Source organism: Bosea sp. (in: a-proteobacteria), from assembly GCA_023910605.1.
In the GTDB taxonomy this organism is placed as follows: domain Bacteria; phylum Pseudomonadota; class Alphaproteobacteria; order Rhizobiales; family Beijerinckiaceae; genus Allobosea.
In genome coordinates this window covers 508310-565980 of record JAAVVV010000001.1, presented here as the reverse complement: position 1 = coordinate 565980, position 57671 = coordinate 508310, and the positions used below count along the sequence as shown (strand labels likewise).

Here is a 57671-nt window from a genome sequence, read left to right as displayed (position 1 = left end):
CGGGCCCAGCGCAGCGTCTTGGCATCGACCGCGACGCTTGTGAGGAAAGTCGCGGCCATCAGGGCGCCCGCGACCGCAAGGGTGTTGAATGGTTTCATGGCTTTTCTCTCGAACCTCCCGGCCCCTCTCTGGATCTGGGGACCAAAGTCATAGACTAGGGCGCTCAAATACGCATGTCACGCGCCAGATGGTGCAAAGACGCGGCAAAGCTGATGTCAGGGCCGCCGCGCTCTGCATATTCTGGCGGCGGGTCACCGAAGCTTGGGGTTCAGCGCGTCGCGCAGCCAGTCGCCGAGCAGGTTGATGGCGATGACCAGCGCCGCGAGCGTGACGCCCGGGAAGATCACCACCCACCATTCGCCGGAAAAGAGGAACTCGTTGCCGATGCGGATCAGCGTGCCGAGCGAGGGCTCGGTCGGCGGCAGGCCGACGCCCAGGAAGGAGAGCGTCGCCTCGGTGATGATGGCCAGAGCGAGGTTGATCGTCACGATCACCAGCACAGGGCCGATCACGTTGGGCAGCACATGGCGGAAAAGGATGGTGGACTGCGACAGCCCGATCAACCGCGCGGCCTGCACATATTCCTTGTTGCGCTCGACCATGGTGGAGCCGCGCACGGTGCGGGCATACTGCACCCAGAAGGACAGGCCGATCGAGATCACCAGCACCCAGAAGACCAGCAGCTCGGATCTGGCCGCGCCCACCAGCGCGCGCATGGTGCCGTCGATCAGCAGAGCTATCAGGATGGCGGGGAAGGTGAGCTGCACGTCCGCCACCCGCATGATGACGGCATCGACCGCGCCGCCGATATAGCCCGCCAACAGCCCCAGAGTAATGCCGATCACGCCGGCCAGCGCGACGCCGAACAGCCCGACGATCAGCGAGGAGCGCATCCCGAACAGGATGGAGGACAGCACGCAGCGCCCCTGCTGGTCGGTGCCGAGCGGAAAGCGCAGCTCCCCTTCAGCGTGCCAGAAGGGCGGCTTGCCGCCATCCAGCAGGCTCAATGTCTCGAGGTTGAACGGGTCATTCGGCGCCACCCAGGGCGCGAAGACAGCGGAGCCGATCAGCAGCGCCACCACGATGAAGGCGGCCATCGTCACCCATGAGCGGGTGAAGGAGTGCCACAGATCGGAGTCGAGCAGCCTGCGCGCAAAGCCGCCTCCTGCATCGCGTGCGGGAAGCGTGGCCGAGCGGGCGTCTTCCGGGGTGATCTGCATGGGTCAGGCCGCCTTTCCGGCAATGCGGATGCGGGGATCGACCGCCACGTAGAGCAGGTCCACGATGAGGTTGATCAGGACGAACAAGGTGGCGACCAGGAGCAGGTAGGCCGCCATGATGGGGATGTCGACGCTCTGCACGGCCTGCAGGAACATCAGCCCCATGCCCGGCCACTGGAACACCGTCTCGGTGATGATCGCGAAGGCGATGATCGAACCCACCTGCAGCCCGGTGATGGTGATGACCGGGATCAGCGTGTTCTTGAGGGCATGCCGGTAATGCACGGTCCGCGCCCTGAGCCCGCGGGCCCGCGCGAACTTGACGTAGTCGGTGCGCAGCACCTCGAGCATCTCCGAGCGCACGAGCCTCATGATCAGCGTCATCTGGAACAGGCCGAGCGTGATCGCGGGCAGGATGATCGAACGCCAGCCTTCCCAGGTCAGGAAGGAGGTCGACCAGCTTCCGACCTGCACCACGCCCTGACGCCCGAAGGAGGGCAGCAGCCCCAGCGAAACGGAGAACACGAAGATCAGCAGGATGCCGATCAGGAAGGTGGGCAGCGAGATCCCTATCAGCGAGATCATCTGGAAGAGCCGCGCCAGCGCCGATTGGGGCCTCAGCCCGCTGTAGACCCCCATCGGTATCCCCACGAACAGCGCGAACAGGGCGGAGATGAAGGCCAGCTCCATCGTGGCGGGGAAACGCTCCGCGATCAGCTTCGAGACAGGCTGGCGGTTCTGGTAGCTGTTGCCGAAGTCGAACAGGGCCGCGTTGCCGACGAACCGGCCGAACTGCACGATCACCGGATCGTCGAGGCCGAGATTCTTGCGGATCTGCAGGCGCTCCTCCAGTGAGGTATCCTGACCCACCATCTGCTGCGTGGGATCGCCCACGAAGCGGAAGAGCGAGAAGGAAATCAGCGCCACCGTGAGAAGCACGAGAAGCGACTGGACGATGCGCCGGATGATGAAGGCGAGCATGCCGTTGGGTCCTCGACCGGAAAACTGTGCGGGCCCGCCTGCGCGGATGCCGCAAAAAAGGCGCGGGTGGCGGCCCGCCGGGCCGCCACCCGCTATCAGTGAGGCCGCAGCAGGCAGGCCCGAAGGAACCTGCCTGCCCACGGCCCGATGATCACTTCTTGCTGGCCCAGTAGAACAGCGGCTGGTTGTCGGCCCGCTGCGTCAGCTCCACGCTCTTGGCGACGCCCCAGGCCAGGGCCTGCTGGTGCAGCGGGATGTAGCCCACTTCCTCATGCAGGATCCTGAAGGCCTCAAGGATCAGCGCGTCGCGCCTGGCGGTGTCCACCTCGACGAGCACCAGATCGGTGATGGCGTCGACGCGGGCATTGGAGTAGCCGCCATTGTTGAACTGGCCGCGGCCGCCCGAGCCGTCAGGCTTGCGGGAGTGCATCAGGTCGATGAGCACGTTGTGCGCGTCGCCTGTGCCCGGGGTCCAGCCCAGCAGGTAGAAGGGCGTGTTGTAGATGGGCGAGTTGATCTTGGCGAAGAACTGCGCCCGAGGCACGGCCAGGAGATTGATCTTGATGCCGACGCGGGCCAGCATCGCCGTCACGGCCTGGCAGATCGGGCCGTCATTGACGTAGCGGTCGTTGGGGCAGTCGAGGTCCACCTCGAAGCGGACGCCATTGGCCCCGCCCTGCCGCGGATAGCCGGCATCGTCGAGCAGCTTGTTGGCGGCGGCGAGATCGAACGGGTGACGCTGGATCTGGCTGATCTGCGGGAAGAAGAGCGGCGAGATCAGCGAGGCGGCCGGGGTGGCGGCGCCACGCATGACCTGGCGGCGGATCGCCTCGATGTCGACGGCCTGGTAGAAGGCCTTGCGCACCCGCACGTCCTGGAACGGGTTCTTGCCCTTGACCGAGGAGGCCGTCAGCTCGGGCCGCATCTGGTCGAAGCTGAGATAGATGGTGCGGACCTCGGGCCCTTCGAGCACGCGGGCATTGGCCGAGGCGTTGATGCGCGGCACGTCCTGCAGCGGCACCGGATCGATCACGTCGACCTCGCCCGAGAGCAGGGCGGCGACGCGGGTCGGGGCCGAGGTGATGGGCGTGAAGATGACGCGGTCGAGATTGTGCTCGGCCTTGTCCCACCAGTTGGGGTGCTTCTCGAAGACGGTGCGCACGCCGAGCTGGTGCTCGGTGATCCGGAAGGCGCCGGTGCCATTGGCGTTGATGGTGGCGAAGCCGGGCGTGGTGGCCTGGGGGGCGGGCGGAATCGCGGCGTTGTTCGCCTCGGTCCACTCCTTGTCCATGATGTACCAGGTGTCCCAGGCATAATGCAGGATCGGGTTCGGGGTCTTGAGCTTCACGTCCACGGTGAAGTCATCGACCTTCACGAATTCCGGGCTGCCGGAGAGGCGGCTCGAGAGCTGCGAGTTGTTGGCCAGCACGCGCGTGGCCGAGAACAGCACGTCGTCGGCGTTGAAGTCATTGCCGTTGTGGAACTTGACGTTCTTGCGCAGGTGGAAGCGCCAGCGCAGGCCATTGTCGAGGACTTCCCAGCGCTCCGCGAGGCCAGGGATGATCTTGAGGTCCTTGCCGCGGCGGGTCAGGCCTTCATAGACATTGCCCTGCAGGCCGAGCGTGGTCGTCTCGTTGATGCCGTATGGGTCGAGCGTGTTGAGGTTGCCCTGGAAGGCCCAGCGCAGCGTCTGCTGCGCAAAGGCAGGGCTGGCGCCCATGGCAAGGCCAGCGGCGAGCGCGGCGAATGAAATGAACCGTCGCTTGGAAAGCATATCGGGTGTTCTCCCTGTTGGACTGATTGCCATCTTTCCGCGGAAAGGACGGCGCCGGATTTGAACAATCCGGCCTGGCGACAGTTAAGCGCCGTTTGAGCCTGAGGTCCAGCGCTCCGGCCGCCTGATCTTGAGACTTCTTTTGAGCGCAGGCAGGGCGCTGCCGTCACGGATGCGCGGTCACAGGCCAAAGGTATCCTTCCACGCCGCGACATCGCCCAGCGCCACGTTGGATCCGCACAGGATGAGGCCGGGCCGCGCGCCTGCATCGAGGATGCCGCGCCGGGCGACCGCCGCCGCCAGGACGCAGGCGGCCGCGGGCTCGACCAGCACGCGCTCCTCCTGGAGCAGCCAGAGCAGCTCGGCCACAGCGTCCCGGTCCGGGATGACGAGGATCTCGTCGATGAAGGCACGCGCCGCAGCCATGGTGCGCTCCGTGGCGAAGGGCGCGCCGAGCGTGCGGGCGATCGAGGTCGGGCGGATCGGCACCGGCGCGCCGGCCGCCAGGGCCTGCGTCATCGTCGTGGCGCCTTCGGTCTCGACGCCAATGATGCGCAGGGCGGGATTGAGCGCCTTCATGGCCGCGCCGACGCCCGCCGCGAAGCCGCCGCCGCCGATCGATATGAACAGATGGGTCAGCCCCGGGGCCTGACGGGCCAGTTCCAGCCCCAGCGTGCCATGGCCCGCGATGATGTGGGGGTCATCATAGGAATGCACATTGGTCATCCCGCCGGCGGCATAATCATCGGCGCGGGCGAAGGCGGCGATGGCGTCCTCGCACAGCTCGACCTCCCCCCCTGCCGCCCTGGTGAGCGCGATGTTGAAGGGCGCCACGGTCCTGGGCATCAGCACCAGAGCGCGGGCCCCCAGCGCACGCGCCACCATGGAGACGGCGATGGCATGGTTGCCGCCGGAGACGGTGACGACCCCCCGCCCCCGCTCGGCCTCCGTCAGGGTCAGCAGCCTGTTGAAGCAGCCGCGCACCTTGAACGAGCCTGCCAGCTGGAGGCTCTCGAACTTGAGCATGGCGGGTGCGCCGAGGCGCGCCGAGACGGCTTCGCTGGCGTAGGCAGGCGTCTCGCGCACGCGGCCCTCGATGCGCTGGCGGGCAGCCTCGATGTCGGCAAGGGTAACGTCGAATTGCATGGCAAGCATGACCTCAGGGCGTGGCCGCGCCATCCAGCTTTGCGGCGCGGCTTGTGTCAAGCACGCCCGGGCGCTACGCCTTGGGGCCTACAGGATCGAATCCATGCACATGACCCCGATCGAAATGCTGGCGCGGCTCGTGGCCTTCCCATCCGAGTCCCAGCGGAGCAATCTCGACATCATCCATTTCGTGCGGGATTATCTCGCCAGCCACGGCGTCCAGTCGCAGCTGGTGCCCAGCCCCGACGGGGAGAAGGCCAACCTTTTCGCCACGATCGGGCCCAGCGTGGATGGCGGCGTCGTGCTTTCCGGACATACCGATGTGGTGCCGGTGGCTGGGCAGGACTGGACCTCGGACCCATGGACGCTCACCGAGCGCGATGGCCGGCTCTATGGGCGCGGCTCGTGCGACATGAAGGGCTTCAACGCGCTGGGCCTCGCGCTCGTGCCCGAGATGCTGAAGGCCGGGCTCAGGCGGCCCGTTCATCTGGCCCTGTCCTATGACGAGGAGATCGGCTGCTACGGCGCGCCCTTCATGATCGACGAGATGGTGCGCCAGGGCATCAGGCCCTCGGCCGTGATCGTAGGCGAGCCGTCGATGATGCAGGTGGTCACCGGCCACAAGGGCGGCACGCGCGTGCGCACCACGGTGCGCGGCTATGCCGTGCATTCGAGCCGGATGGACCTCGGCGTCTCGGCGGTGATGACCGCCGCCCGGCTGATCACCTGGTTCGAGGACCAGATGGACAAGCGCCGGGCCGACGCCGACCCGGCGACGCCCTTCGTGCCGCCCTACGCCACCTTCCACACGGGCATGGTCAAGGGGGGCACGGCCGCCAACATCACCGCCGAACGCTGCGAGTTCGTGGGCGAGTGGCGGGTGATCCCGCCCGAGGACCCGATGGAGGATCATGCGCGCTACCTCGCCTACATCCGCGACGTGATCGAGCCGCCGATGAAGGCGCGCTGGGACAAGGCAGGCGTGGATGTGGAGCTGCTGAGCTCCATCCCGCCGCTCAGGCCCGAAGCGGATGGCGAGGCCGAGCGGATGGCGCGCCGCATCACAGGCGACAATGGCAGCCATGTCGTGGCCTATGGCACCGAGGGCGGCCAGTTCCAGCAGGTCGGCTGGTCGACCGTGGTGTGCGGCCCCGGCGACATCGCGCAGGCCCACCAGCCGGATGAATTCATCGCGGTCAGCCAGATGCACGCCGGCGAGGCCTTCGTGCGGCGGGTTATCGCCGAACTGGCGCGCTGAAGGCCATCCGGGAGCGCCCGGATGACGCGCTTGCGGGATTTCGCTGGCCAAGAGGGCGGGTTTCGCCTATAGGCCAGCGCGTCGGAGCCTCCGGGCGCCGCATCACGACCTTGCTGGACGACATCCCGGCCAGGCCGAATCCCCGAAACCCTTGCTGAAAGGACGATCGATGTCGATCACGGCAGAGCGCAAGAACGCGCTCGTTTCCGAATACGCCACCAAGGCCGGCGACACCGGCTCCCCGGAAGTCCAGGTCGCGATCCTCACGGAGCGCATCAACAACCTGACCGGGCATTTCAAGAGCCACGTCAAGGACAACCATTCGCGTCGCGGCCTGCTGAAGATGGTGTCCCAGCGCCGTTCCCTGCTCGACTACGTCAAGGGCAAGGACGAAGCGCGCTACCGCACCCTGATCGAGAAGCTCGGCATACGCCGCTGATCGACCTCCAGGCCCGGGCGCCTGACGCATCCCGGGCTTTCGCTTTTGGCCAGGCGCGCATGCGCCTTGCCATTTCCCCACCAGGGTTGCTGCCGAAGGGCGCGCACATGCCCTGGCACTTGACCGGAGGCCCGCCTCGGCGCGGGCCGGCGGCGTCCATGGACAGGATCGCAAAGCACTGGAAGCGCCAGTGGTTCGCCGTCTTGCCCATGGCGGCCGGCCCTGCCGATAAGGTTCGCGCCTCATATCGCGCCCGCGATGAAAGCTGAAAGCACGATGTTCGATATCCAGACTGAAGAACTGATCTGGGGCGGCCGCAAGCTGACCCTCGAGACCGGCAAGGTCGCCCGCCAGGCCGACGGCTCGGTGATGGTCACCTATGGCGAGACGGTCCTGCTCGCCACCGTGGTCTCCGCCAAGGAGCCCAAGCCGGGGATCGACTTCTTCCCCCTGACCGTGAACTACCAGGAAAAGGCCTTCGCCGCCGGGCGCATCCCGGGCGGCTACTTCAAGCGCGAAGGCCGGCCCAGCGAGCGTGAAACGCTCATTTCCCGTCTCATCGACCGGCCGATCCGCCCGCTCTTCGCCGATGGCTACCGCAACGACACCCAGGTGATCGTGACCGTGCTCCAGCACGACCTCGAGAACGACCCTGACGTGCCGGCCATGATCGGCGCCTCCGCCGCCCTCACCCTGTCTGGCGTGCCCTTCATGGGCCCGGTCGGCGCGGCCAAGGTCGGCTATGTCAATGGCCAGCTCAAGCTCAACCCGACCTCGGCCGAGATCAAGGAATCGGATCTCGACCTGACCGTCGCCGGCACCCAGGATGCGGTGCTGATGGTCGAGTCGGAAGCCAGGGAACTGAGCGAAGACATCATGCTCCAGGCCGTGATGTTCGGCCACAAGCACTTCCAGCCGGTGATCGACGCGATCATCCGCCTCGCCGAGAAGGCCGCGAAGGAGCCGCGCGACTACACCGCGCCGGATCATTCCGCCGTTGAGGCCGCCCTGATGAAGGTCGCCGAAGCCGATCTGCGCAAGGCCTACAAGATCACGACCAAGCAGGACCGCTACAAGGCCGTCGACGCCGTGAAGGACAAGGTCATGACGACCCTGTTCCCCGAAGGCGCCGAGCCGCACTTCGACAAGGACCAGGTCAAGGCCGTGTTCAAGGACGCGCAGGCCAAGGTGGTGCGCTTCAACATCCTCGATGACGGCATCCGCATCGACGGTCGCGACGTGCGCACCGTGCGCAAGATCGTCTCGGAAGTCGGCGTCCTGCCCCGCACCCACGGCTCCGCCCTGTTCACCCGCGGCGAAACCCAGGCGCTGGTCGTGGCCACGCTCGGCACGGGCGATGACGAGCAGTACATCGACGAGCTGGAGGGCACCCGCAAGGAAACCTTCCTGCTGCACTACAACTTCCCGCCCTATTCCGTGGGCGAGACGGGCCGCATGGGCTCGCCCGGCCGCCGCGAGATCGGCCATGGCAAGCTCGCCTGGCGCGCCATCCGGCCGATGCTGCCGCCGCACCACGAGTTCCCCTACACGCTGCGCCTCGTCTCCGAGATCACCGAGTCCAACGGATCGTCCTCGATGGCGACGGTCTGCGGTTCCTCGCTGGCGCTGATGGATGCGGGCGTGCCGCTGACGCGCCCCGTGGCAGGCATCGCCATGGGCCTCATCCTGGAAGGTGAGCGCTTTGCGGTGCTCTCCGACATCCTGGGCGACGAGGACCATCTCGGCGACATGGACTTCAAGGTCGCCGGCACCGAGAACGGCATCACCTCGCTGCAGATGGACATCAAGATCGCCGGCATCACCGAGGAGATCATGAAGGTCGCCCTCAGCCAGGCGAAGGATGGGCGCCTGCACATCCTGCAGGAAATGGCCAACGCGCTGACCTCCGCCCGCTCGGAGCTGGGCCAGTTCGCCCCGCGCATCGAGACGATGAAGATCCCGGTCGACAAGATCCGCGAAGTCATCGGCTCGGGCGGCAAGGTGATCCGCGAGATCGTCGAGAAGACCGGCGCCAAGATCAACATCGAGGATGACGGCACCATCAAGATCGCCTCTTCGGACGCCAAGTGCATCGAGGCCGCCCAGAAATGGATCAAGTCGATCGTCTCCGAGCCCGAGGTCGGCGTGATCTATGAGGGCACCGTGGTGAAGACCATGGAGTTCGGCGCCTTCGTGAACTTCTTCGGCGCCAAGGACGGGCTGATCCACATCTCCGAACTCGCCGCCAACCGCGTCGCCAAGGTCACGGACGTCGTGAAGGAAGGCGACAAGGTCAAGGTCAAGCTGCTCGGCTTCGACGAGCGCGGCAAGATCCGCCTCTCGATGAAGGTCGTCGACCAGGAGACGGGCGAGGACATCACCGAGAAGCTGAAGGCCCAGCGTGACGCCGAGCGCGCCGAGCGCGGCGAAGGTCCGGAAGAGGAGCGCGAGGAGCGCACCGAGCGTCCACGCCGCGAAGGCGGGGACCGCGGCGGCCGCGAACGCCGTCCGCGCCGTAATTGAGTTGCTTTGTTCTGTAATGCGCTGAAATTGACATATGGCCGGGCCCAAAGCCCGGCCATTCTCTTGACCCCTTCCGCTGCGGTTGACGCCTCATGACCAAGCTGCGCCCCGAAACGCTGGCGATGACGGCCACGCTCGCCATGCTGACGGCGCTGGGGCCGCTGGCGACCGACTTCTACCTGCCCTCCGTTCCCGATATCGCGCGCGCCTTCGATGCCGGCACCGTGGGCGCGCAGGCCACGCTGTCGGCCTTCCTGTTCGGGTTTGCCGCCGGGCAGATCGTCTACGGGCCGCTCTCCGACCGGATGGGGCGCAAGCCGGTGCTGCTGGCGGGCCTGGCCCTGTTCGTGCTGGCCACGCTGGCCTGCGCGCTGGCCATCTCGATCGAGATGCTCATCGGCGCGCGCTTCGTGCAGGCGCTGGGCGCATCCGGTCCCATCGTGCTTGGCCGTGCCATGGTGCGCGATCTCTACGAGGGCCCGCGCGCGGGCCAGGAGCTGGCGCGCATGGGCATGATCATGGGCGTGGTGCCCGCCATCGCCCCGGTGCTGGGCGGGGTGCTGCACGGCGCCTTCGGCTGGCGCTCGACCTTCATCGCATCCTTCTTCTTCGCAAGCTGCCTTGCGCTGTGGATCACGCTGGCGCTGCCCGAGACGCTGCGGCGCAAGCTCGACGAGCCGCTCTCCATCCTCGCCATCCTCAAGGGCTTCGGCGTGCTGCTGACGAGCCGGCCCTACAGGGTCTATGTCGGGCTGGTGAGCCTTGCCTATGGCGGGCTCTTCGCCTTCATCTCGGGCTCGTCCTTCGTGCTGATGAATGTCTACGGGCTTTCGCCGGTGCAATTCGGGCTGTCCTTCGGCTTCGGCGTGCTCGGCTTCATCGGCGGCACCATCATCGCGCAGAAGCTGGTCAGGCGGATCGGGCTCGACGGCGTCATCCGGCTCGGCGTCATGTGCCTGGCGGGCGGAGGCATCGCGATGCTCGCGCTCACCGCCATCAGCACGGGTTCATCGCTCGAGATCACGGCGCCGATGGCGATCTATGCCGCGGGGGTGGGGCTGACCATGCCGCAGGGCCAGGCCGCGGCGATGATGCCGTTTCCCGAACGCGCGGGAGCGGCCTCGTCCTTCCTCGGCATCTGCCAGATGAGCTTCGCGGCCTGCGTCGGGCTGGCCATGGGCCGGCTTCTGACCGGCTCGGCGCTGCCGCTGCCCATCATGATCACGCTCATCGGCGTGACCGCCCTCATCCTGTTCATGACCACGCGCCGGCTGCGCGCGGCGCGCTGAGCCGCCTCAGCTGCCGAACAGACGCTCGAACAGGGAGCGCTCCTGCGGCGCGGCGGCCGGGCGGACAGGGCCGCCCACCGCGCCGGGCGGAATGGGCCGGGTGTCGTTGGGCGCGCTGGCCATCGGCGCGCCGATACCCGTGCCGGCGTCGGGGGCGTTGCGCCAGAGCCCGCCGGGCAGCGGCTGGGGCTGCGCGCCCTGCAGCGCGGCGCGCATGAAGCGGCCCCATATCTCCGAGGGCAGCCCCCCGCCCGAGACGCGCCGCATCGGGCTGTTGTCATCATTGCCGAGCCAGACCGCCGCGACCATGCGGCCGGTGTAGCCCACGAACCAGGCATCACGGAAATCCTGGGTGGTGCCGGTCTTGCCGGCAGCTTCCCAGCCGGGCACGTCAGCCTTGCGCCCGGTGCCGGTCAGCAGGGTCTCGCGCATCATCGCATTCATCATGGCGAGGCGCCCCCGGTCGATCACGCGGCCGATGCCGGAGCCTTCACGCTTGTAGATGACCTTGCCATTGGCGGCGCGGACCTCGCGGATGACATACGGCGTGACCGCCTGCCCGCCATTGGCGAAGGCGGCATAGGCGGCTGTCAGCTCCAGCGGGGTGACCTCCGAGGTGCCAAGCGGCAGCGAGGCGTGGGGCTGAAGCGGCGAGGCGATGCCGAGGCGCTGGGCGACGCGCACCACGGACCGCGGCCCGACTTCCTGCCCGAGCTTGACCGCGACCGTGTTGAGCGACAGCGACAGCGCGGTCTGCAAGGTGACGGGGCCACGGTGATCCCGCGAGAAGTTGTCGGGCGACCAGCCCCGGATGGTGACGGGCGAATCATCCCGGATCGTGTCGGGCGTCAGGCCGGCCTCGATGGCGGCGAGATAGACGAAGGGCTTGAAGGACGAGCCCGGCTGGCGGCGCGCCGCCGTGGCGCGGTTGAACTGGCTGCGCGCGTAGCTGCGTCCCCCGACCAGCGCCTGCAACGCTCCATCGGGCGCCATGGCGACAACAGCGCCCTGGCTCACGCCCTGCCGGGCGCCTTCCCTGGCCAGCGCCTCGACCAGCGACGCCTCGGCAGCAGCCTGCACACGCGGATCGATAGATGTCAGGACGGTGACGTCGCCCTCGATCGTGCCGATGAAATCATCGAGCACGTCCATCACGTAGTCGGCGGCATAGGCGATGGTGTTGGCGCCTTCGCGCTCCACCGCCTCGGCGGGCTGCACGAGCGCGGCCTTGGCCGATCCATCGGTGATGAAGCCCTGGTCCACCATGGCCGCGATGACGAACTGCGCGCGCCGCTCCGCAGCCTGGGGGTTGCGGTTGGGGGCGAGGCGCGAGGGCGCCTGCACCAGCCCCGCCAGCATGGCCGCCTCGGCCACGCTCACCGAGCGGGCGGACTTTCCGAAATAGCGCTGCGACGCCGCCTCCACGCCATAGGCGCCGGAGCCGAAATAGACGCGGTTGAGGTAAAGCTCGAGGATCTGGTCCTTGGAATAGGTGCGCTCCAGCCAGACCGCCAGAATGGCCTCCTGCGCCTTGCGCGAGAGGGTGCGGTCCTGGGTGAGGAAGAGGTTCTTGGCGAGCTGCTGGGTCAGCGTGGAGCCGCCCTGCGCCACGCCCCGCTGGGTGAGGTTGCGCACCATGGCGCGCATGATGCCGATCGGATCGAGGCCGAAATGACTGTAGAAACGCCGGTCCTCGATGGCGATGAAGGCCCGCGGCAGGTGCACGGGCAATTCGCGGATGTTGACGCTGCGCCCGCCCGTCTCCCCGCGATTGGCGATCAGCGCGCCGTCGGCCGAGAGAATGGCGATGTTGGGCGGCCGCTTGGGCACCGTGAGCTGGTCGATGGGGGGCAGCTGCGCCGCGTGATAGGCTATGAAGCCGCCAAGCCCCATCGCGGCCCAGAGGCCCAGCACGAACGTCCAGTAGACGACGCCGCCGAGAAAGGAGCGCCGCCGCTTGCGCCGGCGCCCGCTTGGCTGCGGCGCATCGCCATCGCGCCTGGAGCCGCCGCCATGCCTGCCGCCCTGCCCGCCGCGCCGCGAGCCGCGCCCGGTCGGCACGGCGCGGTCATCAGGCGACAGGCGCAGTTCCTCATGCGCCGGACCGCGCCGGGGCCTGCCCTCGCCAAAGGTCGGCTCACGCCGTGTCCGGTCAGCCATGCGCCAGCGCGCCTCGCTTCATTCAGCGCGACCGAAAACAGGCTCCCGAGGGAGCCATGGGGCCGCGCCTTGTCTGGTGCAGTGAACCATGGCGCTTTTAAGGGCCGGTTAAGCGTGAGGGTCAGGAGCGGCCGCCGGGCCCGCGGGTCAGACCGCGGCGCTGGCGCTGATCCACTTGGACAGATCGCTCTTGGGCGCGGCGCCGGCCTTCTGCGCAACCAGCTTGCCGCCCTTGAACACCATCAGTGTCGGGATGGAGCGGATGCCGAACCTGGCCGACACCGCCGGGTTCTCATCGACATTCAGCTTCACGATCTTGACCTTGCCCGCCATTTCGGTGGCTATCTCGTCCAGCGCGGGCGCGATCATGCGGCAGGGGCCGCACCATTCAGCCCAGAAATCGACGACGACCGGCTCGGAGGAGCCCAGCACGTCTGCTTCGAAACTGGCGTCAGTGACCTTGGTGGCGGCGCTCATCATCATCTCCGGTGTCGGGTCGGTCGGGTCGCGAACAGCCGCGATCAACTGGCCGGAAGCTATGAACGGGGAGAGCCACGGTCAAGGCTCAAGGCCTGCGCGTCACGCCACCGTGACGCGCGGCCGCTCACAGACCCGTCAGCGCGTCCAGGGCCTCGTCGAGCTGCTCAGCCGTCGGCTCAACCACAAGCGGTCCCGCCGTGTAGATGGCCAGCGCCCTGATCGGGCGGCCAGGATAGAGCGCGCGCAGCAGGGCGCGGTAGGCGGCCAGCTGGGCCAGCGTCTGCGCCCCGATCTGCGTGCTGTCGCGCGGCGGGCGCTGGCTGGTCTTGAAATCGGCGAGCACGACATGATCATCGCGCACCAGGAGCCGGTCGATGCGGCCGGAGACGGTGCGCGGACCCGATGCCGTCGGGATCTCGCCGCCGATTTCGACCTCGGCAATGGAACCTTCCGCAAACAGGCCGCGCGCCTCCTGGCTGGCCATCACAGCCAGCGTCTGGTCGATCAGGCGCTCGCGCTCCGCATCAGGAGCGCCAGGCAGATGCCGCGCGGCAAGGCGTAGCGCGACCGCGCGCATGTGCTCGGGAGCGGCGGCCGGCAGCCATTGCAAAAGCAGATGCACGAAGCGCCCGCGCTCGGCCGCCGCGGCCATCAGCGCCTGCCGGCCGGGCTGATCGGCCTGCCGGTCGGCGCGGTCCGCTGCCGCAAGAGCATGGGCGGGAGCGAGCGGAGGCTCGGTCAGCGCTTCGGGCGGGGCCGGCGCCAGCGCCCAATCAGGCAGCGCGACGGAATGGCCACGATCCGCAGACCCTGAAACCGCAGCCGCGGCGGGCTGCTCCGCAGCCTGAGGCGGCGTGACCTTGAAGCGGCGGCGGCCGATCCCGTTCGGCAGCGGCTCGATGGCGGCCAGCCCCTCGGGACTGGCGGCGAGCCCGCTTTCGACGAGGCCATACCAGGACTCGGCGATGCTGCCCCGCCCGGGGCGCACGCCGCACAGGATCAGCCGGTTCTCGGCGCGGGTCATGGCCACGTAAAGCTGGCGGTGATGCTCCTCGCTCGCCTGCTCGCGCACCCGGTCCCGCGCTTCGGCAGAGGCCGCGCAGTCATCAGCGGTGCGGGGCGCCCAGACCGTCACAGAGCGGGTGCTGTTGGCGCCGGGCAGGGGCACAGCCATCAGCGGCCCGTGCATCTGGCTCCCCTGGGGAAGCATGCCGATGTCGGCGATGAACACGGTGGCCGCTTCCAGCCCCTTGGCGCCATGCACGGTCATGACCCGGACCTCACCCGCCGCCACGGCGAGGTCGCGCTTGACGTCGTCGCTGCTGGCCTCGACCGCGCTGAGGAAGCAGGCGAGCGAGGGGCCGTCACGCTGCTCGTGCTCGAGGGCGCGGACCAGGAAGGCGTCGATCGCGTCGGCGGCCTCGGCGCCGAGGCGGCCGAGCATGGCCTTGCGACCGCCCATCTCCGACAGGATGCGGTTGTAGAAGGCGAAGGGGCCCATATGCGTGGCCATGGGCTCGATCCGCGCCAGCAGCGCCTCGGCCCTGCGGTCCCGCTCATGGCCGGATTCGCCCAGCGCCGCGCGCAGGGAGCCCGGCCGGCCGGGAGCCAGCCGCAGCAGATCGTCGTCATCGAGGCCGATCAGGGGCGATTTGAGCACCACGGCGAGGGTCAGGTCATCCTCGGGCAGGAGCGCGGCGCGGCCCAGCGCGATGAGATCCTGCACCGCGATGTGGGTGGCGAGCTGGAGCCGGTCCATGCCCGCCACGGGGACGTCGGCCTCCTTGAGCGCGCGGACGATGGCGCCGAAGGTTACGTTGCGGCGCGGCATCAGCACCAGCGCATCGCTGGGGCGGAAGGCCCGACCCAGATCGTCAACGCCATCATCCATCCAGCGGCGGATTGTCGAGGCGATGGTGCGGGCCAGGGTGAGGATCGGGGCCTGACGATCGGGCGCATCGACGGGCCGGCGCCAGACCAGTTCGTCCTCGCCCGGATCGGGCTCGATCAGGTCCCACAGGTCCACCGCTCCGCACAGCTCGCCATGGATCGTCTCATGGACCGTGCCGGTCACGGCCGGATCATGCGACAGGCCCTTGAACGCGGCCGGCTGGGCGAAGACCGCATCGACCGCGCGGATCACATCGCGCGTCGAGCGGAAGGACACGGTGAGGGGCACATCCCTGAAGGGGCGGTCCATCTCCTCATGGGCTCGCCTGAGTTCGCTGCGCTGGCGTCCGAACTCGGCCGGAGCCGCGCCCTGGAAGCCATAGATCGACTGCTTCTCGTCGCCTACGGCGAAGATGGTGCGCATCAGGCGCGGGTCGCGCTGGCCGAGGCCCGCGAGGAATTCGCCGGTGAGCGCATTGAGGATGCTCCACTGGTCGCGGCTGGTGTCCTGCGCCTCGTCCACCAGAAGGTGATCGAGGCCGGCGTCGAGCTTGTAGAGCAGCCAGGCGGCGCGCGTGTTGTCGAACAGCCTGCGCGTGGCTGCGATCAGGTCGCCGAAGTCGAGCGCCGCCATGCGCCGCTTGGCGGCGTCGTAATCAGCGAGGATGAGCCGAGCGAGGCCGAACAGGCTGGCGCTGAGATCATAGATGGTGAAGGCGTTCAGGCGCTCGCGGAAGGCGAGATAGGCCGCGCATGTGGCGTCGACGCGGGCTGCAATGGCAGGCGCGCCGGCGAGCACAGGCTTGGTGAAGGCCCTGGCCAGCAACTGCCCGTCGCCCTTGCACAGGACGCCGCGCCAGATGTCGAGCCTGGCGGAGACATTCGGCGCGCGCTGGTGATCGGCGGCGAGCGCGGTCCACTTGGCCTTCTCGGTCGGCGAGCCGAAGCCGAGCACCGCCGCCAGGGCGTCGCGAAAGTCCATCGCCCCTTCGATGGCGGCCAGGCCCTCTTCCTCCACCTGTTCAAGGGTCCAGGCGGGATCGACACCGAGCGCGGTGGCAAGTTCGGACCTGATGTCGTCGAACGGACGCACCGAGCCATCCGGCGCGATCAGGCTGCCCGATGCGGCGAGCGCCCGGTCGATCAGCTCGCGGAAGCGGCGATCGTCGACGGCCAGCGCTATGCGGTCGAGCGACGCCTTGAGCGCATCGGCATCATCGCTGGCCTTCATCAGGGTGCGCGTGACGGCAGCCTCGATGGCGGCGGCCTTGTCGGTGGTGCTGATCACCTCGAAGTGCGCCGGGATGCCCGCCTCGAAGGGCGCACTCTGCAGGATTCGCGTGCAGAAGGCGTGGATGGTCTGGATCTTGAGTCCGCCCGGCGTCTCGAGGGCCTCGGCGAAGAGCTGGCGCGCCCGCACGCGCTCGGCGGCGGCGGGCTGGCGGTCGAACAGGTCGACCAGCGCCGCATCGAGCGCCGCATCATCCAGCCTGACCCAGGCGCGCAGCGTGCCGAAGAGCCGGTCGGCCATGGTGGCGGCGGCCGCCGCCGTATAGGTGAGGCACAGGATGCGCTCGGGCGCGGCTCCGCTGAGCATCAGCCTCAGCACGCGGCGGACCAGCACCGTGGTCTTTCCCGAGCCCGCATTGGCGGAGACCCAGGCGCTGGCCTCGGGATCATAGGCGCGCCGCTGCAACTCCAGCGTCGCGGGAGGCACGGCGATGACGCGGCGGGCGGGGGACGCGGCGCTCATGACGCCTCCTCATCGCTGTCATGGCCGGCAGCGGACCACTCCTTCACACGGGCAAGATGGTCGTAATCCCCGTCAAACCGCATGAACTGCGCCGCGAAGCGCGAGGTGTAGGGCCGCGCGCCCGAGCGGAAATCCGAAACCATCGCCACGAAGCCTTCGAGGTGCTCGCGCGCAACCTCCCGCAGCCGCAAGGCCGGGGCTGCATCGACCGTCTGCAGCGCGGACTTCACCGGCTTGAGCACGACATAGAGCGCCTGGCTCGCAGCGGCGGGACCCAGCGGCGCCTGCGCATCGCCGGGCTCGGCCGGCACGAAGGGGGCGCGCTCGGACAGGGCGGCCTCCAGCAGGAGCTGCGGGGCGAGACCGGCTGCGATCTGCCGAGCGGAGGGCGGGGCGCCGGTCTTGAAGTCGAGAATGGCGAGGCTGCCATCGGGCATCAGCTCGATGCGGTCGGCGCGGGCAGACAAGGCGATCTCCCCGCCTGCAGGCAGGCCGATCGCAGCCTCGATGCGCAGCTCGGTGCCGATGCGCACGAGGTTGGCGTGGCGCTGGCGCTCCCAGGCCACGATGTCGGGGGCGAGCGCGCAGAAGCGTGGCCACCAGAAGCCGGCCACATCGGGCTCGTGCATCACCGGCCGGAAACGCTCCGTGCCGAGCGCGAGCAGGGCCGCCAGCGGGTCGGGCGGCAGCGCTGAGGGCCAGGCGCGGGCGAACGCCTCCATCACGCCATGGAGAAGCTGCCCGCGATCGGATGCGCCCAGCGCGCGCTCCATCGGCTCCAGGGGGTCGAGGCGCAGCACGCGACGGGCATGGATGGCGTAAGGATCGCGGTAAAGCGTCTCCACCTCGGTGACGCTCAGGCGCCGGGGCTGGAGGTGGGCAGGCGGAAAGGGCCTTGGCCTGCGCCATGGCCTGACCTCGGCCGGCGTGTCGAGGGCCGCCGCAAGCGCCACAAGGCCCTGCCCGCGCTCATGGGCTTGCTTCCAGATGTCCGGCGGGACGACGGCATCGAGCCGCTGCCAGAAACGCGAGGGAAGCGCCAGCACGCCGCCGGCCTTTGCGGCGCGGGAGAGCAGGACGCGGGAGCCGGCGAAGGCCTGGATGAAGTCATGGGCGCTCTGGCCCACGCGCCGCTCGGGCGAGGACAGGCCAAGCTCGGCCAGCATGGCCCGGTTGAGAAAGGCATCGGTGACCGAGCCGGGCGGCCAGACGGGCTCGTTGAGCCCCCCAAGGATGACCAGATCGGCATGCATCAGCCTGGCCTCGATGAGACCCAGCAGCCTGACGCGCGGATGCTCGCGTCCGCGCAGGCGCACCACGCGCTCGGCCATGGCGACGCGGCAGATGCGGGCAAGCTCCTCGGCATTCCCGGCGATATCGGCGCAGGCCGCCTCCAGGTCATCGAGCAAGAGCTGGAGGGCTTGGCCATCCTCCGCGCCATAGACGGCGACCTCGCCGTCATCGGTCGCGGCCAGCCGCTCGATCGCGGAGCGCAGGGCGCGGACCGCGCCGGCGAGGCTGAAGGCTGTGCCGGAGGCGCTGGCGAGGAGGGGGGCGAGCGCCTGTTCGACCCGGCCGGCGAGTTCGGCCGCCGCGGCCATCTCGTCCGGGCCGAGGCTGCGGCGCGGGCGCGGCGCGCGATGGTCGGCCACTCGCTCGGGCATCCCGGCCATGGCGGCGCGCAGGCCCTCAAGCCCGGTGAAGGGCCGCGCTCCGCGCAACGCGCCGATCTCGAAGGCGCGGCGCGCCGCCGCGAGCTGCGCTTTCGGCAAGCCGAGGACGATGCCGGGATGATGCAGCAGCTCAAGCAGGCAGCGCGAGGACACGCCGCTTTCCAGCAAGGCCAGCAGCAGCGACAGAGCGTGGCCGGCGAGCGTCCGGCCCAGCGGCTGGCCGGCGGAATCATCGATGGTGACGCCCCAGCGCCCGAGCTCGAGCGCAACGCGCTCCGCGAGGCCTCGATCGGGTGTGACGAGGGCGACGGTCCGGCCCGGCTGGTCGAGCTCCCGGCGGATGGCGAGCGCGACGGTCAACCCTTCCAGACGCTCGTCGGGCGCCTCGACAAGCGTGACGTCGGCCATGGCAGCGGCGATGCCGGCGGCGGGAAGCCGGGCTTCGAGATCGCGCCAGGCCTCGGTGCTGCCGGGCGCGCGCAAGGCCTCATGGGCGAGGATGCGCCGCAGGCTCCGCGCCGGGCAGGGCGTGGCCGAGCGCAGGCTGCGCACATCCTCGCGCGCCGCCGCCATCTGGTCGAGCAGCCGCACCAGCATGGCCTGCGGGTGGCTGGCGGCGCGATCAGGGCGCGCCTTCGCCTCGGTGCCCAGCGCCGACCACTGCGCATCGTCCGCCCCGAGGTCCAGATCGGGCAGGACCACGGCCCCGCGCTGTTGCCGCGCCACCGCCGCGATGAGGCGGGCCGTGGCCGGCATGGAGCCGGTCGAGCCCGCGACGATGACGGGATCGCCAGGTCCGCCCGCCCTCAGCCGCGCGCTGCGCGCATCGAGCAGCCGGTTGCGCCAGGACACCGGGTCCACTTCGCCCCGCTCGCGCAGGACGCCGGGCCAGGTCTTGCCCAGAATGTCGAGAAAGCGCGCCGTGACCTGCCAGAATTCGTCGAAGCGCGCGGCGTCGAGGTTGAGCAGCCGCTCATAGGGCACATCCTCGGCCTGCATGGCGTCGAGAAGCGCCGCGAGATCGCCAGCCAGCGCAAAGGCGCTGCCAAGCGAGGCGGCCGAGAGCGCCGCCGGCGCCTCTCCTTCCGTCTTTGGCCGCACGCTCGCGCTCTGGATGAAGCGGGCCAGCAGCAGCTGCCGCGACAGGAGCTTGATGGGGGCCGGATCGTCCGCCAGCCCCGCCTCGTCCGGCGGGGTCGACAGGATGTCGTGCAGCTCGGCCTCGGCCGGATCGCCCAGCGGCACCAGCCTCGGCATGATGAGCGCCTTGCGCCCACTGGCGGCGAGCAGCACGGCCGCGAAGGCGCGTGCCGCGCGGCGGGTGGGGAGGTAAAGGGTGAGCTTGCCCAGCGATGCGGGATCATCGCCGCCAAGCCCCAGACCGAGCCGGTCCGCCAGCACGGCCTCGGCCAGCACGGGCAGGAAATCCTCGCCCGCGGGGATGGTGTAGAGGTTGGGCCTCGCGCGCGGCCCCCCGGCGTGGCTTTCGCTCATGAGGCGGCGAAGGCCCGGAAGCGGGCTTCGGCTGCGGGAATCGCCTCGGGCGTGCCCACATGCAGCCACTCGCCATCCAGCGCGTGGCCATGCAGGCGGCCTTGGGTGATCAATCTGTCGAACAGCAGATTGAGGCTCCAGCGGCCTGCGGGAGCGTCCGCCAGCAGGGCAGGCTTGATGATGGCCACACCGGCATAGATGCAAGGGGCGGGCTCTCCGGGCCGTCGCCGCGTGAGCGCGCCATCCGGGGCCTTGTGGAAATCGCCTGGCCCGTCATAGCCGAGCGAGCGCGCCTTGTCCGCGACCAGCAGCAGCATGTCCATGCGCTCGGGCGCCCAGGCGCTCGCGAGCGCCGCGAGGTTGGAGACGCCGTTCTCGACCCAGAGCGAATCCGAGTTGATGTGAAAGAAGGGCTCGGCGCCGAGATGGGGCAGTGCCTTGGCCACCCCGCCGCCAGTTTCAAGCAGCGCGGCGCGCTCATCCGAAATGGTGATGCGCGGCGCGGTGCGGCCCTCCAGATGCGCCTCGATGCGGTCCGCCAGATGATGGACGTTCACCACCGCCTCCCAGACGCCAACCTCGGCCAGCCGGTCGAGCGCATGATCGAGCATGGGCTTGCCGCCGATGGCCACCAGCGGCTTGGGCAGCGTGTCCGTGATGGGACGCATGCGCTGGCCAAGGCCGGCGGCCAGCACCATGGCGTGGGTGGGACGGAAGGTGGACGGGCCCATGCGTCAGGCGCTCCATGCGGAAAGGCGGGAATCAGGCCGGCGCAGCCAGTCTAGCGCAGCGTCATGCCCCTGCGCACCGGAAAAGCGCGGTTCAGCCCGGAAGGCTCAGCCCAGAAGGCGCGGCAGATAGGCCTCGTACCAGGCCCTCAGCCCGGACAGCGCGGGATGGGCCAGATCGCGGCGCAGATAGGCCTCGATGCGCGGCAGATGCTTGAGATAGGCCGGCTTGCCGTCGCGCTTGTCGAGCCGGGCGAAGATGCCGAGGATCTTGGTGTTGCGCTGCGCGCCCATGATGGCATAGGCGGCGGCGAAGGCGCCGAGGTCAAAGGATGCGTCACGCGCGCGGCGAGCGGCGGCATAGCGCGAGAGCAGCCGAAATTCGAGCTCTGGCGCGACGTCCACGCGCGCATCCTGCCCCAGCGACACGACATCATAGGCCGGATGGCCGAGCACGGCGTCCTGGAAATCGATGATGCCGATCCGGCAAAGGCCCTCGCGGGAAGGCAGCCAGATCAGGTTGGGCGAGTGGTAATCGCGCAAGGCCCAGGTGCGCTGGCCCTTGGCCAGGGTGTCGAAGAGCGGCGCGAAGGCGCGGCTGAACTCCGCCCTCGCGATGGCAGGCAGCGTCACGCCCGCGATATGAGGCGCATACCAGTCGAGCAGCAGCTCCGTCTCGATGGCGAGGGCCTCAGCGTCATAATCGGGGATGACGTACTCGCGGCCCTCGGCCACCGGCAGGATGGTGGGCAGTGGCTGGGCGTGGATGGCGGCCAGCACCTCCACCGCCACCTCGTAGCGCGCGCGGTCAGGCAGGCCGTCCGCGCCCAGGACGCCTTCCGATCCGAGATCCTCGATCAGCAGCAAGCCGTTGACGAGGTCGCTGGCGTAGATCTCCGGGGCCGACAGCTCGAGCGCGCGCAGGCCGCGGTCGATGGCCACGAAGGCGTCGACCCGCTCCGCCAGCCGCGCGACGGCGCTGTAGGGCTTGCCGCCGCGCACGGCCGGCCCATCGGGGCGGGGCGGCGAGATCATCAGGATCGCGGTCTCGCCATTGGCGCGGACAAGTCGCTCATAGGCCCGTGTCGAGGCGTCGCCGAGCATGTGGCGGCGCTCCGCCTCGCCCCAGCCGGCGCGGTCGATGAGCTGGCGGGCGCCGAGCGTCAGGCCAAGCCGCTCGGCCCAGGCCGCGCCGGGGATCAGCGTCACGAGCCGGTGCTCATCCCCGGTCTGGTTCCCGGCACCGGGATCGAGATCGAACACGATGTCGAGCCGGCTGGCGGCATCGAGGCTCTCGCCGGCCCGGTCCGGCCACTCCACAAGCCCGATGGCATCGTGCAAGGCTTCATCGAAGCCGAGCTCGACCAGTTCGTCCGGCCCACGCAGGCGATAAAGGTCCGCATGGACGACGCGGCCGCGCGGCGTCTCGTAGGACTGCATAAGGGTGAAGGTGGGACTCGGCGCCTCCAGCCGCGGATCGTTTGCCAGATGCCGGATCAGCGCGCGCGCGAAGGTGCTCTTGCCGGCGCCCAGATCCCCGGACAGGGCGATGATGTCTCCGGGACGCACGATGCCGGCGATGTCGTCGGCGAGGCGCAAGGTCTCGGCCTGGCTGCCGAAGGCGAGGCTCCACGAGCGCTTGAGGGCGGCATCCCGGCTCACGGCGCGGCGATGGCTGGCGGCGCAGCCCTCATTCGGCGGCGTCCGCGAGCGATTGCGAGCCGACCGGCACGCGGCATGTCACCGTGGTGCCCTCGCCCATGCGTGAGTCGATCGCCACCGTTCCGCCGTGCAGCTCGATGAAGGAGCGCACGATGGCGAGGCCGAGACCGATGCCGCGATGGCGCGAGCCTGTGGTGTAGGTCTCGAAGCGCTCGAAGATGCGGTCCTGCAAGTCGGCGGGAATGCCGCGGCCATGATCGCTCACGCAGAACACGACATCGCCGCCCTGGCGCGCCGCGCTGACCTCAATGACCTGCCCGCCCTGCGAGAAGCCGATGGCGTTGGACATGAGATTGTAGAGCGCCTGCCTGATGCGCTTGGGGTCGCAGACGATCCGGCCGGCATCGGGCGCGATCTCCTGCTTCAGCACGATGCCCGTCTCGGCCAGCCTGTCCTCCAGCCCGCGTGCCGCGCTGGCGACAAGCTCCGTCACATCCGTTTCCGCAAGATCGAGCTGAAGCTCGTCATTGTCGATCGAGGCGAGGTCGAGAATGTCGTTGATGATGGTCAGAAGCGTGCCTGACGAACGCAGGATGAGCTGGGCGTATTCGCGCTGGCGCGGGTTGAGGGGTCCGGCGATCTCCTCGCCGATGAGCTGGGCGAAACCGATGATGGTGGTGAGCGGCGAACGCAGCGCATAGGAGACATGATGCACGAAGGTGTCACGCAGCTGGGCCGCCTTGACCAGGGCGTCGTTGCGCTCGGTCAGCGCGCGCTCGAAGTTCACCGTATCGGTGACATTGGCGAAGGTCAGCAAGGTGGCGCCGTCGGGCAGGGGCGCCAGCGCGCAATCCAGCACTGAGCCATCGAGCCGCACCATGCGCGAGGCATGATCCTCGCGGCGTTCGCGCACGCCGACGACCGCGCCGCGCAGCACCGTCCAGGCCTCCTCGACGGGGCTCAGCAGCTGGCACAGGGCCATGACCTCATCGACATGGGGATGGGTGGCGAGCAGGGTCGGCGAGAGCTTCCACAGCGTCGCGAAGGCCGGATTGCTCAGCTTCAGGCGGCCATCGGAGCCAAACACCGCCACGCCCTCGCGCAGGCCGTCCAGGGTCTCGCGCTGGGTGCGGGACAGCGCCTTGACCTTGGATTCGAGCGAGAAGCGTTCGGTGGCGTCATCGAACAGATGGATCACGCCGCCTTGCGGATTGGGGCTCGTGGTGACCTGGATAGCGCGGCCATCGGGCAGATACCACCAGTCCTCGGTAGTCTCGATCGCGGTGTAGGCCTTGAGCCGCTCCGCCTTCCAGTCCTTGTGGGCGCCGGCCTCGGGCAGGCGGCGTTCCGTGCGCAGCCGGTCGAGGATCTCGCCATCGCTGGGGCGCGAATCGAGATAGGCGGGGTCGAGCGACCAGAGCTTCTCATAGGCCAGGTTGCGATACGACAGGCGCTGGCGCGAATCGAAGGCCGCCACGGCGGTCGGAAGCCGGTCCAGCACGCGGACATGGGCCTCCATCTGCCGGGCCAGATCGGCGCGCAGCACCTCGAGTTCGCTGACATCGATCGCATGGCCGGCGTAACCCTGGGCAGTCGGGCTCTCGCTCAGGTCGAAGAAGAGGCGCTGGCCGGACACCACGGTTGGCGCGCGCATGGCGAAGGCCTCGCCGCTGGCGCGGGCGCGGACGGCGCGTTCACGCTGCTCGCGGTCCATGAGTTCGACGCTGCGGCGAACCACGTCCTCCGCGCCGGGCGCTTCGACCGCGCGGGCATAGGCCGCGTTCACCCAGACCAGCTCGCCCGAGGGCCCGCGCAGCCAGGCCGGGCTCGGGCTGGCGTCCAGCAACGCATCGAACCGCTGGTTCAGGCCCAGCAGGCGGTCGCGCTCCAGCTCCATCTCGCGCAGGGCGCGCCGCGTCTGCGAGACATCGCGCAGATGCATCACAGCCTGGCCAGCCACGGCGCGGCCGCGCGCTTCGACGAAACGGCCATCGCGCGTGTGCAGGCCCAGGTCGAAAGGCTCGCCTCTCGCCTTGAGCAGGTCGACGCCATCGCCCAGCGCCTTGACATGCTCGGCCGCGGCCCAGCTTCCGAAGGCGAGCGGCGAGACGCGCACGCCGTTCTGCAGCAGGAAATCGGCCGCGCCGTGAAGCTCGGCCTGCGCCGAAGGCGTGGCCCATGTCACCGTGACCTCATCCTCGGTGGAGCTGAACACCTCGGCCTGCGCCGCGCGCCCGACGGCCTCGTGCAATTGGGCATTAAGCTTGGCCTCGCGCCTGACCCAGCGCGTGCGCTCGCGGATGTGCAGGACGGCGAGGGTGACGGAGAACACGGCAAGCCCGACGACGGTGGAAACGCCGAAGGCGCTGTAGGCGTCGGGGAAGACCGATTTCACCTGATCGACGCCGAAGGCGCGGGCCGGGCCGGCGGCCGCGATGAGGGCGGCGGTGGAGACGCAGCCGGAAGCGACGGCGCGCAGCCAGCGGCGCGGCGCGGCGCCCTCACCTTTCGTCGCCTGCCATGGCCCTGCGCTCTTCCCTGACAATGCCGCCATTCCCTCTCGAGGCCCATTCCGACGCGAATGCACGCCACGCAGCTCACGGCGCCGTCGGCGCACGGCCGCATGCGCCGTGGCCAGACAAGGCCGCTGCGCAGGACGGTCAGGGCGCAAACCCCGAATCACTGCACCACACTAAACAGCCTTCGATTCCGCCGGGAAGTGCTTAAGGGCGCGTAAAAACGGGCATGGCCGCCACCCTTTTCGGGCGACGGCCAGGAAGGACCGAGATGTAGGGGGGCGCCGTGCAGCACCCCCCATATCTTGTCAGTAGCGATAGTGATCGGGCTTGAACGGGCCCTGTTCCGGCACGCCGATGTAGTCGGCCTGCTCCCTGGTCATCCTGGTGAGCTTCACGCCGATCTTCTCGAGGTGGAAGGCGGCGACCATCTCGTCGAGATGCTTGGGCAGGGTGTAGACCTTGCGCTCATACTTGCCGGGGTTGGTCCACAGTTCGATCTGCGCCAGCGTCTGGTTCGAGAACGAGGCGGACATCACGAAGGATGGGTGACCCATGGCGTTGCCGAGGTTCACGAGGCGGCCTTCGGAGAGCAGGATGATGCGGTTGCCCTTCGGGAACTCGATCTCGTCGACCTGCGGCTTGATGTTGTTCCACTTGAAGTTCTTGAGGCCCGAAACCTGGATCTCGTTGTCGAAGTGGCCGATGTTGCAGACGATCGCCCGGTCCTTCATGCCGCGCATGTGGTCGACCGTGATGATGTCCTTGTTGCCGGTTGCGGTGACATAGATGTCGGCGCGCGGCAGGGCGTCCTCGATGGTGCAGACCTCATAGCCTTCCATGGCGGCCTGGAGCGCGCAGATCGGATCGACCTCCGAGACCAGGACGCGGGCGCCGGCCTGGCGCAGCGAGGCGGCCGAGCCCTTGCCGACATCGCCGAAGCCGGCGACGAAGGCCACCTTGCCGGCCATCATCACGTCGGTGCCGCGGCGGATGGCGTCCACGAGGCTCTCGCGGCAGCCATAGAGGTTGTCGAACTTCGACTTGGTGACGGCGTCGTTGACGTTGATAGCCGGGAACAGGAGCTTGCCCTGCTCGGCGAGCTTGTAGAGGCGGTGCACGCCCGTGGTGGTTTCTTCGGACACGCCCTTGATCGCGGCGGCGACCTCGGCGAACCAGCCCTTCGGCCTGGAGGCGAGCATCTTCTTGATGAGCGCGAAGAAGATCTCCTCTTCTTCCGACGCCGGCTTGTCGAGGAAGGCCACGTCGCCCTGCTCGGCGCGCAGGCCGTAATGCACCAGCATCGTGGCGTCGCCGCCATCATCGAGAATCATGTTCGGCGTGCCGCCGCCATGCCAGTCGAACAGCCTGGCGGTGTAATCCCAGTACTCGGTCAGGGTTTCGCCCTTGTAGGCGAAGACCGGGATGCCGGCGGCGGCGATGGCGGCGGCGGCGTGGTCCTGGGTCGAGAAGATGTTGCACGACACCCAGCGGATGTCGGCGCCCAGCGCCTTCAGCGTCTCGATCAGCACGGCTGTCTGGATCGTCATGTGCAGCGAGCCGGCAATGCGCGCGCCCTTGAGCGGCTGCCTGGCGCCATAGGCCTCGCGGATGGCCATCAGGCCGGGCATCTCGGTTTCGGCGAGGTCGATCTCCTTGCGCCCGAAGGCGGCAAGCGACATGTCCTTGACGATGTAATCGGTGAAAGCGGCCATCTGGTCCTCGTTGTGCGGTCCGGGCGCGGCACGGAAGGCCCCATGGCCTCGCCCCACCCTCGATCAGGGGAGGCCTCTAGCATGGGCGCAGGCCTGAGGCAATAAAGACATAAAGATTTCTTTATGTGAACGATTTCTTAAACGCGGCGACAAGGCCCCTTCATTCGCCCTCGCCGAACCTGTCCGCCACCAGCGCCGCGATGGCGTCGAGCGCCTCGGCCGCGTCATCACCCAGCGCCGCGACCGATATGGTGGTGCCGATCCCGGCGCCCAGCGTCAGCAGGCCCATGATGGAGCGCCCGCCCACGGTCTCGCCGCAGCGGTTGATCCAGACGTCGCAGGAGAAGCGGTCCACCGTCTGCACCAGCTTGGCGGTGGCGCGGGCGTGAAGGCCCTTGCGGTTGACGATCTGGAGCTGGCGCACGAGCGCGCCTTCGGGAAAGGTGGCTTCCGGGCAATCGCCGTCCAGATCCATGGTCTCAGTCCGCTCGCTCAGGGAGCGGCCGGGACCTGTCCGCGCAAGGCGGATGCGGCCCTCGGCCACGCCGGGGGCAGCACCATTTCACGGATGTCAGCGCCCTGCAAGCAAGCGGCTGGCGATATTGATGTATTTGCGTCCTGCCTCCTGGGCGCAGCCAACGGCGTCATCGATCGGCTTGTCCTCGCGCACGGAGGCCAGCTTGATCAGCATGGGCAGGTTGATGCCCGCCAGCACCTCGACCTTGCCTCCGTTCATGGCGGAGATGGCGAGGTTGGAGGGCGTGCCGCCGAACATGTCGGTCAGCACCACCACGCCCTGGCCGCTGTCCACGGCATGGATGGCTTCAATGATGTCGATGCGGCGGCTCTCGATGTCGTCATCGGGCGCAATCGCGATTGTTGCTATCTGCTTCTGGGGACCCACGACGTGCTCCAGCGCGGAGCGGAATTCCGTTGCGAGGTGTCCGTGCGTCACGAGGACGAGGCCGATCATGTCAAACCCTGCGCGAGCGCTTCCAGGCACCCAAAGAGCCGGGTTTATATGAGGCAAAGCCGGTTGCAGTGCAAGATAAACCCGCAGGTCATTTGGGCGCAGCGGCGCGGCCCGCCCTGGACGCCCTTCGAACCCCCTCGGGCCGCCGGCAGCGCCTGTCCGAAGCTCAGGCTTCGCGCCAGGGCTCGTCGCAAAAGAGCGAGAGCGCGGCGAGCACCAGACTGTCGGCGCCCGCCCCGGCGATCGCCGCTCCGCCGAGGGCCGCAATGCGCGGCAGCATGACGCCGCCAAGATCCACGACAAGGTCCTGCGGCTCGGGCAGCCTGTCAGGCGGCTCGGGCGACAGGTCGACCACGAGCCTGACGCAGGCGGCCGCCTCGTGCTCGGCCGGGGTCAGGCCAAGGCCGCGGCGCTCGACCAGGCCGGCAATGGCGGGGTGCGGGCGCGCCAGAAGGCGGCCGGACCGCGCCTCGACCAGGACCCGGTCATCGGCGACGAGACGGCCGAACAGACCGCGCGCCCGCGCCGCCGCCAGCAGCGCCAGGCACAGCGCCGTCTTGCCGGCGCCGGGCTCGCCGCGCACCAGCACCGCGCCCTCGCCGATGAGGACGCAGCTGGCGTGGATGGCGGGGGCAGGGGCGGCGGCGGGCGGCGCTTTCATCGCTGGCCGCGCTTCGGGGCAGGAGGAACCAGCGGCAGCGTGATGGCGAAGCGGGCGCCGAGCCGCGCGGGCTCGCCATCGGCGGCGGGCGGGCCCAACCGGTTCGTCGCCGTGATCGAGCCGCCATGGGCATCGATGATCTGGCGTGAGATGGACAGGCCGAGGCCCGAATTCTGGCCGAAGCCATGCTCGGGCCTGTCGGTGTAGAAGCGCTCGAAGATCCGCTCGAGCGCGTGCTCGGGAATGCCGGGCCCGTCATCGTCGACGGTGACGAGCAGCTGCTGGGCAATGCGGCGCAGGCCGACGCGGACCTCTGCCCCGGGGGGCGAGAAGGAGCGGGCATTGTCGAGGATGTTGATGATGACCTGCCCGAGCCGCCCGTCATGTCCGAGCACGAGGCTGGGCTCGCGCAGCACCGAGGCGTCAATGCTGAGGCGGATGGGAGCCTGATCCTGATTGGCGATGCCGTTCTGCATGCCGACGACTGTCTGCAGCAGATTCGCGATGTCAACCGGCGCCGTCTCGCCGCGCGCAAGCTCGGCATCCAGCCGCGAGGCGTCGGAAATGTCGGTGATGAGCCGGTCGAGGCGGCGCACGTCATGGTGGATCACCTCCAGCAACCGGGCGCGCGAGGCGTCGTTGCGGGCCAGCGGCAGCGTCTCCACCGCGCTGCGAAGTGAGGTGAGCGGGTTCTTCAGCTCGTGCGCGACATCGGCGGCGAAGCTGCCGATCGCATCGATGCGGGCGTAGAGCGCGCTGGTCATGTCGCGCAGCGCCCCCGAGAGCTGGCCGATCTCGTCGTGACGATCGGTGAAGTCGGGGATCTCCTGCCGCGACTTGACCCGGCGGCGCACCCTGACGGCGGCCTCCGAGAGCCGGCGCAGCGGCTCGCCGATGGCGTTGGCGAGCAGCAGCGAGAGCAGCGTCATCACGACCGCGGCCACGGCGAAGACCTGCAGGATGGCGTTGCGGTCGGAGATGATCACCTGATCGATGTCGCCGCCCTGCGTGGAGAGCAGAAGCGCGCCGCGCACATTGCGCTGGCGCTGGATCGGCACCGCGACGGAGACCGTCGTTTGGCCCAGCGCATTGACGCGCACGACGTTGCGCTGCTGGCCCTGAAGCGCGCGCGCCACCTCGGGCAGGGCCGTGCCGACCCCCGGCTCGCTGTCGTCGTAGCTGGCGATCTCGGCGCGCCCGAAGCGGCGGCGGATGCTGTTCCAGGTGCGCTCGACCATGGGGATGTCGTCGCGCACCACCGGGGCCACCTCACGCCTGAGGATGTCGCCGCGACTATAGATCGCGGCGGTGTCGAGCACCAGGAGCGCCTCGCGGTCATACACCCGCGCGCGGGTGCCGGTCGGCGTCACCAGGCGCCGCAGAAGCGGGCCAACCAGTTCTGGGTTGATCGAGAACTGCAGGATGGACTGCAGGTCCTCGCCCAGCCCCGAGCTTTCGCCAGCCTGGAGCTGCAGCAGCTTGTCGGGGTCAATCGCGATCTGGTCCGTCTCGACCGTGGCCGAGGCCGCGATGGCGCTGGCGATGATCTCGCCTTGCGTCTGGAGGCTCTGCACGCGCGCCTCGATGAGGCCCTCGCGGAACTGGTTGAAGTAGAGCAGCACGAAGAGCAGGATCACGAGCCCCGCAAGGTTCAGAACGAGGATACGGCGCGTCAGGCTCGAGGCGAGGCGCTTGGCGAAGAACGCGCCGAAACCGGGCACCCGGCCCCTGACCGCCGCCAGGGCTCCGCGCACGCGGCCCGCGCCCAATGGTTTGTCGTCTCGCAGGGGCGTCACGGCTGGCTCCCGTAGCCGCCTCGGGGCCCGAACGGCATATCAGGATCAACCTTCCTTGAAGCGATAGCCCACGCCATAGAGCGTTTCGATCATCTCGAACTCGTCATCGACCATCTTGAACTTCTTGCGCAGCCGCTTGATGTGGCTGTCGATGGTGCGGTCATCGACATAGACCTCGTCATCATAGGCCGCATCCATCAAGGCATTGCGGCTTTTGACCACGCCCGGCCGCTGGGCGAGGGACTGCAGGATCAGGAACTCGGTGACGGTGAGCACGACCTGCTCGCCCTTCCAGGTGCAGGCGTGCCGTTCGGGATCCATCTTCAGGCTGCCACGCTCCAGCGCCTTGGCGTCCTCCGCACGCGGCGTGGCCGGCAGGTCCTTGGTGCCGACGCGGCGCAGGATGGCTTTCACCCGCTCGACCAGCAGGCGCTGCGAGAAGGGTTTGCGGATGAAGTCATCCGCGCCCATCTTCAGGCCGAAGAGCTCGTCGATCTCGTCATCCTTCGAGGTGAGGAAGATCACCGGCATGTCGGATTTCTGGCGCAGCCGGCGCAGAAGCTCCATCCCGTCCATGCGCGGCATCTTGATGTCGAAGATGGCGAGATCGGGCGGATTCTGCTTCAGTCCCTCAAGGGCCGAGGCGCCGTCGGTGTAGGTGCTGATGCGAAAGCCTTCCGCCTCGAGCGCGATCGATACGGAGGTCAGTATGTTGCGGTCGTCATCGACCAGGGCGATGGTGGGCATCAATCTTCTTCCTCACGGCGGCCGGGAATTGTGGCGACGGGGCAATTGGTTTGACGCCGAGGGCGGCGAAACCATGGCCACAATCTAGCGATTGCGCGGCGCGAGCGCTACGCTTGCTCTAAATAGGAATTGAACGCCCTCCTTGCCAGAAGAGACACCAAATTGAGCAGCAGCCAAACCATCCGCCAGACCGATGACGATGCGCGCATGCTGGCGCGCCAGCTCATCCGCGCCAGCCCCTTTGCCAGCCTCGCGACGCTGGGTGCGGATGGGTTTCCGCTCGCGTCGCTGATCAGCGTGGCCACGGGCCCGGATGGCGCGCCGCTGCTGCTGGTGTCACGCCTGTCTGGCCACACAGGCAATCTGCTGGCCCGGCCCAGGCTGTCCCTTCTCTTCGCGCGCCCGGGCAAGGGCGATCCGCTGGCGCATCCGCGCATCAGCGTGGCAGGGGAGGCCGAGGCGCTCGACCGCGACAGCGCGGCCGGGGAGCAGGCGCGGCGGCGCTTCCTCGCGCGGCAGCCCAAGGCGCAGCTTTACGTGGACTTTCCCGACTTCCTGCTTGTGCGCGTGGCAATCCGCTCGGCGAGCCTCAATGGCGGCTTCGGCAAGGCCTATGAGCTGACGGCCGAGGACCTGCTCACGCAACTGGACGAAGCCGAAGCGCTTGTCGCGGCAGAGGCGGAGATACTCGCCCACATGAACGAGGACCATGCCGATGCGGTGGGCCTTTACGCAACCGCGGTCGCAGGCTGCGCGGCCGGTCCCTGGCGGATGCTCAGCCTCGATCCGGATGGCTTCGAGATCGGCGCCCAGGGCGCGCTGGCGCGCATCGCCTTTCCCGCGCGGGTGACGACGCCCGAGGCCGCTCGCATCGCGTTGATCGGCCTCGCACGCGCAGCCCGCAGCGCTCAGGGCGCAGCCTAAGGATTCCTGCCCCTTGTCATTCAGCATTGGATCTTTACCAAAGAGATGGAAACCTTTGGCCTTGGGGCGCGTATCACGCCGGTCGCCGCTTCGGAGCGCTTGAGCGGGCTGCCAAGCCCGCGTAAAATCCCGGCCTACGGCCGGGGCTCGTCCGGCTTCAGCACAGGCGCGCGGTCTTCACAGACGCGCCGGTCAGGAGGAATGCCCCGTGGACAATATCGGACTTTTCAATGCATCCCATGGCGCGGATGCATCCGGCTTCGTGAACCTCAAACGCGTGCACTGGAATCTTGAGGCCGCCGCGCTGGCGGAGGAATCGATCCGCCGGGGCGAGACGCGCCTTGCCGCCGGCGGCGCGCTGGTGGCGGACACCGGCGCCCATACCGGACGCTCGCCCAAGGACAAGTTCACCGTCCGTGACGTCCTGACCGACGGCACGGTGTGGTGGGACAATAACGGCGCCATCGAGCCCGGCCATTTCGACGCGCTGCTGGCGGACTTCATCAAGCACGCCGAGGGCAAGGAGCTGTTCGCGCAGGACCTTCATGGCGGCGCCGATGGCAAGCACCGCGTGAAAGCGCGCGTCTTCACCGAATTCGCCTGGCACTCGCTGTTCATCCGCAACCTGCTGATCCGCCCGCCCGCGGGCGAGCTTGCCAGCTATGTGCCGGACCTGACCATCATCGATCTGCCCTCGTTCAAGGCCGACCCCAAGCGTCATGGCTGCCGGAGCGAGACCATCATCGCCGTCAACTTCACGCGGCGCATCGTGCTCATCGGCGGCACCTCCTATGCCGGCGAGATGAAGAAGGCGGTCTTCACCTATCTCAACTTCACCCTGCCCGCCGCGGGCGTGATGCCGATGCACTGCTCGGCCAATGTCGGGCACAATGGCGACGTGGCCGTGTTCTTCGGCCTTTCGGGCACCGGCAAGACGACGCTCTCGGCCGACCCGACGCGCACGCTGCTCGGCGATGACGAGCATGGCTGGTCGCAAGATGGCGTGTTCAACTTCGAAGGCGGCTGCTACGCCAAGACAATCCGCCTGAGCCGCGAGGCCGAGCCCGAGATCTACGCCACGACCGAGCGTTTCGGCACGGTGCTGGAGAACGTCACCATCGACCCCGTGACACGGCGGCCCGATTTCGACGATGCCTCGCGAACCGAGAACACGCGCTGCGCCTATCCGCTCGACTTCATCCCCAATGCCAGCGGGACCGGGCGCGCGGGCCACCCGAAGAACATCGTGATGCTGACCTGCGATGCCTTCGGCGTGCTGCCGCCCATCGCCAAGCTGACGGGCGCGGAAGCGATGTATCATTTCCTCTCCGGCTACACCGCCAAGGTGGCCGGCACGGAGAAGGGCGTGAAAGACCCGGAAGCCACCTTCTCGACCTGCTTCGGCGCGCCCTTCATGCCGCGCCACCCATCGGTCTACGGCAACCTGCTGCGCGACCTGATCGACCGCCACCATGTCGATTGCTGGCTGGTGAACACCGGCTGGACGGGCGGCAAGTTCGGCGCCGGGCGGCGCATGCCGATCCGCGTGACGCGCCGGCTGCTGGCCGCTGCGCTGGAGGGCACGCTGAACCGGGCCGATTACCGGCGGGACCCCTATTTCGGCTTTGCCGTGCCGACCTCGGTTCCGGGTGTGGAGCCGCATGTCCTCTATCCTGTCAAGACCTGGCAGAACAAGGCGGAGTTCTCCGAGACGGCGACCCGGCTCGTCGCCATGTTCCGCGAGAACTTCAAGCGCTTCGAAGCTCATGTCGATGACGCCGTGAAAGCCGCTGCGCCCGTCAGCAGCATTGCGGCCTGAGCGGCTTGGGTCTGACGGCGGCAGGGCTTCGCAGGGCATCCATGCTGGCCGCCGGCCTCATCCTGGCGTTGGCGTTGGCGCTCGCCACTGGGTGGGCCACGCTCGCACTCTGGCACCGCGCCCCCGCCCCCTCCTGGGCGTGGGCTGCCGGATTCGCGCTGGCGGCTTTCGGCTGCCTTGTCCTGGCCTGGCGGCTGGGCCCGCCTCTGAGCCAGGGCTGGCCGGCGCTTGTCGCCTTCCTCGCGCTCCTGGCCGTGGTGATGGGCTGGTGGAGCAGCCTGCGCCCCAGCGGCGGGCGCGTCTGGGCGGAGGCGCTGTCGCGGCTGCCGAGCGTCACGGTCGAGGGCGAGCGCTACACGATCACCAATGTGCGCAACTTCACCTGGCGCGCGACGGTCGGCGACGCCGATGAAGGCTCGGGCGAGGAGGTGGCCGAGGCGCGCTGGGAGACGCGCAGCTATGATCTGTCCAAGGCCGCGGGCATCGACCTGTTCTTCTCCTACTGGACCGGCCCGCTCATCGCCCATGTGCTGGTCAGCGTGACCTTCGACGATGCGCCGCCGCTGACCTTCTCGATCGAGATCCGCCGCGAGCGCGGCGAGGTCTATTCGGCGCTGGCGGGCTTCTTCAAATCCTACGAACTCGCCATCATCGCCGCCGACGAGCGCGACATCGTGCGCCTGCGCACCGATGTCTGGAAGGAGGATGTGCGGCTTTACCGGCTCGATGTCGGGCGGGACAAGGCGCGGGCGTTGCTGCTCGCCTATGCAGACCAGATCAATGCGCTCAAACGCGAGCCGCGCTGGTATGACACGCTCGGCGCCAACTGCTCGACCGTGGCCTTCCGCATCGCGCGCGGGCTCTGGCCGGGCCTTCGCTTCGACTGGCGCATCCTCGCGCCCGGGCGCGGGCCTGATTATGCCCATGAGCTTGGCGCGCTGCGCAGCGACATTCCGCTCGACGAGCTCAAGCGCCTCGCCGCCATCACCGAGAAGGCGCAGAAACTCGCCCCGGATGCGGACTTCTCCGCCGCGATCCGCGAGGGCGTGCCTGGACCGCGCGGCATCCGTCAAAACCCGTAGGCGGCACGTCCGGGCTTCTGTTTTCCCGTCGGAAGGCTGTAGATTGCGGCCTCGGGCCGCAATGGCCGCCACCGGGGATCCAATCCATGAAACACAGCATTCTGGCTGGCCTTCTGGCCGGCGCCTTCACTCTGTCGGCCGGGGCCGCGCTCGCTCAGGAGAAGCTCAAGATCGGCTTCATCTATGTCGGGCCCATCGGCGATTTCGGCTGGAGCTACCAGCACGAGCAGGGCCGCAAGGCGATCGAGGCGGCGTTCCCCGGCCGGGTCGAGACCACCTTCATCGAGAGCGTGCCGGAGCCGACCTCCGACCGCGTGATCGAGCAGCTGGCCCGCACCGGCCACAAGCTGATCTTCACCACCTCCTTCGGCTACATGGAGCCGACGCTGCGGGTGGCCGCGCGCTTTCCGGACGTGAAGTTCGAACACGCCACCGGCTTCAAGCGCGCGCCGAACGTCGCGACGTATTCCGCCAAGTTTCATGAAGGGCGCTACATCGCCGGCCAGATCGCCGGAAAGATGACGAAGACCAACACGATCGGCTATGTCGGCGCCTTCCCGATCCCCGAGGTGATCGCCGGCATCAACGCCTTCTATCTCGGCGCGAAATCGGTGAACCCCAATGTCGAGATCAGGACGGTGTGGGTTTCGTCCTGGTTCGATCCTCCGAAGGAAGCGGACGCCGCCAAGGTGCTGCTCGATCAGGGCGCCGACGTGATCACCCAGCACACGGACAGCCCCGCGCCGCTGCAACAGGCCGCCCAGCGCGGCAAGCTCGCCTTCGGCCAGGCCTCGGACATGACCCAGTTCGCGCCGAACAACATCCTGACCTCGATCATCGACGACTGGAACCCCTACTACATCGAGCGCGTCAGGGCGGCGCTGGACGGCACCTGGAAGTCGCAGGACGTGTTCGACGGGCTCGCCAAGGGCAAGGTGAAGATGGGGCCTTACGTCAACATGCCCGCCGACGTGAAGGCCATGGCGGAAGCCACCGAAGCCGCCATCAAGGCCGGCACGTTCGACCCCTTCAAGTGCCCGATCATCAACCAGGCCGGCCAGACAGTGGAATGCAAGGGCGACGGCAAGCTCTCCGACGAGCAGGTGTTCGGCATGAACTTTTACGTGCAGGGGATCAAGGATCAGTTGCCGAAGTGAGGAGGCCAATGGTCATGCCGGACGGCGCAGGAGGGCTGGTCCGGGAGCGGCTGGTGGGTGGATAGCCTGTCGATTGCGTTTGGCGCGATTATGGTTCGAACACAGCATTCGACAGGTCTCGGGCGGCTGAAGCACCCAGCCGGCACGGCCTGAAACGCGAAGCAGCGCCGAAAACGCCCTTGCCGAAGCAGGCGGAACCAGAACCCAGCCGCCCGATTCACCAAGCCCGATCAGAAATGGCGTTGTTGGAGGTGTCCGAACCGAAAGGGATTGGTCATTGAAAACCTGACTCCCTGAGAATCACTTCAAAAGCGCCAACGCTGCGGCGGGGTCGATGCGGCCGTCATAGAGGGCGCGGCCGGTGATGGCCCCTTCAAGGATGGCGGCGTCCGGCTGCATCAACCGCTCGATGTCGTCCATCGAGGCAAGCCCGCCCGAGGCGATCACCGGGATGCGCAGCGACTGCGCCAGCGCGATGGTGCCGTCCCAGTTGACGCCCTGCAGCATGCCATCGCGCGCGATGTCGGTATAGACGATGGCCGCGACGCCGGCATCCTCGAAGCGCTGGCCGAGGTCCACGGCGCTGAGCGAGGAGGTCTTCGCCCAGCCCTCGACCGCCACCTGCCCCTCGCGCGCATCGATGCCGACGACGATCCGGCCCGGATGGGCGCGAGCGGCTGCCTTGACGAAGGCCGGATCGCGCACTGCCGCCGTGCCGATGATGACGCGGGCCACGCCCCTGGCGAGCCAACCCTCCACGGTGCGCATGTCGCGAACGCCGCCGCCAAGCTGCACCGGGAAGGACACGGCCCCCAGTATGGCGTCCACCGCCTCGCGATTGACTGGAGCGCCCGCAAAGGCGCCGTCGAGATCCACCACATGCAGCCAGGAAAAGCCCTGCGCCTCGAAGATGGCGGCCTGCGCGGCGGGATTGTCGTTGAACACGGTCGCGCAGTCCATGTCGCCCTGTCGCAGGCGCACGCACTCACCGTTCTTGAGGTCGATGGCGGGAAACAGGATCACGGACGCCACCGGAGGAAGTTGGCGATGAGGGCCAGGCCCAGTTTCTGGCTCTTCTCCGGGTGGAACTGCGTGCCGGCCATGTTGTCGCGCCCCACAAGCGCCGCGACAGGGCCGCCATGATCGGTGCTGGCGATCAGGGAAGATTCATCCCGTGGGCGCAACGCATAGGAATGCACGAAATAGGCGTGCAGACCATCAGGCCCCGTCGCAATGCCGCCGAGCAGCGCATGCGGGCGCGCCACATCCAGCGTGTTCCAGCCCATGTGCGGGATCTTGAGCGCAGAATCGGCGGGCGTGATCGGCCCCACGTCGCCCGCGATCCAGCCCAGCCCGTCGACGATCTCGTGCTCGAGCCCGCGGCTGGCCATCAGCTGCATGCCCACGCAGATGCCGAGGAAGGGCTTGCCGCCGGCGATGACGGCTTCGGTCATGGCCTCGATCATGCCCGGCACGGCGGCGAGCCCGCGCTTGCAGTCGGCAAAGGCGCCGACGCCGGGCAGCACAACCCGCTCGGCGCGGCGCACCTGCCCGGGATCGGCCGTCACCACCACCGCATGCGGCAGCCCGGCCGCGCGCGCCGCGCGCTCGAAGGCCTTGGCGGCGGAGTGCAGGTTGCCCGAGCCGTAGTCGATGATCGCGACGACGCTCATGGTCTCCCCTGCGAATCGGGGAAGAGGCCGAGCACGCCGTAATCGGGAGCCGGCGGCTGGCCGGAGCGCTGGAGTCCGGGCGTGGCCGTCGCGGCCTCGCGCGCGTCGAGCGCGTCGAGCGCGCCGGCCTGCTCGAAGAAGCGGCGCGCCACCTGGTCGATCTCCTTGCCCTCGACAACGCCCGCCAGGCGCCAGCCCTTGCGCAGCAGCTTGCGCTCGATCAGCGCGTGGCCCTCGAGTCCGAGATAAAGCCCGATCAGCATCTGCGCGAGCGCCAGCCCGAGCGGGTGCACGCCGATTGCGCGCCCACCGAAGCCGATGGCCGCCCACAAGGCCACGAACACGGCGAAGGCCAGCCACAGGCGCTTGGCCAGGAGCCACAGCCCCGTGAACAGAAAGGCCGACAGCAGGAAGCCGTCTTTCAGGAACAGCGTGCGCTCGGCCCGTTCATGGGCGTCGCCGTCGCCGGGCGGCGGGGTGAGAACGGTGAATACAGCCATTGTTACCTCACAGCGCGCCCTTGGTGGAGGGAATGCGCCCGCCCTCGCGCGGATCGACCGCCAGCGCGACCCGCACCGCGCGCGCCAGCCCCTTGAAGCAGCTTTCCGCGATGTGGTGGGCGTTGGCGCCATAGAGCGTCTCGACATGAAGCGTCAGACCGGCGTTCATGGCGAATGCCTGGAAGAACTCGCGCACCAGTTCGGTGTCGAACTCGCCGATCTTCTGCGCGGGGAAAGTGGTGCGGAACACGAGGAAGGGCCGCCCCGACACGTCCACGGCCACGCGCGTCAGCGTCTCGTCCATCGGCAGGTCGAGGCTGGCGTAGCGCGCGAGGCCCTTCTTGTCGCCCATGGCGGCAAGCACGGCCTGGCCGAGCGCGATGCCGGTGTCCTCCACGGTGTGGTGGAAATCCACATGCAGGTCACCCTTGACACGGGCGGTGACGTCGATGAGCGAATGGCGGGCGAACAGCTCCAGCATATGGTCGAAAAAGCCCACGCCTGTGCTGATCTCGGCCTTGCCGCTGCCGTCGAGATCGACTGCGACGTGCACGTCGGTTTCCGCTGTGCGGCGCTGGATTTCGCCTGTGCGCATGGCCCTTGCCCCCGCGTTCTGGTGTCGGGCGAGGCTTTAGCAGCGCGGCGCGGCGATGGCCACCATGGAATGAGCGCCCGCCCCTGGTCCGGGGCCGTTGGTCCGGGGCCGCAGAATCGCTACATAGGCGTGATGACAGCAGCCCCGAAAGCGATTCGACCATGATGGAGCACGGCGCCCTTCCCGTGATGCACGCCACCACCATCCTGATGGTGCGCAAGGGCGGCAAGGTGGTGGTCGGCGGCGACGGGCAGGTATCGCTCGGCCCCACCATCGTGAAGGGCAATGCCCGCAAGGTGCGGCTGCTCGCCAAGGGCTCGGTGATCGCCGGATTCGCGGGCGCAACCGCCGATGCCTTCACCCTGTTCGAGCGGCTCGAGGCCAAGCTGGATCAGTATCCGGTGCAGCTCATGCGCGCCTGCGTCGAGCTGGCCAAGGACTGGCGCACGGATCGCTATCTGCGCCGGCTGGAAGCCATGCTGCTGGTCGCCGACAGGCAGGTCGGCCTTCTGCTCTCCGGCACGGGCGATGTGCTTGAGCCGGCCGACGGGATCATGGCGATCGGTTCGGGCGGCAACTACGCGCTGGCGGCGGCGCGCGCCCTGGCCGACACCGATCTCGATGCCGAGGCCATCGTGCGCAAGGCCATGGCCATCGCGGGCGACATCTGCGTCTACACCAACCACTCGCTCGTGATCGAGAGCCTGGACGTCGCCTGAGGAGCCGGCATGACAACCTTCTCACCCCGCGAGATCGTCTCCGAGCTCGACCGCTACATCGTCGGCCAGAAGGACGCCAAGCGCGCCGTGGCCATCGCGCTGCGCAATCGCTGGCGCCGCCAGCAGCTTGAAGGCGTGCTGCGCGACGAGGTCAGCCCCAAGAACATCCTGATGATCGGGCCGACCGGCTGCGGCAAGACCGAGATCGCCCGCCGGCTGGCGCGGCTGGCGGGCTCGCCCTTCCTCAAGGTCGAGGCCACGAAGTTCACGGAAGTGGGCTATGTCGGCCGCGACGTGGAGTCGATCGTGCGCGATCTGCTGGAGGTCGGCATCGCGCTTGTGAAGGAGGGTCGCCGCCGCGAGGTCCAGGCGAGGGCGCATGCGGCGGCGGAGGAGCGGGTGCTCGACGCGCTGGTCGGCGCGACCGCCAGCCCCGCCACGCGCGACAGCTTCCGCAAGAAGCTGCGCAATGGCGAGATGGACGACAAGGAGATCGAGGTCGAGCTGCCGACCGGCGGCGCAGGCGGGATGCCCATGTTCGAGCTGCCCAACCAGCCCGGCGCCTCGATCGGCGCGATCAACATCGGCGACATCTTCGGCAAGGCCTTTGGCAAGACCGGCAAGCCGCGCCGCATCCTCGTGAAGGACGCCTATGAGCCTCTCATCCAGGAAGAGAGCGACAAGATGCTCGATCAGGATGCGCTTGTGCAGGAGGCCATCCGCCAGGTCGAGAACAACGGCATCGTCTTTCTCGACGAGATCGACAAGATCTGCTCGCGCGAGGGGCGCTCCGGCGCCGATGTCAGCCGCGAGGGCGTGCAGCGCGACCTGCTCCCTCTCATCGAAGGCACCACGGTGGCGACCAAGCACGGCCCGGTGAAGAGCGATCATATCCTCTTCATCGCTTCGGGCGCCTTCCATGTCGCCAAGCCCTCCGACCTGCTGCCCGAGCTGCAGGGTCGTCTGCCGATCCGGGTCGAGCTGCTCCCCCTGGATGTGGACGACTTCCGGCGCATCCTCACCGACACCGAGGTCAGCCTGCTCAAGCAGTCGGTCGCCATGATGCAGACCGAAGGCGTGAGCCTTGTCTTCACCGATGATGCTGTGGATGCGCTCGCCCGCGTCGCGGTCCACGTCAACGCCACGGTGGAGAACATCGGCGCGCGCCGTCTGCAGACCGTGATCGAGCGCGTGCTGGACGATCTCTCCTTCGCAGCGCCCGACAAGGGCGGCGAGATCGTCACCATCGACGCGGCCTATGTCCAGCAGCGCGTCGGCGATCTGGCGCAGAACACGGACCTCTCGCGCTTCATCCTCTGAGCCCGCAATGCGCCGCCCCATCTCCCTTTCGCCGCAAAACACGGTCATCGTCCCGAAATGACAGACCGCACCGCCGAGCCGGCCTCACATCTGGCGCGCGACTCGGCCATAGTCGGCCTTGCGACGGTGGCCTCGCGGCTGCTCGGCTTCGTCCGCGACGTGCTGATCGCGCGGGCGCTGGGGGCTGGGCCTATTGCCGACGCCTTCCTCGTGGCCTTCCGACTGCCCAACATGTTCCGGCGCGTGCTGGGCGAGGGCGGGCTCAACGCCCCGTTCGTGCCCGTCTACCTCAGCCTCAAGACCCACGAGGGCGATGCCGAGGCGCGCCGCTTCGCCGGCGAGGCCATCGGCAACTTCGCGGCGATCCTGCTGCTGATTGTCGGCTTGTCCGAGCTCATCGCCCCCTGGCTCGTGCTGGGGCTGGCGGGAGGCTTCAGGGATGCGCCGCTCACCTTTGCGCTCGCGCAGAACTACACGCGCCTTGCCCTGCCCTTCGTGGGCTTCACCGTGCTGGCCTCGCTGGTCGCGGCCATCCTCAATGCCGAGAGGCGCTTTGCGGTGGCGGCGCTGGCGCCCATCATGCTCAACCTCGTGCTGATAACCTCGCTGTTGTGGGACGGCCATCATGATCAGCCGGCTTTCCGCGTCGCCAAGAACCTCGCCTGGTGCGTCAGCCTGGCGGGCGCCTTGCACCTGCTGCTGGTGTTCTGGGCGCTGGGCTGGAAGCCGCCCCGCATCCCGCCCATCCGCCTTGGCTGGTCGCCCGCCATGCGCCGGCTCGTCCGCCTCGGCGTGCCAGCCCTGCTGGCCAGCGCCACCGCGCAGTTCGTGCTGCTGGTCGCGACGCAGATCGCGTCCAGCCAGCCCGGCGCCGTCTCCTGGCTCTATTACGCCGACCGCGTCTTCCAGTTGCCGCTCGGCTTCGTGGCCGTGGCGATGGGCGTCGTGCTGCTGCCCGAGATCGCTGCGCGCGAGGCCGAAAGCGATGAGGCCGGACGGCGCGCGACCGTGAGCGGGGCGCTGGCGCTCGGCCTGATGCTCGCCATTCCGGCCGCCACGGCGCTGGCTGTGCTGGCCGAGCCGATCGTGGCGGTGCTGTTCGAGCGCGGCCGCTTCGGTCCGGTCGATCGCGAGCGCACCGCGGCGGCGCTCGCGGCCTTCGCGGTGGGGCTGCCGGGCGCGGTCATCGCCAAGGTGCTGGCCCAGGTCTATTTCGCACGCCAGAACCCCGGAAAGCCGCTTGCCGTAGGGCTGGTCTCGATCGGCACTGCGGCGCTGGGCGGAATGTTCCTCGCGCCGGGCATGCCGGCCACGGGGGCGGCTCTGGCGGCGTCCCTCGCCTTCTGGACGCAGAGCCTGCTGCTGGCGCTGTGGCTCGTGCACGACCGGCTCTGGGCGCCGGGCCTGGCCCTGCTGCGCCTCGTCCTCATCGGCGCGACCGCCGCAGCCCTGATGGGCGTGGCCGTCACCTGGCTCGGCGCCGGCATGTCCGATGCCCTCATCGGACGCCAGGCGGGGCTGCGCGAATTTGCGCTGCTGACGGGACTCTGCGCGGCAGGCCTCGGCGTCTATGCTGCGGCGGCCTGGGCTTTCGGCGCGCTCCGCACCGGTCTCGCCATCCACGGCATCAGAAAATCCGCGCCCTGAACGCGGCTGGCCGCGCCGGCCCGCGCAGCGCACTTGTCAACGCGCGCGCCCTTGCCTCATAAGGCCGCGAAACCCGTTTTCGATCGGACTGCGCCATGGCCTCCTTCACCCCCCGCGTCTTTTCCGGCATGCAGCCCACGCACACGCTGCACCTCGGCAACTACCTTGGCGCCCTGAAGCGCTGGGTCGAGATGCAGGAGAGCCATGAGTGCATTTACTGCGTGGTGGACATGCACGCCATCACCCAGCCCGCCTCCGTCTGGGGCGGGCCCGAGGTGCTGACCCGCTCGATCCGCGAGGTTACGGCCGCCTACATCGCCGCCGGCATCGATCCCATGCGCTCCATCCTGTTCAACCAGAGCCAGGTGTCCGGCCATGCGGAGCTGGGCTGGATCTTCAACACCGTGGCGCGGCTTGGCTGGCTCAACCGCATGACCCAGTTCAAGGAGAAGGCCGGCAAGGACCGCGAGAACGCCTCGGTCGGCCTTTATGATTATCCCGTGCTGATGGCCGCCGACATCCTGCTCTACAAGGCCACTGCCGTGCCGGTCGGCGAGGACCAGAAGCAGCATCTGGAGCTCACACGCGACATCGCGCAGAAATTCAACGTCGATTTCGCCGAATCCATCGCCGCCAAGGGCCATGGCGACGCCTATTTCCCGCTCACCGACCCGATGATCGGCGGGCCGGCGGCGCGCGTCATGAGCTTGCGCGACGGCACCAAGAAGATGTCGAAATCCGACCCGTCGGACTATTCGCGCATCAACATGACCGATGATGCCGACACGATCGCGCAGAAGGTGCGCAAGGCCAAGACCGACCCTGACGCCCTGCCCTCCGAGGAGAAGGGGCTGGAGGCCCGCCCCGAGGCCGACAATCTGGTGGGCATCTTCGCCGGCCTCGTCGACACCTCCAAGCAGGCCGTGCTCGACCAGTTCGGCGGCGCGCAATTCTCCGGCTTCAAGGCGGCGCTGGTCGATCTTGCGGTGGCCAGGCTTTCGCCGATCAACGGCGAGATGAAGCGCCTTCTGGCGGACCCTGCCGAGATCGACCGCATCCTCGGCGATGGCGCGGCCCGCGCCCGCGCCATCGCCGACGTCACCATGGCCGAGGTGAAGGACATTGTCGGCTTCGTGCGCGCCCGCTGAGGGCCGCCGCCGCTACGCCTTGCTTTTGCCCTGAGCCTTCGCTCATGATCGCGGCCGGCGGCGGAGCGGACCCTCATGACAGCGACAACGCGGCGGGCTTACGAGCCGGGCCATCGGCCGAAATTCATGGCCGTGGTCGACGAGACTCCCGAATGCGGCCGCGCCGTCCGCTTTGCGGCCCGCCGCGCGGCCCGCATCGGCTCTGTGGTGCTGCTTGTGGCCGTGGCGCCGCCGCCCGAGTTCACGCAGTGGCTGGGGGTGGGCGACGTGATGCAGGCCGAAAGCCAGGCCGAGGCGGAGCGCCGGCTGGAGAATGCGGCCGAGATCGTGCGCGCCGTGGCGGGTCTCGAGCCCGAGACACAGGTGCGAATGGGGCAGGAGGCCGAGGAAATCCTCAAGCTGATCGAGGAGGATGAGGACGTGGCGATCCTCGTGCTCGCCGCGGGCGCCGATGCCGACGGGCCAGGCCCGCTCGTGAGCATGCTGGCGGGGCTGAGCTCAGGGCAGTTTCCCGTGCCGCTCGCAATCGTGCCCGGCCATCTGAGCGATCAGGAGATTGACGCGCTGGCCTGACGCCTCAGCCGGCCCTGCCGGCAGGGCGTCAAGCCTGCCGGATTGGGCAGGGGCGGCCATCATGGCCATCTGCCCGAACCACGCGGCGCAGTGGCGGGCCGGAAGAGAGCGCCGCGATCAGCGATGCAAGACACGAAAAGATAGACAACGGCAATCTTGCGGAAGAGCAAGGTCGAAACAGCCGCGAGCCTCAGCTCGCCAGCGCTTCCTTCATCTTCTCGGCGCGCTTGCGCTCATTCGGGTCAAGCTTCATCTTGCGCAGCCGGATCGATTTCGGCGTGACCTCGACAAGCTCGTCATCCTGGATCCAGGCCAGCGCCCGTTCCAGCGTCATGCGGATCGGCGGGGTCAGGCGCACGGCCTCGTCCTTCGAGGTGGTGCGGATGTTGGTGAGCTTCTTGCCCTTGAGCACGTTGACCTCAAGGTCATTATCCCGGCTGTGGATGCCGATGATCATGCCCTGATAGACCTTCCAGCCCGGCTCGATGACCATCGGGCCGCGATCCTCGAGGTTCCACAGCGCATAGGCCACGGCCTCGCCGGCATCGTTGGAGATCAGCACGCCGTTGACGCGGCCCGCCATCTCGCCGCGATAGGGCTGATAGGCGTGGAAGAGCCGGTTCATGATCGCCGTGCCGCGCGTGTCGGTCATCAGCTCGGACTGGTAGCCGATCAGGCCCCGTGTCGGGGCATGAAACACGAGGCGAAGACGATTGCCGCCCGAGGGGCGCATCTCCAGCATCTCGGCCTTCCGCTCGCTCATCTTCTGCACGACGATGCCGGAGTGCTCCTCGTCCACGTCGATCAGCACTTCCTCGATCGGCTCGAGCAGATTGCCCCCGGCGTCCTTCTGGTAGACGACTCGCGGACGCGAGACGCCCAATTCGAAGCCCTCGCGGCGCATTGTCTCGATCAGGATGGCAAGCTGCAGTTCGCCGCGGCCGGAGACGATGAAGCTGTCCTTGTCGGCGCTTTCCTCGATCTTGAGCGCGACATTGCCTTCGGCTTCCTTGAGGAGCCGGTCGCGGATGACGCGGCTGGTCACCTTGTCGCCCTCGGTGCCGGCCAGCGGGCTGTCATTGACGATGAACGACATCGAGACGGTGGGCGGGTCGATCGGCTGGGCCTTCATGGCCTCCATGACCTCCGGCGCGCAGAATGTGTCGGCGACCGTGCCCCTGGACAGGCCCGCGATCGCGACGATGTCGCCCGGAACGGCCTCGTCGATCGGCGTGCGCTCGACGCCGCGGAAGGCGAGGATCTTCGAGACGCGGCCGGTTTCGACCAGCGTGCCGTCCTGGGCCAGCGCCTTGATCGGCATGTTCGGCTTGATCGAGCCGGAGGTGACGCGACCGGTGATCATGCGGCCGAGGAAGGGGTTGGCCTCCAGCAGCGTGCCGATCATGCGGAACGGGCCTTCCTCGGTCTTGGCCTGCGGCACATGCGTGAGCACCAGGTCGAAGAGCGGGGCGAGGCCCTCATCCTTCGGACCTTCCGGCTTCGCCGCCATCCAGCCATCGCGGCCCGAGCCGTAGAGGATGGGGAAATCGAGCTGGTCGTCATTGGCGTCGAGCGCGGCGAAGAGGTCGAACACCTCGTTGACCACCTCGACATGGCGTCCATCCGGACGGTCGATCTTGTTGATCGCCACGATGGGGCGCAGGCCGAGCTTCAGCGCCTTGCCGACCACGAACTTGGTCTGCGGCATCGGCCCTTCGGCGGCGTCGACCAGCACGATCACGCCATCGACCATGTTGAGGATGCGCTCGACCTCGCCGCCGAAATCGGCGTGGCCCGGCGTGTCGACGATGTTGATGCGGACATCCTTCCAGACCACCGAGGTGCACTTGGCGAGAATGGTGATGCCGCGTTCCTTCTCGAGGTCGTTCGAGTCCATCACGCGCTCGGCCACACGCTGGTTGTCGCGGAAGGAGCCGGCCTGGCTGAGCAGCTTGTCGACAAGCGTGGTCTTGCCATGGTCGACGTGGGCGATGATGGCGATGTTGCGAAGCGACATGGTGGCGGACTTTGCGATTGCGGGCGGCGGCTGGCCGCGCAGAGGTCGGATGACGGGCGATTGACGGACGTTGAGGCCGGACGCCGGGAAGGACCGGACGGCCAGCCAAAAAACAGGGGAGGCGCAGGCTCGGGCCCGATGCCGACCCAGCTTGCGCCCCCCAATTCGTTGCGCTGCAATATCACCAGCCGGGGGTTGGATGCAATTGGAAAGGCAGATGGCGCGGTTCTGGGTCATTTCAATGAAAAACGCGTGACAGACGCTTGATTGCCGCGCCGCGCGATGGCCTGATGCGGAGTTGAAACGGTTCAGGCGCCCATGCTGGCACGGCAGGCTCGTGCGAGCCGCATCGGGCGCGGTGGACGGGACGGTCTGGACAGGGAGAGAAGGCAGCGATGACACAGCTTGTGCGCCCTCCGGCAAGGGCGTCTGCCCTCGCCAATGGCGGCGGCGTGGATGAACGCTCGCGGGAGATCTTCCGCCGGATCGTGGAGAACTATCTCGCCAATGGCGAGCCGCTGGGCTCGCGCAACCTCTCGCGCATCATCCCCATGACGCTGTCGCCGGCCTCGGTCCGCAACGTCATGTCGGATCTCGAAGAGGCGGGCCTCATCTTCGCGCCGCACACCTCCGCCGGCCGCATGCCCACCGAAAAGGGCCTGCGCTTCTTCGTCGACGCCATGATGGAGGTGGGCGACCCGACCGGGGACGAGCGCGCCGCGATCGAATCCCAGGTGCGCGCCGCCTCGGGCCGTTCGCTGGACGGGGTTCTGGCCGAGGCCTCGATGCTGCTCTCCGGCCTGTCGCGCGGCGCCGGCGTGGTCCTGGCCAGCAAGACCAATGCGCGCCTGAAGCATGTCGAGTTCGTGATGCTCGATCCGACCCGCGCGCTGGTCGTGCTGGTCAGCGCGGATGGCCAGGTCGAGAACCGCATCCTGGCGCTGCCGCCCGGGCTTCCGGCCTCCGCGCTGGTCGAGGCGACCAACTTCCTCAACGCCCGGCTGCAGGGCCGCACCATCAGCGAGATCCGCGCCGATCTCGAGACGCACCGAGCGCAGGTGGCGCAGGAGCTCGACATCCTGACGGGTCGCCTCGTAGAGGCCGGGCTTGCCGTCAGCGTCGGCGAGGAGGGCGCGCGCCAGCTCATCGTGCGCGGGCAGGCCAATCTGCTCGAGGATCTCGACGCGCAGGAGGATCTCGAGCGCATCCGGCTGCTCTTCGCCGATCTCGAGACGCAGAAGGAGGTGATCGAGCTGCTCTCCCGCGCCGAGACGGCCGATGGCGTGCGCATCTTCATCGGCTCCGAAAACAAGCTGTTCTCGCTGTCAGGCTCCTCGCTCATCGCCGCGCCTTTCCGTGACAGCCGCCAGCAGATCATCGGCGTCGTCGGCATCATCGGCCCCACCCGGCTCAACTATGCCCGGATCGTGCCCATGGTCGATTTCACCGCCAAGGTGGTGTCCGACATGATGATGAAGCGCGAGGGCTGATCGCCGGGCGGTCCCTGCCGGCCGCGCATGCTGTCCGACAACAGCGCCTTGATGCAAAGTGCCCACTCCGGTCCTCGCGGAATGCGCGGCGATGCGCAACCAGGCGTTCGCCATGCCCGACAAGCTCTCCTTCCGCGCCGCCAGTGAAGGCGGGCTGCGACAGGTCTGCCTGTCAGGGGCCAGGGGCAAGATTTGGTGGAGCCAAGCGGGATCGAACCGCTGACCTCCTGCATGCCATGCAGGCGCTCTCCCAGCTGAGCTATGGCCCCACTCTGAGGCAGCCACCCATGGGATGCGGCTGCCGGGTCGTCAATGCCTTGCCGCCGGGGCGAGGCGTTGCGGAGCGGTCTCTACACGCCCCGCGCCGAAGCATCAAGGGGCAAAGCGACCCCTTTTTTGCAGGCTCAGCTTTCCTCGTCGTCGACGATGTCGCCGTCGATGAGGTCGGAGACGTCATCATCGTCCTCCTCATCGGCCTCGAGGAAGGTGTCTTCCTCGTCGGCGGCGATGTCCTCGTCGATGTCCTCGACCACCACGTCCTTGGCGGCGGCCTCGGGCGCGTCGACCTCTTCGAGCGCGACGAGCTCGACCGGGGCGGCTTCCACCTCCTCTTCCTCCTCGTCGCGCACGGGCGCCTTGGCCTGCGGCTCGAAATAGGCACGGGGATAGGCCTGGCCCGAATAGGGCGAGACGACGGGGTCGCGGTTCAGATCGTAGAACTTGCGTCCCGTCACGGGGCAAACGCGCTTGATGCCGAGTTCCGGTTTGGCCACGGTTCTGCTTCCTGGGGCTGAGTTCTGGTTTGGTCGGGTGGCGTTAGTCCGTGTAGGCCTGTCATGTCAATTCTTTTCGGCCCTGCGCCATGGCATGTTGGCGCGCATGCGGTGCCCGTGATAAACGGCCAAGGCTCCGCGCCCGCCCGGGCCGCCCCTCCCGCAGATGGTCCAAAGCGCCCGTGTCCAGCTCCGAAAGCCCGCCCGCCGCCCCCCATGGCCACAGCTCGCCGCAGCCCGCCACTTCGCGCCGGGCCGCCCCCCTCCAGGGCCGCGTCCGCGTGCCAGGCGACAAGTCCATGTCGCACCGCTCAATGATTTTCGGGCTGCTCAGCGTCGGCGAGACGCGGATCTCGGGCCTGCTCGAAGGCGAGGATGTGCTGCGCACCGCACAGGCCGCCCGCGCGCTCGGCGCCCATGTGGTGCGCGAGGGCGATGGCATCTGGCGCGTCCATGGGGTCGGCGTCGGCGGCTTGCGCCAGCCCGGGGGCGTGCTCGATTTCGGCAATGCGGGCACCGGCTCGCGGCTGATGATGGGCGTGTGCGGCTCGCACCCCATCGTCACGACCTTCGATGGCGATGCTTCCCTGCGCAAGCGGCCCATGCGCCGCATCCTTGAGCCGCTGCTGCGCATGGGCGTCACCGTCACCGCGCAGCAGGAGGGCGGCCGGGTGCCGCTGACGCTGCAGGGGCCGGATGAAGCCATCCCCATCAACTACGAAACGCCGGTCGCCTCCGCGCAGGTCAAGTCCGCAGTGCTGCTCGCCGGCCTCAACGCTCCCGGCGAGACGACCGTGATCGAGGCCGAGGCGACGCGCGATCACACCGAAACCATGCTGCGCCATTTCGGCGCCGACGTGCGGGTCGAGCCGCACGGCAGCCATGGCCGCAAGATCGTGCTGAAGGGCCAGCCCGAGCTCAGGCCCGCGCCGATCGTGGTGCCGGCGGACCCTTCCTCCGCGGCGTTTCCCATGGTCGCGGCGCTGATCACCCCTGGCTCCGACATCATCCTCGAAAGCGTGATGATGAACCCGCTGCGCACCGGGCTCATCGCCACGCTGCGCGAGATGGGTGCGCGCATCGATGTCGAGGCCGTGGGCCATGAGGGCGGCGAGGAGGTGGCGACGCTGCGCGTGCGCCATTCCGAGCTGACCGGCGTGACGGTGCCGCCCGAGCGCGCGCCGTCCATGATCGATGAATACCCGATCCTGGCAGTGGCAGCCTCCTATGCGGCGGGGGTCACCCGCATGCGCGGGCTCCATGAGCTGCGCGTCAAGGAATCGGACCGGCTGGCGGCGGTGGCCGCCGGCCTGGCGGCGGCCGGCGTGCAGGCCGCGGTCGAGGGCGATGATCTCGTGGTCCAGGGCGGGGGCGGCGAGGTCGCAGGCGGGGGGCTTGCGCTGACTCATCTCGATCACCGCATCGCCATGAGCTTCCTCGTGCTCGGCATGGCCTCGGCAAGGCCGATGAGCGTGGACGACCGCGACACCATCGCCACCAGCTTTCCCACTTTCCTGCCCATGATGAACGCGCTTGGCGGCGAGATCGCCTGATGGGCGCGACATCTGCACCTCTGGTTCTGGCCATTGACGGGCCGGCGGCCTCCGGCAAGGGCACGCTGGCGCGGCGGCTGGCCGCCCATTACGGGCTGCCGCACCTCGACACGGGACTGCTGTATCGCGCGATCGCCCGCGCCCTTCTCGATGCGGGCGCCGGGCTGGGGGATGTCGAGCGTGCGGTGGCCGCCGCCCGCGCCCTTGACGCCGCAACGCTCGACGAAAGCCGCCTCCGCGGCGCGGAGATGGGCGAGGCGGCTTCGGTGGTTGCGGGGTTCCCGCCGGTCAGGACGGCGCTGGTCGACATGCAGCGCAGCTTTGCGGCGGGGCCGGGCGGGGCCGTGCTGGACGGGCGCGACATCGGCACGGTGATCTGCCCGAACGCTGCGGTGAAGCTCTTCGTCACCGCAAGCCAGACCGTGCGCGCCGCCCGCCGCCACAAGGAGCTCGCCGAGCGCGGCGATGGTCCCGATTTCGACACGGTGCTGGCCGATATCCGCCGGCGCGACGCCCGCGATTCGGGCCGTTCCGACGCGCCCCTCAAGGCCGCGCCCGATGCCGTCATCCTCGACACCTCGGCGCTCGGCATCGCCGAGGCGCTCGCGGCGGCCATCGCGCACGTCGACGCCCGGCGCGCCTGAGGCGCAGGCGCTCCCGTCAGGTCCCTGACCGTGGCCTCGGCCGGTGCGAGCGATCGTGATCGCGGCCGGGCGGGTTGCCCAAGTTCCGGGCTTGCCTTTCCCTCGGGTTGGGACATGCTGTCCATCTGCTGGCGGCGGACAGGCCGGCCATGGAGAGCGCCATGAAGAGGTTTGTGAGCAGCAGGTTCGTCCGCGCCGCCGCCTTCGGTCTGGCCACGTTGGGTTTCGGCACGCTCGCCGTCACGGCGCAGGGCGTCGGTCGCAGCGCGCCGCCCGCGTCAACGCTTCCGGAGGTTGATGTCGCGCTCGTGCTCGCCGTCGACATTTCCTTCTCCATGGATTTGGAGGAGCTGGCCATGCAGCGCACCGGCTATATCGAGGCCCTGCGCTCCCCGGAGGTGCACAAGGCCATCGCCAACGGCGCCACAGGCCGCATCGCGCTGACCTTCTTCGAGTGGGCAGGCGTCAACATCCAGCATCACCTCGTGCCCTGGCGCGTGATCGATTCCGCAGGGTCGGCCATGGCCTTCGCCGAAGAGCTGGAAAGGCAGCCGACACGGCGCGGCCAGCGCACCTCCGTCTCCGGCGCCATCGATTTCTCGGTGCGGCAGCTCGAGGAGGCGCCCGTTCAGGCCCTTCGGAAGGTCATGGACATCTCGGGCGACGGGCCTAACAATTCGGGCAGGATCGTCACGCTGGCGCGCGACGAGGCGCTGAGGAAGGGCATGTCCATCAACGGGCTGCCGATCGCGCTCAAGCGGCCGGGCTATCTCGATATCGACCAGCTCGACATCTACTACGAGGATTGCGTGATCGGCGGGCAGGGCGCCTTCGTCATCGCCATCACCGAGAAGAGCCAGTTCGTGCAGACGATCAAGACAAAGCTGATCATGGAGATCTCCGACGCGCCCGCGGAGCCGGCGCGGCTCATCATCCCGGCCCAGATGCGAACCCCGCGGGTCTCCTGCACAGTGGGAGAGGACATGTGGCGCGACCGCATGCGCAACTGATCCCGGACCCTCGCCCGGTCTGCTGGCTCAAGCCCTCGCTCAGGCGCCGCGCGGCTTGGCCCGCGCGGTGGGCAGGGCCGCCGCCGGATCGTCGGGCCAGAGATGGCGCGGATAACGCCCCTTCATCTCCGCCTTCACCGCCGCCCATGAGCCGCGCCAGAAGCCCGGCAGGTCGCGCGTGACCTGGATCGGCCGGTGCGCCGGCGAGAGCAGTTCCAGCACGAGCGGGACACGCCCGCCAGCCAGCGCCGGATGCTCCTTCAGCCCGTAGAGCTCCTGCACCCTGATCGAGACGGTGGGGCCGGCATCGGCCTCGTAGTCCACCAGCGCCCTGTTGCCGGTCGGAGCCTCGAAATGGCTCGGCGCCTCCCGCTCGATCCGCCGAGCCAGATCCCACGGGATCAGCGCATCGAGCGCGGCGCCCAGATCCTCCGCCTGGATGGCCCCAAGGCCGCTGCGTCCGATGATGTGCGGCGCAAGCCAGGCTTCCGCATCGCGCGCCAGCGCGCCATCGGCCAGATCGGGCCAGGAGCCGGGATCGGCCGCGCTGAGAAACGCCGCCCGTCCCCGCAATGCCATCTGCGCCCGGCTCCAGGGCAGCCGTTCGATCCCCAGCGCCGCTATGCCGCGCGCCAGAAGGATGGCGCTCGCAAGATCGGGCTCGACCGGCATGGCGCGTTCCTGGAGCGTGATCATCCCCAGCTTCCGGCCTGCCCGCCGGCGGAGCGCGCGGGCGGCCGGATCGAAGGCGGTTTCGTCGAAATCGGTCATCGCCGCGCCCGCCACGACCGCGAGGTCGGCCTCGTCCAGCGCGGCGGCGCTGAGGATGCGCGAGGCGGCGGCGCTGCCCTGCATCTCGGCCACCACCAGCCAGCCGGAGCGGGCCAGGGGGTCGTGCGGCTCGATCTCGGCCCCGCGGCCGTTGGCCAGCAGATAGGCCCCCGGCCGGCCCCGGGCCCGCGCGATCCGGTCGGGATAGGCCAGCGCCAGCAGGCCCCCGACCCCAAGGCCCAGGCGGATGTCCGGGCCTGCGCCGGGCGCGGTGCGCGCCCAGCCCTCGGCCATGCGCCGCATGTCCTGCGCCCTCGGGCTGCGATCACGCCCGAAGCGCTCGACGCGCGCGGCGATGTCGGCGCCGTCTCCGCCCAGGCCGCGCTCCACCAGCACGGCGGCAATCGCGGCCGCCTCTGAGCCAGCTCCCGTCTCGCCGGCTTTCAGGACCATGCGAGCCAGACGCGGCGGCAGCGCCAGCCCGCGCAGCTTGCGGCCCATGGCCGTGATCCGCCCTGCCTCGTCCAGCGCCTCGATCCCTCGCAGCATCCGGCCCGCTTCCGCCAGCGCCGGCGCGGGCGGCGCATCGAGAAAGCGCAGCGAACGCGGATCGGTCACGCCCCAGGCGGCGCAATCGAGCAGCAGCGGCGCAAGGTCGGCGGCGAGGATTTCCGGCGTGGCGAATGCGGGCAGGGCGCCCATGCCGGCCTCGTCCCACAGGCGCAGGCACAGCCCCGGCTCGGTCCGTCCTGCGCGGCCGCGCCGCTGATCCACCGCTGCGCGCGAGGCCCGCACGGTGGCGAGGCGGGTGACGCCGACATCCGGCTCGTAGACCGGCACGCGCGCCAGGCCTGAATCGATCACCATGCGCACGCCCTCGATCGTCAGCGACGTCTCCGCCAGCGAGGTGGCCAGCACGATCTTGCGCCGTCCGGGGGCGGCCGGCTTCACCGCCCGGTCCTGCTCGGCCATCTCCATGGCGCCGTAGAGCGGGGCGATGTCGATCGCGGGGTCCGCGATGCGCTGGCCGAGCCGTTCGGCCGTGCGCAGAATCTCGCCCTGCCCGGGCAGGAAGACGAGGATGGAGCCCTTCTCCTGGGCCAAGGCCGTCAGGCACGCCGACGCCACCTCGTCCTCGATCCGGGCGCGCGGATCACGGCCCGGATAGCGGGTCTCGACCGCAAAGGCGCGTCCCTCGCTGGTGATCACGGGGACATCGCCCATCAGCGCGGCCACCCGCGCGCCATCGAGCGTCGCGCTCATCACGACAAGGCGCAAATCCTCGCGCAGCCCGCTCTGCGCATCGAGGGCAAGCGCGAGGCCGAGATCCGCATCGAGCGAACGCTCGTGATATTCATCGAACAGCACGCCTGCGACGCCGTCCAGCATGGGGTCGTCGAGAATCATCCGGGAGAACACCCCCTCGGTGACCACCTCGATGCGCGTCCTCGCGCTGACCTTCGAGCCGAGTCGGACCCTCAGGCCCACGGTCTCGCCCACAGCCTCGCCGAGCGTCGCGGCCATGCGCGCCGCCGCCCCGCGGGCGGCGAGCCGGCGCGGCTCGAGCATGACGAGCTTGCGGCCTGCGGCCCAGGGCTCGTCCAGCAGCGCCAGCGGCACGCGCGTGGTCTTGCCGGCGCCCGGCGGCGCCACCACCACGGCGGCGGCGCGCTGGCGCAAGGCCGCCGCGAGCGGCTCAAGCGCGTCGTCGATCGGCAGCGCTGTCTCGAAGGAACGCATGGCGTCATGTGACGCGCGGGCAGCCCCGATGCAAGCGCCCCGATGAACAGCTGCGTCAGGCGGCGAGCGGCAAACCCACCGTGATCGGCCTTGTCTCCACGCGGCCACGCCGGACCACGACCACGGAGTTCGGAAACAGGGCCTGCCAGCATTCGCGGCGCTCATCCACCGGCTCCGAGGCCACCACGACGTGATGATCCTGCTGGCAGTGATAGAGCGTCGGCGGGCGCTTGTCGGTGGACCAGCGGAAGGCATAGAGCGTCTCGCCATCCGACAGCCCGGCCGCGAAGCGCAGCGGCTCGGTGATCCCGGCGGCGGCCATCAGCGCCACCGCATCGCCAAGCGCGGCGCACATCGCGGCGACAGGCTCCGCCCCGGCCTCGATCCGGGCGAGCGCCATGAGGAAAAGCGCTTCTGAATCGGTGGTGCCGGTGCGCGCGGCATAAAGGTGGTCGGGGATCAGCGCCTCGAGCCGCCGCTTGATCGCCGCATAGCCGCCGATCTGGCCATTGTGCATGAACAGCCAGCGGCCATGGCTGAACGGATGGCAATTGGCGCGCGTCGAGGCCGTGCCCGTGGCGGCCCGCACATGCGCGAAGAACAGCGAGGAGCGTACCTGCCGGGCGATGGAGAGCAGGTTCTCGTCGGACCAGGCCGGCCTGATCTCGCGATAGAGCCCCGGCTCGGGCCGGTCGCCATACCAGCCCAGCCCGAAACCGTCGCCATTGGTGCCCGTCTTGGCCTCGGTGGCGTGGATCGACTGGTGCACCAGAGAATGGCAGGGCGAGGAGACGAACTCTTCGAGAAAGACCGGAACACCCTGATAGGCAAGAAAGCGGCACATCAGCCCGAACCCAGCTTCATTTCCGGAATGTCAAGGCCAGAGTGCGCATCATTCCATGAACAGGCGATGAAGGCAGGGCAAACGCCTCTCCATCAGCCGTCGCAGCGGAAATCCAGCTTGGCCGTCTTGCGCGAGCGGCCGAGCCTCACCTCGATCTCGAGCGGCGCGCAGGTGGCGCCGTCGAGCCAGAAGGCCTTGTGGCCGCGCCCGTCCGCGCCGAAGTGAAAGCCGCCATAGGCGCGCTTGAGCATGATCCGCGGGCCGGTCTTGGCCATCTGCGTGACGGTGACGGAGGCGATGTCCCGCGCCATCTTGTCGGAGGCCTTGCTGTTGCGCGGCCCCGTGAAGGCCAGCGTCACGAGCATCGCGTCAGCCGGATCGCCAACATCGCCCGTGCCCGCAGTCGTGTTCACGAAGCTCCTGCCGGCGTTTGCGATGTTCTCGCTCAGCGCCCCGGCGCGTTCCTTGAACAACTGCACCTTGATGTCATCGATGGCGAACTGCGCCGCAGCGCTGCTGATCGATGCGCCGGCGAGGACAGCGCCGAAGATGACGGAGCGGTACATGAAAGGGGCATCCTCGATCTGCAGCGAATCGGAACGAAGTCTGAGCGGCTGCGGGAGGGCTCCTTGCCTCAAGCAACCGGCGATGGCTAGGCTCCCGGGTCATCGGAACCGCAAATTTCCATCAGGGCGCCGTGAATCACGCTCTTGTGCGCGCGCGCCCACGCCTGATAACGCTGGCGGCACGGGCACTGGGGAGATGAAGACATGCTTGCGAGGCTCATGGTGGCGGCGCTCTGCGCCGGACTGGCGCTGATGCCCGAGCCGGCCCTCGCGGCTGCGGCGCTGGACGGGCGCGGAATGTCCCTGCTCTGGATCGTGCCCTTCGCCGGCCTGCTGCTGTGCATCGCCACCGGCCCGCTTTTCTTCCCGCATGTCTGGGAGCACCATTATGGCAAGTTCGCCGCCTTCTGGTCGGCGCTGGTCATCATCCCGCTTTATCTCAGCTTCGCGCCCCCGGATGCGACGGCCGGCATCGCCTTCGCCATGCTGCTCGAATACGTGCCCTTCATCATCCTGCTCTTCGCGCTCTACACGGTGGCGGGCGGCATCTTCGTCAAGGGCAACATCCACGGCTCGCCGCTGACCAACACCGGCATCCTCGCCATCGGGACGATCCTGGCGAGCTTCGTCGGCACCACGGGCGCCTCCATGGTGCTGATCCGCCCCATCATCCGGGCCAATGACAACCGGGCGCACAATGTCCACGTCGTCGTGTTCTTCATCTTCCTCGTCTCGAATGTGGGCGGCGCGCTGACCCCGCTGGGCGATCCGCCGCTGTTCGTGGGCTTTCTCAAGGGCGTCAGCTTCTTCTGGACGACCACCAACCTCTTCACCGAGACGATGCTGGTGGCCGGCATCCTGCTGGCGCTGTTCTATGCCCTCGACAGCTATCTTTACAGAAAGGAAGGCGTGACGCGCCCCGACCCGACGCCGGACAGCCGCGTCAGGATCATGGGCCTGGAGAGCCTCGTCTTCGTCGCCATCATCATCGGCGCCGTGCTGCTCCGCGCCGAGTGGAAGCCGGGCGTGCAGTTCAGCGTGCTGGGCGTGTATCTGCAATTGCAGGACATCGCCTCGAACCTCATCATGCTGGCGGCGGCCTTGGCCTCGCTGAAGTTCGCCCGCAAGGAATATCGCGAGGCCAACGGCTTCAACTGGGGGCCCATCCTCGAAGTGGCCAAGCTCTTCGCCGGCATCTTCATCTGCATCGTGCCGGTCCTCGCCATCCTCGGCGCGGGCAAGGGCGGGGCCGCGGCCCCGCTGGTGGCGCTGGTCTCGAACCCCGATGGCAGCCCCAACAACGTCATGTATTTCTGGCTCACGGGCGCGCTGTCCTCCTTCCTCGACAACGCCCCGACATATCTCGTCTTCTTCGAGCTGGCGGGGGGCGATCCGCAGGCGCTGATGACCAGGCTCGCCGTCACGCTCGCCGCGATCTCCACGGGCGCGGTCTACATGGGCGCCAACACCTATATCGGCAACGCGCCCAACTTCATGGTCTACGCCATCGCGAAGGACATGGGCGTGAAGATGCCGAGCTTCTTCGGCTACATGCTCTGGTCAGGCGCGATCCTGATCCCGATTTTTGTCTTGGTGACGGTGGTGTTTTTCAGGTGAGGGGGACTGGCTTCCGAGCGACTGCCCGGCTGATCTTGTGTATGGACGCCGCTTCCATCGACGTAGACGACGCCGTCAGAAAGATTTGCCATAGCCAACAGGCTGCAATATCGAGTTGCAAATGCTCAAGACCCGCCTGATCCCCTGCCTCGACGTCAAGGATGGGCGCGTCGTCAAGGGCGTGCAGTTCGTCAACCTGGTGGATGCCGGGGACCCGGTCGAGGCCGCCAAGGCCTATGGCGCAGCCGGGGCGGACGAGCTCTGCTTTCTCGACATTTCCGCGAGCCATGAAGGGCGCGGCATCCTGCTCGATGTGGTGACGCGCACGGCCGAGGCCTGCTTCATTCCGCTGACCGTGGGCGGGGGCGTGCGCACCACCGACGACATCCGCCGGCTGCTGCTGGCCGGAGCCGACAAGGTGTCGATCAACACCGCGGCGGTGAAGCGGCGCGCCTTCGTGCGCGAGGCCGCCGAAAAGTTCGGCGCGCAATGCGTGGTCGTCGCCATCGACGCCAAGCGCGTCACGCCGGGGGCAAGCCCGGCGCGTTTCGAGATCTTCACCCATGGCGGCCGGGAGGCCACCGGCATCGATGCCGTCGCCTTCGCACAGG

Annotated in this window: 46 protein-coding genes and 1 tRNA gene (2 of these 47 running past the window's edge); 19 read left to right on the top strand and 28 right to left on the bottom strand. The window is 68.5% G+C overall.

Annotated elements, in window-relative coordinates:
- The 5 genes from HEQ16_02850 to HEQ16_02830 all read right to left on the bottom strand — a co-directional run.
- On the bottom strand, nucleotides 1-98 hold the 5' portion of the coding sequence (locus HEQ16_02850) for an ABC transporter substrate-binding protein (GenBank protein ID MCO4052994.1). It extends 1501 nt beyond the left edge of the window; only the first 98 of its 1599 coding nucleotides appear in the window; its start codon is at nucleotides 96-98; the stop codon falls past the left edge of the window.
- A 153-nt stretch (nucleotides 99-251) separates the two neighbouring features.
- On the bottom strand, nucleotides 252-1220 hold the full coding sequence (locus HEQ16_02845; GenBank protein ID MCO4052993.1) for an ABC transporter permease: 969 nt from the start codon (nucleotides 1218-1220) through the stop codon (nucleotides 252-254).
- A gap of 3 nt (nucleotides 1221-1223) precedes the next feature.
- Complete coding sequence (locus tag HEQ16_02840) at nucleotides 1224-2201, bottom strand: ABC transporter permease (protein MCO4052992.1); 978 nt, start codon at nucleotides 2199-2201, stop codon at nucleotides 1224-1226.
- Between the two features lie 151 nt (nucleotides 2202-2352).
- Nucleotides 2353-3975, bottom strand: a complete 1623-nt coding sequence (locus tag HEQ16_02835) for an ABC transporter substrate-binding protein (GenBank protein MCO4052991.1) — start codon at nucleotides 3973-3975, stop codon at nucleotides 2353-2355.
- A 180-nt stretch (nucleotides 3976-4155) separates the two neighbouring features.
- A complete protein-coding gene (locus HEQ16_02830; protein MCO4052990.1) occupies nucleotides 4156-5121 on the bottom strand; it encodes a pyridoxal-phosphate dependent enzyme in 966 nt (321 codons plus the stop codon).
- A 94-nt stretch (nucleotides 5122-5215) separates the two neighbouring features.
- Between HEQ16_02830 and argE the strand changes: the two genes are divergently transcribed.
- The 4 genes from argE to HEQ16_02810 all read left to right on the top strand — a co-directional run bounded on the left by argE (nucleotide 5216) and on the right by HEQ16_02810 (nucleotide 10630).
- Entirely contained in the window at nucleotides 5216-6379 is a 1164-nt protein-coding gene (gene argE, locus HEQ16_02825) for an acetylornithine deacetylase (protein MCO4052989.1), read from the top strand.
- A gap of 169 nt (nucleotides 6380-6548) precedes the next feature.
- Nucleotides 6549-6818, top strand: a complete 270-nt coding sequence (gene rpsO, locus HEQ16_02820) for a 30S ribosomal protein S15 (GenBank protein MCO4052988.1) — start codon at nucleotides 6549-6551, stop codon at nucleotides 6816-6818.
- A 276-nt stretch (nucleotides 6819-7094) separates the two neighbouring features.
- Nucleotides 7095-9341, top strand: a complete 2247-nt coding sequence (gene pnp, locus HEQ16_02815; protein ID MCO4052987.1) for a polyribonucleotide nucleotidyltransferase — start codon at nucleotides 7095-7097, stop codon at nucleotides 9339-9341.
- 92 nt (nucleotides 9342-9433) lie between these two features.
- Nucleotides 9434-10630 (top strand): multidrug effflux MFS transporter, encoded by a 1197-nt coding sequence (locus tag HEQ16_02810; protein ID MCO4052986.1) that lies wholly within the window; start codon nucleotides 9434-9436, stop codon nucleotides 10628-10630.
- 6 nt (nucleotides 10631-10636) lie between these two features.
- On the opposite strand, the gene HEQ16_02805 is transcribed toward HEQ16_02810, so the two are convergent.
- From HEQ16_02805 to HEQ16_02745, 13 genes are all read right to left on the bottom strand, one after another.
- Nucleotides 10637-12790: a penicillin-binding protein 1A gene (locus HEQ16_02805; protein ID MCO4052985.1), complete on the bottom strand. Its 2154-nt coding sequence runs from the start codon at nucleotides 12788-12790 to the stop codon at nucleotides 10637-10639.
- Nucleotides 12791-12937: 147 nt separating this feature from the next.
- Entirely contained in the window at nucleotides 12938-13267 is a 330-nt protein-coding gene (trxA, locus tag HEQ16_02800; GenBank protein MCO4052984.1) for a thioredoxin, read from the bottom strand.
- Nucleotides 13268-13394: 127 nt separating this feature from the next.
- Complete coding sequence (gene addA / locus HEQ16_02795) at nucleotides 13395-16913, bottom strand: double-strand break repair helicase AddA (protein ID MCO4052983.1); 3519 nt, start codon at nucleotides 16911-16913, stop codon at nucleotides 13395-13397.
- Nucleotides 16910-20080, bottom strand: coding sequence for a double-strand break repair protein AddB (addB, locus tag HEQ16_02790; GenBank protein MCO4052982.1), 3171 nt, complete (start codon nucleotides 20078-20080; stop codon nucleotides 16910-16912). Before addB ends, addA begins: the two co-directional genes overlap by 4 nt.
- Entirely contained in the window at nucleotides 20077-20811 is a 735-nt protein-coding gene (locus tag HEQ16_02785) for a nucleotidyltransferase family protein (protein ID MCO4052981.1), read from the bottom strand. Before HEQ16_02785 ends, addB begins: the two co-directional genes overlap by 4 nt.
- Nucleotides 20812-20916: 105 nt before the next feature.
- Complete coding sequence (gene tsaE / locus HEQ16_02780) at nucleotides 20917-22470, bottom strand: tRNA (adenosine(37)-N6)-threonylcarbamoyltransferase complex ATPase subunit type 1 TsaE (GenBank protein MCO4052980.1); 1554 nt, start codon at nucleotides 22468-22470, stop codon at nucleotides 20917-20919.
- A 28-nt stretch (nucleotides 22471-22498) separates the two neighbouring features.
- Nucleotides 22499-25024 carry a PAS domain-containing protein gene (locus HEQ16_02775; protein ID MCO4052979.1) on the bottom strand — a complete coding sequence of 842 codons (2526 nt, stop codon included), beginning with the start codon at nucleotides 25022-25024 and terminating at the stop codon, nucleotides 22499-22501.
- Nucleotides 25025-25294: 270 nt separating this feature from the next.
- Complete coding sequence (locus HEQ16_02770) at nucleotides 25295-26701, bottom strand: adenosylhomocysteinase (protein ID MCO4052978.1); 1407 nt, start codon at nucleotides 26699-26701, stop codon at nucleotides 25295-25297.
- Nucleotides 26702-26861: 160 nt separating this feature from the next.
- Nucleotides 26862-27176 (bottom strand): HPr family phosphocarrier protein, encoded by a 315-nt coding sequence (locus HEQ16_02765; protein ID MCO4052977.1) that lies wholly within the window; start codon nucleotides 27174-27176, stop codon nucleotides 26862-26864.
- A 96-nt stretch (nucleotides 27177-27272) separates the two neighbouring features.
- Complete coding sequence (locus HEQ16_02760) at nucleotides 27273-27674, bottom strand: PTS sugar transporter subunit IIA (GenBank protein MCO4052976.1); 402 nt, start codon at nucleotides 27672-27674, stop codon at nucleotides 27273-27275.
- A 166-nt stretch (nucleotides 27675-27840) separates the two neighbouring features.
- Nucleotides 27841-28335, bottom strand: coding sequence for a hypothetical protein (locus tag HEQ16_02755; GenBank protein MCO4052975.1), 495 nt, complete (start codon nucleotides 28333-28335; stop codon nucleotides 27841-27843).
- A complete protein-coding gene (locus HEQ16_02750; GenBank protein ID MCO4052974.1) occupies nucleotides 28332-30131 on the bottom strand; it encodes a HAMP domain-containing protein in 1800 nt (599 codons plus the stop codon). The genes HEQ16_02755 and HEQ16_02750 overlap by 4 nt, the downstream gene beginning before the upstream one ends.
- A 45-nt stretch (nucleotides 30132-30176) precedes the next feature.
- Nucleotides 30177-30878, bottom strand: coding sequence for a response regulator transcription factor (locus HEQ16_02745; protein MCO4052973.1), 702 nt, complete (start codon nucleotides 30876-30878; stop codon nucleotides 30177-30179).
- Between the two features lie 207 nt (nucleotides 30879-31085).
- Here HEQ16_02745 and HEQ16_02740 point away from each other — a divergent pair, with 207 nt between their 5' ends.
- The 4 genes from HEQ16_02740 to HEQ16_02725 all read left to right on the top strand — a co-directional run bounded on the left by HEQ16_02740 (nucleotide 31086) and on the right by HEQ16_02725 (nucleotide 35860).
- The gene (locus HEQ16_02740; GenBank protein ID MCO4052972.1) at nucleotides 31086-31802 is read left to right on the top strand and encodes a HugZ family protein; all 717 of its coding nucleotides are present in this window, start codon (nucleotides 31086-31088) and stop codon (nucleotides 31800-31802) included.
- A gap of 208 nt (nucleotides 31803-32010) precedes the next feature.
- Nucleotides 32011-33621: a phosphoenolpyruvate carboxykinase gene (locus HEQ16_02735; protein ID MCO4052971.1), complete on the top strand. Its 1611-nt coding sequence runs from the start codon at nucleotides 32011-32013 to the stop codon at nucleotides 33619-33621.
- Between the two features lie 41 nt (nucleotides 33622-33662).
- Nucleotides 33663-34703: a DUF4105 domain-containing protein gene (locus tag HEQ16_02730; GenBank protein ID MCO4052970.1), complete on the top strand. Its 1041-nt coding sequence runs from the start codon at nucleotides 33663-33665 to the stop codon at nucleotides 34701-34703.
- A gap of 86 nt (nucleotides 34704-34789) precedes the next feature.
- Nucleotides 34790-35860 carry a BMP family ABC transporter substrate-binding protein gene (locus HEQ16_02725; protein ID MCO4052969.1) on the top strand — a complete coding sequence of 357 codons (1071 nt, stop codon included), beginning with the start codon at nucleotides 34790-34792 and terminating at the stop codon, nucleotides 35858-35860.
- 300 nt (nucleotides 35861-36160) lie between these two features.
- Here HEQ16_02725 and hisA read toward each other — a convergent pair whose 3' ends face one another.
- From hisA to hisB, 4 genes are read right to left on the bottom strand one after another with little or no spacing between them, the layout of a single operon-like run.
- Nucleotides 36161-36892, bottom strand: coding sequence for a 1-(5-phosphoribosyl)-5-[(5-phosphoribosylamino)methylideneamino]imidazole-4-carboxamide isomerase (hisA, locus tag HEQ16_02720; protein ID MCO4052968.1), 732 nt, complete (start codon nucleotides 36890-36892; stop codon nucleotides 36161-36163).
- Nucleotides 36880-37533, bottom strand: a complete 654-nt coding sequence (hisH, locus tag HEQ16_02715) for an imidazole glycerol phosphate synthase subunit HisH (protein MCO4052967.1) — start codon at nucleotides 37531-37533, stop codon at nucleotides 36880-36882. Before hisH ends, hisA begins: the two co-directional genes overlap by 13 nt.
- Complete coding sequence (locus HEQ16_02710; protein ID MCO4052966.1) at nucleotides 37530-38033, bottom strand: DUF2628 domain-containing protein; 504 nt, start codon at nucleotides 38031-38033, stop codon at nucleotides 37530-37532. The genes hisH and HEQ16_02710 overlap by 4 nt, the downstream gene beginning before the upstream one ends.
- A 7-nt stretch (nucleotides 38034-38040) precedes the next feature.
- Nucleotides 38041-38628, bottom strand: a complete 588-nt coding sequence (gene hisB / locus HEQ16_02705) for an imidazoleglycerol-phosphate dehydratase HisB (protein ID MCO4052965.1) — start codon at nucleotides 38626-38628, stop codon at nucleotides 38041-38043.
- A gap of 188 nt (nucleotides 38629-38816) precedes the next feature.
- Here hisB and hslV point away from each other — a divergent pair, with 188 nt between their 5' ends.
- The 5 genes from hslV (at nucleotide 38817) to HEQ16_02680 (ending at nucleotide 44035) form a co-directional block, all read left to right on the top strand.
- The gene (gene hslV, locus HEQ16_02700) at nucleotides 38817-39347 is read left to right on the top strand and encodes an ATP-dependent protease subunit HslV (protein MCO4052964.1); all 531 of its coding nucleotides are present in this window, start codon (nucleotides 38817-38819) and stop codon (nucleotides 39345-39347) included.
- Between the two features lie 9 nt (nucleotides 39348-39356).
- On the top strand, nucleotides 39357-40667 hold the full coding sequence (gene hslU / locus HEQ16_02695; protein ID MCO4052963.1) for an ATP-dependent protease ATPase subunit HslU: 1311 nt from the start codon (nucleotides 39357-39359) through the stop codon (nucleotides 40665-40667).
- A gap of 57 nt (nucleotides 40668-40724) precedes the next feature.
- Nucleotides 40725-42314, top strand: a complete 1590-nt coding sequence (murJ, locus tag HEQ16_02690) for a murein biosynthesis integral membrane protein MurJ (GenBank protein ID MCO4052962.1) — start codon at nucleotides 40725-40727, stop codon at nucleotides 42312-42314.
- Between the two features lie 95 nt (nucleotides 42315-42409).
- Entirely contained in the window at nucleotides 42410-43462 is a 1053-nt protein-coding gene (gene trpS / locus HEQ16_02685) for a tryptophan--tRNA ligase (protein ID MCO4052961.1), read from the top strand.
- A 75-nt stretch (nucleotides 43463-43537) separates the two neighbouring features.
- On the top strand, nucleotides 43538-44035 hold the full coding sequence (locus tag HEQ16_02680; GenBank protein ID MCO4052960.1) for a universal stress protein: 498 nt from the start codon (nucleotides 43538-43540) through the stop codon (nucleotides 44033-44035).
- 190 nt (nucleotides 44036-44225) lie between these two features.
- Here HEQ16_02680 and typA read toward each other — a convergent pair whose 3' ends face one another.
- Entirely contained in the window at nucleotides 44226-46052 is a 1827-nt protein-coding gene (gene typA / locus HEQ16_02675; GenBank protein MCO4052959.1) for a translational GTPase TypA, read from the bottom strand.
- 395 nt (nucleotides 46053-46447) lie between these two features.
- Here typA and hrcA point away from each other — a divergent pair, with 395 nt between their 5' ends.
- Nucleotides 46448-47542, top strand: a complete 1095-nt coding sequence (gene hrcA / locus HEQ16_02670) for a heat-inducible transcriptional repressor HrcA (GenBank protein ID MCO4052958.1) — start codon at nucleotides 46448-46450, stop codon at nucleotides 47540-47542.
- A gap of 193 nt (nucleotides 47543-47735) precedes the next feature.
- On the opposite strand, the gene HEQ16_02665 is transcribed toward hrcA, so the two are convergent.
- Both HEQ16_02665 and HEQ16_02660 read right to left on the bottom strand, forming a co-directional pair.
- Nucleotides 47736-47811: transfer RNA gene (locus HEQ16_02665), tRNA-Ala, on the bottom strand.
- A 135-nt stretch (nucleotides 47812-47946) separates the two neighbouring features.
- Nucleotides 47947-48315: a TIGR02300 family protein gene (locus HEQ16_02660; protein MCO4052957.1), complete on the bottom strand. Its 369-nt coding sequence runs from the start codon at nucleotides 48313-48315 to the stop codon at nucleotides 47947-47949.
- A gap of 89 nt (nucleotides 48316-48404) precedes the next feature.
- Between HEQ16_02660 and aroA the strand changes: the two genes are divergently transcribed.
- The 3 genes from aroA (at nucleotide 48405) to HEQ16_02645 (ending at nucleotide 51522) form a co-directional block, all read left to right on the top strand.
- Nucleotides 48405-49868, top strand: a complete 1464-nt coding sequence (gene aroA, locus HEQ16_02655; protein ID MCO4052956.1) for a 3-phosphoshikimate 1-carboxyvinyltransferase — start codon at nucleotides 48405-48407, stop codon at nucleotides 49866-49868.
- Between the two features lie 20 nt (nucleotides 49869-49888).
- Nucleotides 49889-50512 carry a (d)CMP kinase gene (locus HEQ16_02650; protein ID MCO4052955.1) on the top strand — a complete coding sequence of 208 codons (624 nt, stop codon included), beginning with the start codon at nucleotides 49889-49891 and terminating at the stop codon, nucleotides 50510-50512.
- A 161-nt stretch (nucleotides 50513-50673) separates the two neighbouring features.
- Nucleotides 50674-51522 carry a DUF1194 domain-containing protein gene (locus HEQ16_02645; protein MCO4052954.1) on the top strand — a complete coding sequence of 283 codons (849 nt, stop codon included), beginning with the start codon at nucleotides 50674-50676 and terminating at the stop codon, nucleotides 51520-51522.
- A gap of 39 nt (nucleotides 51523-51561) precedes the next feature.
- Here HEQ16_02645 and hrpB read toward each other — a convergent pair whose 3' ends face one another.
- The 3 genes from hrpB to HEQ16_02630 form a co-directional block, all read right to left on the bottom strand.
- A complete protein-coding gene (gene hrpB, locus HEQ16_02640; GenBank protein ID MCO4052953.1) occupies nucleotides 51562-54033 on the bottom strand; it encodes an ATP-dependent helicase HrpB in 2472 nt (823 codons plus the stop codon).
- 55 nt (nucleotides 54034-54088) lie between these two features.
- Nucleotides 54089-54877 (bottom strand): class II glutamine amidotransferase, encoded by a 789-nt coding sequence (locus HEQ16_02635; protein ID MCO4052952.1) that lies wholly within the window; start codon nucleotides 54875-54877, stop codon nucleotides 54089-54091.
- A gap of 92 nt (nucleotides 54878-54969) precedes the next feature.
- The gene (locus tag HEQ16_02630) at nucleotides 54970-55443 is read right to left on the bottom strand and encodes a hypothetical protein (protein ID MCO4052951.1); all 474 of its coding nucleotides are present in this window, start codon (nucleotides 55441-55443) and stop codon (nucleotides 54970-54972) included.
- A 219-nt stretch (nucleotides 55444-55662) separates the two neighbouring features.
- Between HEQ16_02630 and HEQ16_02625 the strand changes: the two genes are divergently transcribed.
- Both HEQ16_02625 and hisF read left to right on the top strand, forming a co-directional pair.
- On the top strand, nucleotides 55663-57060 hold the full coding sequence (locus HEQ16_02625; protein ID MCO4052950.1) for a sodium:proton antiporter: 1398 nt from the start codon (nucleotides 55663-55665) through the stop codon (nucleotides 57058-57060).
- A gap of 121 nt (nucleotides 57061-57181) precedes the next feature.
- A protein-coding gene (gene hisF / locus HEQ16_02620) for an imidazole glycerol phosphate synthase subunit HisF (protein MCO4052949.1) crosses the window boundary here: on the top strand, nucleotides 57182-57671 show its 5' portion. The gene runs 284 nt beyond the window's last position; the window shows 490 of its 774 coding nt (coding positions 1-490); the start codon lies at nucleotides 57182-57184; its stop codon lies beyond the right edge, outside the window.

Bases quoted from the DNA above. Each gene is read 5' to 3' on its own strand.
- HEQ16_02845 (MCO4052993.1), bottom strand. From the start codon at position 1,220: ATGCAGATCACCCCGGAAGACGCCCGCTCGGCCACGCTTCCCGCACGC.
- HEQ16_02840 (MCO4052992.1), bottom strand. From the start codon at position 2,201: ATGCTCGCCTTCATCATCCGGCGCATCGTCCAGTCGCTTCTCGTGCTT.
- HEQ16_02835 (MCO4052991.1), bottom strand. From the start codon at position 3,975: ATGCTTTCCAAGCGACGGTTCATTTCATTCGCCGCGCTCGCCGCTGGC.
- HEQ16_02830 (MCO4052990.1), bottom strand. From the start codon at position 5,121: ATGCAATTCGACGTTACCCTTGCCGACATCGAGGCTGCCCGCCAGCGC.
- rpsO (MCO4052988.1), top strand. From the start codon at position 6,549: ATGTCGATCACGGCAGAGCGCAAGAACGCGCTCGTTTCCGAATACGCC.
- pnp (MCO4052987.1), top strand. From the start codon at position 7,095: ATGTTCGATATCCAGACTGAAGAACTGATCTGGGGCGGCCGCAAGCTG.
- HEQ16_02810 (MCO4052986.1), top strand. From the start codon at position 9,434: ATGACCAAGCTGCGCCCCGAAACGCTGGCGATGACGGCCACGCTCGCC.
- HEQ16_02805 (MCO4052985.1), bottom strand. From the start codon at position 12,790: ATGGCTGACCGGACACGGCGTGAGCCGACCTTTGGCGAGGGCAGGCCC.
- trxA (MCO4052984.1), bottom strand. From the start codon at position 13,267: ATGAGCGCCGCCACCAAGGTCACTGACGCCAGTTTCGAAGCAGACGTG.
- addA (MCO4052983.1), bottom strand. From the start codon at position 16,913: ATGAGCGCCGCGTCCCCCGCCCGCCGCGTCATCGCCGTGCCTCCCGCG.
- addB (MCO4052982.1), bottom strand. From the start codon at position 20,080: ATGAGCGAAAGCCACGCCGGGGGGCCGCGCGCGAGGCCCAACCTCTAC.
- HEQ16_02785 (MCO4052981.1), bottom strand. From the start codon at position 20,811: ATGGGCCCGTCCACCTTCCGTCCCACCCACGCCATGGTGCTGGCCGCC.
- HEQ16_02775 (MCO4052979.1), bottom strand. From the start codon at position 25,024: ATGGCGGCATTGTCAGGGAAGAGCGCAGGGCCATGGCAGGCGACGAAA.
- HEQ16_02770 (MCO4052978.1), bottom strand. From the start codon at position 26,701: ATGGCCGCTTTCACCGATTACATCGTCAAGGACATGTCGCTTGCCGCC.
- HEQ16_02765 (MCO4052977.1), bottom strand. From the start codon at position 27,176: ATGGATCTGGACGGCGATTGCCCGGAAGCCACCTTTCCCGAAGGCGCG.
- HEQ16_02760 (MCO4052976.1), bottom strand. From the start codon at position 27,674: ATGATCGGCCTCGTCCTCGTGACGCACGGACACCTCGCAACGGAATTC.
- HEQ16_02755 (MCO4052975.1), bottom strand. From the start codon at position 28,335: ATGAAAGCGCCGCCCGCCGCCGCCCCTGCCCCCGCCATCCACGCCAGC.
- HEQ16_02745 (MCO4052973.1), bottom strand. From the start codon at position 30,878: ATGCCCACCATCGCCCTGGTCGATGACGACCGCAACATACTGACCTCC.
- HEQ16_02740 (MCO4052972.1), top strand. From the start codon at position 31,086: ATGCTGGCGCGCCAGCTCATCCGCGCCAGCCCCTTTGCCAGCCTCGCG.
- HEQ16_02730 (MCO4052970.1), top strand. From the start codon at position 33,663: ATGCTGGCCGCCGGCCTCATCCTGGCGTTGGCGTTGGCGCTCGCCACT.
- HEQ16_02725 (MCO4052969.1), top strand. From the start codon at position 34,790: ATGAAACACAGCATTCTGGCTGGCCTTCTGGCCGGCGCCTTCACTCTG.
- hisH (MCO4052967.1), bottom strand. From the start codon at position 37,533: ATGAGCGTCGTCGCGATCATCGACTACGGCTCGGGCAACCTGCACTCC.
- HEQ16_02710 (MCO4052966.1), bottom strand. From the start codon at position 38,033: ATGGCTGTATTCACCGTTCTCACCCCGCCGCCCGGCGACGGCGACGCC.
- hisB (MCO4052965.1), bottom strand. From the start codon at position 38,628: ATGCGCACAGGCGAAATCCAGCGCCGCACAGCGGAAACCGACGTGCAC.
- hslV (MCO4052964.1), top strand. From the start codon at position 38,817: ATGCACGCCACCACCATCCTGATGGTGCGCAAGGGCGGCAAGGTGGTG.
- hslU (MCO4052963.1), top strand. From the start codon at position 39,357: ATGACAACCTTCTCACCCCGCGAGATCGTCTCCGAGCTCGACCGCTAC.
- murJ (MCO4052962.1), top strand. From the start codon at position 40,725: ATGACAGACCGCACCGCCGAGCCGGCCTCACATCTGGCGCGCGACTCG.
- trpS (MCO4052961.1), top strand. From the start codon at position 42,410: ATGGCCTCCTTCACCCCCCGCGTCTTTTCCGGCATGCAGCCCACGCAC.
- HEQ16_02680 (MCO4052960.1), top strand. From the start codon at position 43,538: ATGACAGCGACAACGCGGCGGGCTTACGAGCCGGGCCATCGGCCGAAA.
- typA (MCO4052959.1), bottom strand. From the start codon at position 46,052: ATGTCGCTTCGCAACATCGCCATCATCGCCCACGTCGACCATGGCAAG.
- hrcA (MCO4052958.1), top strand. From the start codon at position 46,448: ATGACACAGCTTGTGCGCCCTCCGGCAAGGGCGTCTGCCCTCGCCAAT.
- aroA (MCO4052956.1), top strand. From the start codon at position 48,405: ATGGCATGTTGGCGCGCATGCGGTGCCCGTGATAAACGGCCAAGGCTC.
- HEQ16_02645 (MCO4052954.1), top strand. From the start codon at position 50,674: ATGAAGAGGTTTGTGAGCAGCAGGTTCGTCCGCGCCGCCGCCTTCGGT.
- hrpB (MCO4052953.1), bottom strand. From the start codon at position 54,033: ATGCGTTCCTTCGAGACAGCGCTGCCGATCGACGACGCGCTTGAGCCG.
- HEQ16_02635 (MCO4052952.1), bottom strand. From the start codon at position 54,877: ATGTGCCGCTTTCTTGCCTATCAGGGTGTTCCGGTCTTTCTCGAAGAG.
- HEQ16_02630 (MCO4052951.1), bottom strand. From the start codon at position 55,443: ATGTACCGCTCCGTCATCTTCGGCGCTGTCCTCGCCGGCGCATCGATC.
- HEQ16_02625 (MCO4052950.1), top strand. From the start codon at position 55,663: ATGGTGGCGGCGCTCTGCGCCGGACTGGCGCTGATGCCCGAGCCGGCC.